Source organism: Streptosporangium jomthongense (assembly GCF_042650425.1).
Classification (GTDB): domain Bacteria; phylum Actinomycetota; class Actinomycetes; order Streptosporangiales; family Streptosporangiaceae; genus Streptosporangium.
Genome location: NZ_JBHSBC010000021.1, coordinates 269041 through 323052, shown reverse-complemented (window position 1 = coordinate 323052; position 54012 = coordinate 269041). Strand labels below are relative to the sequence as shown.

The 54012-nt window shown below is 68.8% G+C and carries 59 protein-coding genes and 4 pseudogenes (2 of these 63 cut by a window edge); 31 read left to right on the top strand and 32 right to left on the bottom strand.

All coding sequences use genetic code 11. From position 1 onward, the window contains the following. Both ACFOYY_RS22380 and ACFOYY_RS22375 read right to left on the bottom strand, forming a co-directional pair. On the bottom strand, positions 1-350 hold the beginning of the coding sequence (locus ACFOYY_RS22380) for a tetratricopeptide repeat protein (RefSeq protein ID WP_386191609.1). The gene continues 1162 nt to the left of window position 1, outside the view; 350 of the gene's 1512 nt are visible here — the first part of the coding sequence; it begins with the start codon at positions 348-350; the stop codon falls past the left edge of the window. Between the two features lie 496 nt (positions 351-846). After that, positions 847-1533 carry a choice-of-anchor P family protein gene (locus tag ACFOYY_RS22375; RefSeq protein ID WP_386191606.1) on the bottom strand — a complete coding sequence of 229 codons (687 nt, stop codon included), beginning with the start codon at positions 1531-1533 and terminating at the stop codon, positions 847-849. Positions 1534-1586: 53 nt separating this feature from the next. Here ACFOYY_RS22375 and ACFOYY_RS22370 point away from each other — a divergent pair, with 53 nt between their 5' ends. Both ACFOYY_RS22370 and ACFOYY_RS22365 read left to right on the top strand, forming a co-directional pair. Continuing rightward, positions 1587-1931, top strand: a complete 345-nt coding sequence (locus ACFOYY_RS22370) for a hypothetical protein (RefSeq protein ID WP_386191603.1) — start codon at positions 1587-1589, stop codon at positions 1929-1931. 332 nt (positions 1932-2263) lie between these two features. Beyond that, complete coding sequence (locus ACFOYY_RS22365) at positions 2264-2809, top strand: DUF4396 domain-containing protein (protein ID WP_386191601.1); 546 nt, start codon at positions 2264-2266, stop codon at positions 2807-2809. A gap of 71 nt (positions 2810-2880) precedes the next feature. On the opposite strand, the gene ACFOYY_RS22360 is transcribed toward ACFOYY_RS22365, so the two are convergent. Both ACFOYY_RS22360 and ACFOYY_RS22355 read right to left on the bottom strand, forming a co-directional pair. Then, complete coding sequence (locus ACFOYY_RS22360; RefSeq protein WP_386191598.1) at positions 2881-3573, bottom strand: DUF4386 domain-containing protein; 693 nt, start codon at positions 3571-3573, stop codon at positions 2881-2883. A 108-nt stretch (positions 3574-3681) separates the two neighbouring features. Continuing rightward, positions 3682-4029, bottom strand: coding sequence for a nitroreductase family deazaflavin-dependent oxidoreductase (locus ACFOYY_RS22355; RefSeq protein ID WP_386191595.1), 348 nt, complete (start codon positions 4027-4029; stop codon positions 3682-3684). A gap of 180 nt (positions 4030-4209) precedes the next feature. Here ACFOYY_RS22355 and ACFOYY_RS22350 point away from each other — a divergent pair, with 180 nt between their 5' ends. After that, positions 4210-4872 carry a TetR/AcrR family transcriptional regulator gene (locus ACFOYY_RS22350; protein ID WP_386191592.1) on the top strand — a complete coding sequence of 221 codons (663 nt, stop codon included), beginning with the start codon at positions 4210-4212 and terminating at the stop codon, positions 4870-4872. Between the two features lie 244 nt (positions 4873-5116). On the opposite strand, the gene ACFOYY_RS22345 is transcribed toward ACFOYY_RS22350, so the two are convergent. The 3 genes from ACFOYY_RS22345 to ACFOYY_RS22335 form a co-directional block, all read right to left on the bottom strand. After that, positions 5117-5971 (bottom strand): asparagine synthetase B family protein, encoded by an 855-nt coding sequence (locus ACFOYY_RS22345; protein ID WP_386191589.1) that lies wholly within the window; start codon positions 5969-5971, stop codon positions 5117-5119. A gap of 176 nt (positions 5972-6147) precedes the next feature. Further along, complete coding sequence (locus tag ACFOYY_RS22340; RefSeq protein ID WP_386191586.1) at positions 6148-7455, bottom strand: MFS transporter; 1308 nt, start codon at positions 7453-7455, stop codon at positions 6148-6150. Between the two features lie 78 nt (positions 7456-7533). Then, the gene (locus ACFOYY_RS22335; RefSeq protein ID WP_386191583.1) at positions 7534-8031 is read right to left on the bottom strand and encodes a ClpX C4-type zinc finger protein; all 498 of its coding nucleotides are present in this window, start codon (positions 8029-8031) and stop codon (positions 7534-7536) included. Positions 8032-8474: 443 nt separating this feature from the next. On the opposite strand from ACFOYY_RS22335, the gene ACFOYY_RS22330 reads away from it, so the two are divergent. The 5 genes from ACFOYY_RS22330 (at position 8475) to ACFOYY_RS22310 (ending at position 12312) form a co-directional block, all read left to right on the top strand. Next, entirely contained in the window at positions 8475-9077 is a 603-nt protein-coding gene (locus tag ACFOYY_RS22330; RefSeq protein ID WP_386191580.1) for a hypothetical protein, read from the top strand. A gap of 305 nt (positions 9078-9382) precedes the next feature. After that, positions 9383-10666 carry a phosphopyruvate hydratase gene (gene eno, locus ACFOYY_RS22325; RefSeq protein WP_352014942.1) on the top strand — a complete coding sequence of 428 codons (1284 nt, stop codon included), beginning with the start codon at positions 9383-9385 and terminating at the stop codon, positions 10664-10666. A gap of 224 nt (positions 10667-10890) precedes the next feature. Beyond that, the gene (locus tag ACFOYY_RS22320; protein ID WP_386191577.1) at positions 10891-11139 is read left to right on the top strand and encodes a hypothetical protein; all 249 of its coding nucleotides are present in this window, start codon (positions 10891-10893) and stop codon (positions 11137-11139) included. Positions 11140-11319: 180 nt separating this feature from the next. Continuing rightward, on the top strand, positions 11320-11688 hold the full coding sequence (locus tag ACFOYY_RS22315; RefSeq protein ID WP_386191574.1) for a DUF2809 domain-containing protein: 369 nt from the start codon (positions 11320-11322) through the stop codon (positions 11686-11688). A gap of 252 nt (positions 11689-11940) precedes the next feature. After that, the gene (locus ACFOYY_RS22310) at positions 11941-12312 is read left to right on the top strand and encodes an STAS domain-containing protein (RefSeq protein ID WP_352014939.1); all 372 of its coding nucleotides are present in this window, start codon (positions 11941-11943) and stop codon (positions 12310-12312) included. A 121-nt stretch (positions 12313-12433) separates the two neighbouring features. Here the strand turns inward: ACFOYY_RS22310 and ACFOYY_RS22305 are convergent, their stop codons facing one another. Continuing rightward, entirely contained in the window at positions 12434-12787 is a 354-nt protein-coding gene (locus tag ACFOYY_RS22305; protein ID WP_386191571.1) for a helix-turn-helix transcriptional regulator, read from the bottom strand. Between the two features lie 202 nt (positions 12788-12989). On the opposite strand from ACFOYY_RS22305, the gene ACFOYY_RS22300 reads away from it, so the two are divergent. Next, the gene (locus ACFOYY_RS22300) at positions 12990-13379 is read left to right on the top strand and encodes an STAS domain-containing protein (protein WP_352014937.1); all 390 of its coding nucleotides are present in this window, start codon (positions 12990-12992) and stop codon (positions 13377-13379) included. 250 nt (positions 13380-13629) lie between these two features. Here the strand turns inward: ACFOYY_RS22300 and ACFOYY_RS22295 are convergent, their stop codons facing one another. Further along, positions 13630-14979, bottom strand: coding sequence for a carotenoid oxygenase family protein (locus ACFOYY_RS22295; protein ID WP_386191568.1), 1350 nt, complete (start codon positions 14977-14979; stop codon positions 13630-13632). A gap of 580 nt (positions 14980-15559) precedes the next feature. On the opposite strand from ACFOYY_RS22295, the gene ACFOYY_RS22290 reads away from it, so the two are divergent. From ACFOYY_RS22290 to arsB, 3 genes are all read left to right on the top strand, one after another. Beyond that, on the top strand, positions 15560-16228 hold the full coding sequence (locus ACFOYY_RS22290; RefSeq protein ID WP_352014935.1) for an arsenate reductase ArsC: 669 nt from the start codon (positions 15560-15562) through the stop codon (positions 16226-16228). Between the two features lie 76 nt (positions 16229-16304). Next, positions 16305-16646: an ArsR/SmtB family transcription factor gene (locus ACFOYY_RS22285; protein WP_352014934.1), complete on the top strand. Its 342-nt coding sequence runs from the start codon at positions 16305-16307 to the stop codon at positions 16644-16646. 20 nt (positions 16647-16666) lie between these two features. Next, a complete protein-coding gene (gene arsB / locus ACFOYY_RS22280; RefSeq protein WP_386191564.1) occupies positions 16667-17794 on the top strand; it encodes an ACR3 family arsenite efflux transporter in 1128 nt (375 codons plus the stop codon). 293 nt (positions 17795-18087) lie between these two features. On the opposite strand, the gene ACFOYY_RS22275 is transcribed toward arsB, so the two are convergent. Genes ACFOYY_RS22275 through ACFOYY_RS22260 form a run of 4 tightly spaced genes read right to left on the bottom strand, consistent with a single transcriptional unit; the run spans position 18088 to position 22139 of the window. Then, positions 18088-19308, bottom strand: coding sequence for an MFS transporter (locus ACFOYY_RS22275; RefSeq protein ID WP_386191561.1), 1221 nt, complete (start codon positions 19306-19308; stop codon positions 18088-18090). A gap of 8 nt (positions 19309-19316) precedes the next feature. Next, entirely contained in the window at positions 19317-20159 is an 843-nt protein-coding gene (locus tag ACFOYY_RS22270; protein ID WP_386191558.1) for an alpha/beta hydrolase, read from the bottom strand. Beyond that, complete coding sequence (locus ACFOYY_RS22265) at positions 20156-20959, bottom strand: alpha/beta fold hydrolase (protein ID WP_352014930.1); 804 nt, start codon at positions 20957-20959, stop codon at positions 20156-20158. Before ACFOYY_RS22265 ends, ACFOYY_RS22270 begins: the two co-directional genes overlap by 4 nt. A 25-nt stretch (positions 20960-20984) precedes the next feature. Next, on the bottom strand, positions 20985-22139 hold the full coding sequence (locus ACFOYY_RS22260) for an FAD-dependent oxidoreductase (protein WP_386191555.1): 1155 nt from the start codon (positions 22137-22139) through the stop codon (positions 20985-20987). Between the two features lie 281 nt (positions 22140-22420). Between ACFOYY_RS22260 and ACFOYY_RS22255 the strand changes: the two genes are divergently transcribed. From ACFOYY_RS22255 to ACFOYY_RS22240, 4 genes are read left to right on the top strand one after another with little or no spacing between them, the layout of a single operon-like run. After that, positions 22421-23632, top strand: a complete 1212-nt coding sequence (locus ACFOYY_RS22255) for a cytochrome P450 (protein ID WP_386191552.1) — start codon at positions 22421-22423, stop codon at positions 23630-23632. After that, positions 23629-23826 (top strand): ferredoxin, encoded by a 198-nt coding sequence (locus ACFOYY_RS22250; RefSeq protein ID WP_352014927.1) that lies wholly within the window; start codon positions 23629-23631, stop codon positions 23824-23826. The genes ACFOYY_RS22255 and ACFOYY_RS22250 overlap by 4 nt, the downstream gene beginning before the upstream one ends. After that, complete coding sequence (locus ACFOYY_RS22245) at positions 23823-24986, top strand: NAD(P)/FAD-dependent oxidoreductase (protein WP_386191549.1); 1164 nt, start codon at positions 23823-23825, stop codon at positions 24984-24986. Before ACFOYY_RS22250 ends, ACFOYY_RS22245 begins: the two co-directional genes overlap by 4 nt. Continuing rightward, positions 24983-25231, top strand: coding sequence for a hypothetical protein (locus tag ACFOYY_RS22240; protein WP_386191546.1), 249 nt, complete (start codon positions 24983-24985; stop codon positions 25229-25231). The genes ACFOYY_RS22245 and ACFOYY_RS22240 overlap by 4 nt, the downstream gene beginning before the upstream one ends. A 15-nt stretch (positions 25232-25246) precedes the next feature. On the opposite strand, the gene ACFOYY_RS22235 is transcribed toward ACFOYY_RS22240, so the two are convergent. The 4 genes from ACFOYY_RS22235 to ACFOYY_RS22220 are packed head-to-tail and all read right to left on the bottom strand — an operon-like array spanning position 25247 to position 28825. Then, positions 25247-26467: an ABC transporter permease gene (locus ACFOYY_RS22235; protein ID WP_386191543.1), complete on the bottom strand. Its 1221-nt coding sequence runs from the start codon at positions 26465-26467 to the stop codon at positions 25247-25249. Then, the gene (locus tag ACFOYY_RS22230; protein WP_386191541.1) at positions 26467-27174 is read right to left on the bottom strand and encodes an ABC transporter ATP-binding protein; all 708 of its coding nucleotides are present in this window, start codon (positions 27172-27174) and stop codon (positions 26467-26469) included. The genes ACFOYY_RS22235 and ACFOYY_RS22230 overlap by 1 nt, the downstream gene beginning before the upstream one ends. Beyond that, entirely contained in the window at positions 27171-28298 is a 1128-nt protein-coding gene (locus ACFOYY_RS22225; protein WP_386191538.1) for a peptidoglycan-binding protein, read from the bottom strand. The genes ACFOYY_RS22230 and ACFOYY_RS22225 overlap by 4 nt, the downstream gene beginning before the upstream one ends. Further along, the gene (locus ACFOYY_RS22220) at positions 28298-28825 is read right to left on the bottom strand and encodes a hypothetical protein (RefSeq protein ID WP_386191536.1); all 528 of its coding nucleotides are present in this window, start codon (positions 28823-28825) and stop codon (positions 28298-28300) included. Before ACFOYY_RS22220 ends, ACFOYY_RS22225 begins: the two co-directional genes overlap by 1 nt. Before the next feature lie 206 nt (positions 28826-29031). Here ACFOYY_RS22220 and ACFOYY_RS22215 point away from each other — a divergent pair, with 206 nt between their 5' ends. Continuing rightward, positions 29032-29688, top strand: a complete 657-nt coding sequence (locus ACFOYY_RS22215) for a response regulator transcription factor (protein ID WP_386191533.1) — start codon at positions 29032-29034, stop codon at positions 29686-29688. Continuing rightward, positions 29685-31004, top strand: a complete 1320-nt coding sequence (locus ACFOYY_RS22210; RefSeq protein WP_386191530.1) for a sensor histidine kinase — start codon at positions 29685-29687, stop codon at positions 31002-31004. Before ACFOYY_RS22215 ends, ACFOYY_RS22210 begins: the two co-directional genes overlap by 4 nt. Positions 31005-31109: 105 nt before the next feature. Here the strand turns inward: ACFOYY_RS22210 and ACFOYY_RS22205 are convergent, their stop codons facing one another. Both ACFOYY_RS22205 and ACFOYY_RS22200 read right to left on the bottom strand, forming a co-directional pair. Beyond that, on the bottom strand, positions 31110-31745 hold the full coding sequence (locus tag ACFOYY_RS22205) for a M23 family metallopeptidase (protein ID WP_386191527.1): 636 nt from the start codon (positions 31743-31745) through the stop codon (positions 31110-31112). Positions 31746-31966: 221 nt separating this feature from the next. Further along, a complete protein-coding gene (locus ACFOYY_RS22200; protein ID WP_386191524.1) occupies positions 31967-32464 on the bottom strand; it encodes a hypothetical protein in 498 nt (165 codons plus the stop codon). Between the two features lie 565 nt (positions 32465-33029). Between ACFOYY_RS22200 and ACFOYY_RS22195 the strand changes: the two genes are divergently transcribed. The 4 genes from ACFOYY_RS22195 to ACFOYY_RS22180 all read left to right on the top strand — a co-directional run bounded on the left by ACFOYY_RS22195 (position 33030) and on the right by ACFOYY_RS22180 (position 37138). Beyond that, the gene (locus ACFOYY_RS22195) at positions 33030-33884 is read left to right on the top strand and encodes a DUF1963 domain-containing protein (protein WP_386191521.1); all 855 of its coding nucleotides are present in this window, start codon (positions 33030-33032) and stop codon (positions 33882-33884) included. A gap of 628 nt (positions 33885-34512) precedes the next feature. Beyond that, entirely contained in the window at positions 34513-35334 is an 822-nt protein-coding gene (locus tag ACFOYY_RS22190; protein ID WP_352016588.1) for a CPBP family intramembrane glutamic endopeptidase, read from the top strand. Then, positions 35331-36482, top strand: coding sequence for a sensor histidine kinase (locus ACFOYY_RS22185; protein ID WP_386191517.1), 1152 nt, complete (start codon positions 35331-35333; stop codon positions 36480-36482). Before ACFOYY_RS22190 ends, ACFOYY_RS22185 begins: the two co-directional genes overlap by 4 nt. Next, positions 36479-37138 (top strand): response regulator, encoded by a 660-nt coding sequence (locus ACFOYY_RS22180; RefSeq protein ID WP_386191514.1) that lies wholly within the window; start codon positions 36479-36481, stop codon positions 37136-37138. Before ACFOYY_RS22185 ends, ACFOYY_RS22180 begins: the two co-directional genes overlap by 4 nt. Here ACFOYY_RS22180 and ACFOYY_RS22175 read toward each other — a convergent pair. The 4 genes from ACFOYY_RS22175 to ACFOYY_RS22160 form a co-directional block, all read right to left on the bottom strand. Next, positions 37114-37392 (bottom strand): hypothetical protein, encoded by a 279-nt coding sequence (locus tag ACFOYY_RS22175; RefSeq protein WP_386191511.1) that lies wholly within the window; start codon positions 37390-37392, stop codon positions 37114-37116. The two genes, ACFOYY_RS22180 and ACFOYY_RS22175, sit on opposite strands and share 25 nt — an antisense overlap. Positions 37393-37568: 176 nt before the next feature. Further along, positions 37569-37745: a hypothetical protein gene (locus ACFOYY_RS22170; RefSeq protein WP_386191508.1), complete on the bottom strand. Its 177-nt coding sequence runs from the start codon at positions 37743-37745 to the stop codon at positions 37569-37571. Positions 37746-37962: 217 nt separating this feature from the next. Beyond that, complete coding sequence (locus tag ACFOYY_RS22165) at positions 37963-38439, bottom strand: nitroreductase/quinone reductase family protein (RefSeq protein WP_386191506.1); 477 nt, start codon at positions 38437-38439, stop codon at positions 37963-37965. Beyond that, positions 38436-39215 (bottom strand): SDR family oxidoreductase, encoded by a 780-nt coding sequence (locus tag ACFOYY_RS22160; RefSeq protein WP_386191503.1) that lies wholly within the window; start codon positions 39213-39215, stop codon positions 38436-38438. The genes ACFOYY_RS22165 and ACFOYY_RS22160 overlap by 4 nt, the downstream gene beginning before the upstream one ends. A 144-nt stretch (positions 39216-39359) precedes the next feature. Between ACFOYY_RS22160 and ACFOYY_RS22155 the strand changes: the two genes are divergently transcribed. Then, the gene (locus ACFOYY_RS22155; RefSeq protein ID WP_386191500.1) at positions 39360-40004 is read left to right on the top strand and encodes a TetR/AcrR family transcriptional regulator; all 645 of its coding nucleotides are present in this window, start codon (positions 39360-39362) and stop codon (positions 40002-40004) included. Between the two features lie 45 nt (positions 40005-40049). Here ACFOYY_RS22155 and ACFOYY_RS42510 read toward each other — a convergent pair whose 3' ends face one another. Together ACFOYY_RS42510 and ACFOYY_RS22145 are read right to left on the bottom strand one after the other, a co-directional pair. Next, positions 40050-41027 carry a hypothetical protein gene (locus ACFOYY_RS42510; protein WP_449343620.1) on the bottom strand — a complete coding sequence of 326 codons (978 nt, stop codon included), beginning with the start codon at positions 41025-41027 and terminating at the stop codon, positions 40050-40052. 240 nt (positions 41028-41267) lie between these two features. Continuing rightward, on the bottom strand, positions 41268-41621 hold the full coding sequence (locus ACFOYY_RS22145; protein ID WP_386191497.1) for a hypothetical protein: 354 nt from the start codon (positions 41619-41621) through the stop codon (positions 41268-41270). Between ACFOYY_RS22145 and ACFOYY_RS22140 the strand changes: the two genes are divergently transcribed. After that, positions 41588-42154, top strand: a complete 567-nt coding sequence (locus tag ACFOYY_RS22140; protein ID WP_386191494.1) for a bacterial transcriptional activator domain-containing protein — start codon at positions 41588-41590, stop codon at positions 42152-42154. The genes ACFOYY_RS22145 and ACFOYY_RS22140 overlap by 34 nt on opposite strands. A 78-nt stretch (positions 42155-42232) precedes the next feature. Here ACFOYY_RS22140 and ACFOYY_RS22135 read toward each other — a convergent pair whose 3' ends face one another. Continuing rightward, a complete protein-coding gene (locus tag ACFOYY_RS22135; RefSeq protein WP_386191491.1) occupies positions 42233-42598 on the bottom strand; it encodes a DUF6223 family protein in 366 nt (121 codons plus the stop codon). Positions 42599-42849: 251 nt separating this feature from the next. Between ACFOYY_RS22135 and ACFOYY_RS22130 the strand changes: the two genes are divergently transcribed. Continuing rightward, the gene (locus ACFOYY_RS22130; RefSeq protein ID WP_386191488.1) at positions 42850-44067 is read left to right on the top strand and encodes a sensor histidine kinase; all 1218 of its coding nucleotides are present in this window, start codon (positions 42850-42852) and stop codon (positions 44065-44067) included. Further along, the gene (locus ACFOYY_RS22125; RefSeq protein WP_386191485.1) at positions 44064-44762 is read left to right on the top strand and encodes a response regulator; all 699 of its coding nucleotides are present in this window, start codon (positions 44064-44066) and stop codon (positions 44760-44762) included. The genes ACFOYY_RS22130 and ACFOYY_RS22125 overlap by 4 nt, the downstream gene beginning before the upstream one ends. An 853-nt stretch (positions 44763-45615) precedes the next feature. Here ACFOYY_RS22125 and ACFOYY_RS22120 read toward each other — a convergent pair. Further along, a complete protein-coding gene (locus ACFOYY_RS22120; protein ID WP_386191482.1) occupies positions 45616-46686 on the bottom strand; it encodes a beta-propeller fold lactonase family protein in 1071 nt (356 codons plus the stop codon). A 43-nt stretch (positions 46687-46729) separates the two neighbouring features. Continuing rightward, positions 46730-47770 carry a hypothetical protein gene (locus ACFOYY_RS22115; protein ID WP_386191479.1) on the bottom strand — a complete coding sequence of 347 codons (1041 nt, stop codon included), beginning with the start codon at positions 47768-47770 and terminating at the stop codon, positions 46730-46732. Positions 47771-48272: 502 nt separating this feature from the next. Here ACFOYY_RS22115 and ACFOYY_RS22110 point away from each other — a divergent pair. From ACFOYY_RS22110 to chrA, 3 genes are all read left to right on the top strand, one after another. Continuing rightward, complete coding sequence (locus ACFOYY_RS22110; protein ID WP_386191477.1) at positions 48273-48947, top strand: arsenate reductase/protein-tyrosine-phosphatase family protein; 675 nt, start codon at positions 48273-48275, stop codon at positions 48945-48947. Between the two features lie 138 nt (positions 48948-49085). Then, a complete protein-coding gene (locus tag ACFOYY_RS22105) occupies positions 49086-49583 on the top strand; it encodes an HIT family protein (protein WP_386191474.1) in 498 nt (165 codons plus the stop codon). An 18-nt stretch (positions 49584-49601) separates the two neighbouring features. Then, on the top strand, positions 49602-50807 hold the full coding sequence (gene chrA, locus ACFOYY_RS22100; protein WP_386191471.1) for a chromate efflux transporter: 1206 nt from the start codon (positions 49602-49604) through the stop codon (positions 50805-50807). A gap of 189 nt (positions 50808-50996) precedes the next feature. Here the strand turns inward: chrA and ACFOYY_RS22095 are convergent. Both ACFOYY_RS22095 and ACFOYY_RS22090 read right to left on the bottom strand, forming a co-directional pair. Beyond that, positions 50997-51131: pseudogene (locus ACFOYY_RS22095) on the bottom strand (transposase); the annotation flags it as partial. A 151-nt stretch (positions 51132-51282) separates the two neighbouring features. After that, positions 51283-51591, bottom strand: coding sequence for a hypothetical protein (locus ACFOYY_RS22090; protein WP_352016563.1), 309 nt, complete (start codon positions 51589-51591; stop codon positions 51283-51285). 609 nt (positions 51592-52200) lie between these two features. Between ACFOYY_RS22090 and ACFOYY_RS22085 the strand changes: the two genes are divergently transcribed. Together ACFOYY_RS22085 and ACFOYY_RS42505 are read left to right on the top strand one after the other, a co-directional pair. Continuing rightward, positions 52201-52884: a hypothetical protein gene (locus tag ACFOYY_RS22085; protein WP_352016562.1), complete on the top strand. Its 684-nt coding sequence runs from the start codon at positions 52201-52203 to the stop codon at positions 52882-52884. A gap of 38 nt (positions 52885-52922) precedes the next feature. Beyond that, positions 52923-53067: pseudogene (locus tag ACFOYY_RS42505) on the top strand (IS1380 family transposase); the annotation flags it as partial. A 59-nt stretch (positions 53068-53126) separates the two neighbouring features. Here the strand turns inward: ACFOYY_RS42505 and ACFOYY_RS22080 are convergent. Together ACFOYY_RS22080 and ACFOYY_RS22075 are read right to left on the bottom strand one after the other, a co-directional pair. Further along, a pseudogene (locus ACFOYY_RS22080) lies at positions 53127-53411 on the bottom strand (hypothetical protein); the annotation flags it as partial. Beyond that, positions 53353-54012: pseudogene (locus ACFOYY_RS22075) on the bottom strand (IS256 family transposase); its annotated part runs 103 nt beyond the window's last position; the annotation flags it as partial. The pseudogenes ACFOYY_RS22080 and ACFOYY_RS22075, both read right to left, overlap by 59 nt.

Genomic DNA, 54012 nt, shown 5'->3' with positions numbered 1-54012 from the left:
CGACTGGCCAGGGTGTCGGGGTGATCGGCGCCGAGGACCCGCTCCCGGTCGGCCACCAGCTGTTCGGACAGAGCGATGCTCTTGACCGCCTCGCCTGCCGCCCAGTGGGCGCTCGCGAGGTTGTGGCGGCTGTCCAGGGTGTCGGGGTGATCGGCGCCGAGGACCCGCTCCCGGTCGGCCACCACCTGTTCGTAGAGGGTGATGGCCTTGTCCGCCTGCCCCGCCGTCCGGTGGGCCTCGGCGAGGTCGTGGCGGCAGGTCAGGGTGTCCGGATGGTCGGGGCCCAGGGTGCGTTCGAGGTCGGCCAGCGCTCGCCGACACAGTGCGACGGACGACCGTGCCCCGTTCATAACCACTCGACGGTCACGCCACGGGTGGCCCACGCCACCGCCGCCGACAAAGGCCCTTCGCGCCATGAACCATGCTGAATCGTCATGGCTCCATTTTGGAGGTGGAAATCGCTTGCCGTGGGCGGTGGGATCGGAAATCTCGTGGACGTTCGCACGCCCCTGCGTTTCGCCACATGAGTGAGGACGTCAAGAACGGAGGGCCGGAGGTTCCACCCGTTTGTCAATATCTCTATTTCATGCTTAATGTCGCCCGTATTACGCGCCGGGCCATTTCCCGATTTCCATGGAGAGACCGGGAGACGCTCCCGCGGACAGGCCGGGCCCTGTTCGCCGACGTCCGCTTCCACGCCACGCGGTGTGACCGGGAGTGCCGGCGCCGGACGGCCACCCGCTCTCGCCGACCTGAATCGTGTCGTCGCGTCGAGGGCGGATCGCCCGGTCGCGGATCGCGGAGCGTTCGCACGTCCGGGCGGGGCGCTGGAGTGCCGTGGCCGTTCTACGCCAGGCGGGTGCAGGTGACCGAGCCGAGAATGAAGCTGGGGCCGCTGTTCATGGTGATGTGCAGGGCGTTGACGGTGAGGGTGCCGTCCGAGGCCCTGACCTGCTGTTCGTTGACGACGGCGGAGCCCCCGTCGAAGGTTATGCGTTCGGGCGCCGGTATGACGCCTTCGCCCGCCACGCTGTTCCCGAAATGGTTTCTCCCCATGCGGACCTCGGACCTGATGCCGGTTCCGGTGGAGGCGCAGGAGGCGCTGAGGTTCTCGACCTCGATGGTTCTGCCGAACGCCAGGATGCCTTTGACCTGGGCGTCGGCCCACAGGGAAGTGCTCTGGCGCTGCGCGGCGATGCCGGACTCCCGGGGCCGCCGCCTGACCTGAACCCGGAGGCGGACCCGGTGAGGGCCACCGGTGGTCGGGGCTGTGGTGCGTGCTTCCGGGTCACCGCAGGCCGGCGTGGAGGGCGGTGACCGGTTCGCCGTCGGAGGTGTCGCCGTCGGCCTCCCGGAAGAAGGCGCCGTCCGTGCCGACCGCGTCGCGGCGCACCACCTCGGCGGGGCCCGCGCGGGAGCGCCGTACGGCCATACGCCGCGTCGAACTCGGCGCCGAAGTCGTCGTCGAGGTCGCCGGAGTTCCGGGGTGGGGCCCCTCTGCGGCCGGGCTCGTGTTCGACATGGAACACTCACCGTGACTTAATGATTGCGCTCAGTGTTTCCCCTGTTCCGTGAAGAGGAGATCCATGCGTCTGCACTCTGCCGTGGCTGCCGCCGCCGGCGCCCTCATGCTGGTTCTGGCGGTTCCCGGCTCCGCGTCGGCCGCCGTGGGCCAGTTCCGTTACTCCTACAAGACCGCCGACGGGTACGACGCCGTCGGCTTCATCAACAACCCCGAGAGCGGGAGGTGCATCGACATCCGGGGGGCGGGCTCTGACGGCACGTCGGCCTCCTACGCGCCGAAGAACCTGACCGACTCGACGGCCACGGTCTTCCTTGAGGCCGGCTGTACGGGGGATGCCTTCTACAGCCTGCGCCCCGGCGCGGGCGCTTCGGAACGCCTGCTGGTGCGCTCCGTCGTCTTCTCCTGAAACGCGGCTTCGGGCGCCGTGCTCCGCGGCCTGCGGAGTACGGCGCCGCACCCACCACATGAGGGCGCTCGGCCGGGTGGGCGGCAGGAGGTCCCCCGTTGGGGGCGCGGCCTCTCGACGAACCGGACCCTGGCCCCGCCGGATCCTCGCGCACACCGACCGGCATGAGCCTACGGCCCGCACCTCGTCTGTGACCTTCGGGTCGTCCCCGGGTTTTCAGGTGTGGCCGGCGCGTCCGGGGAGCCTTGGGCGGTGGTGGAAGCGTTGCGATATACCCCTAGGGGGTATATCGTCTGTGACGGCAAAGGAAGTACGAAAGACCTGGAGTTCCCATGGCCGAGCAGCACCACGACCACAGCCGGCACGGCATGTCCGGGCAGGCGGGGCACGAGCACGCGGGCCACCACGACCACGACCAGCACGCGCACGCCGGCCACGGCAAGGTCACCTGGCGGATGGCGGCCTCGGCGACCCTGCACTGCCTGACCGGATGCGCCATCGGTGAGGTGCTCGGGCTGGTGATCGCCACCGCGCTGGGCTGGCACACGTTCCCGTCCATCGTGCTGGCCGTCGTGCTGGCCTTCTTCTTCGGCTACCTGCTCACCCTCATCCCGCTTCGCCGGGCCGGGGTGGGTTGGAAGGAGGCGATCACCCTGGCTCTGGCGGCCGACACGGTGTCGATCATCGTGATGGAGATCGTGGACAACGGCGTGATGCTCGTCATCCCCGGCGCCATGGACGCCGGGCTCACCACGGGGCTGTTCTGGGGCGCGCTGGCGGTCGCCCTGCTGGTGGCGTTCCTGGTGACCACGCCGATCAACAAGTGGATCATCGGCAAGGGGCGGGGGCACGCGGTCGTCCACGCCTACCACCACTGACGGGCCCGCCTGCGGTCACGACCGCCGCAGGCCCGCCACGCCCGCCGCGACAGGGTGGGACGGCCCGCGCGTCAGCCGTACCGGTGGACCGTGGTCGGCGCGTTCGTGGCGAAACCCCTCGTCATCAACCACACGGCGAAGACGAGGCTCTGCAGGCCCAGCGGCGCGTTCATGGTCAGGTAGAGCGGCGTGGCCACGTCGGTCAGGCGAAGCAGTATCAGGAAGCTCGCCGACATGGCCGCTCCGATTCCCAGGAATCCCCATCCGGACAGCCACCGGGGGACGGATCCCGACCGCCACAGAACGCGGAACAGCAGGAGATCTCCGAGGCTCAACGCGATGATCAACGCGACGTGGTTGACCAGGTCGCGTGCCGTCCGCAGCAACTCGCCCAAGACCTCAAGGTGGGACGCGTCCGAAGCGCCGGCTTCGGCGAACTCATGGCCCAGGACGAGGAACAGGGGCAGGGTGATCACGCCGATGAAGTGGAATGTCGCCGCGATCAGCCTGAACCCGAGGAAACCCAGGCTGAGCGCCTCGTTCTCCGCCCGCAACGCCGGATAGACGCACAACGCGAACCCGACGTAGGCGGGGATCATGATGGACTGGGCGATCGCGCCGACGATGACCTGGCTCTCGTGCGCGGAAACGAGGGCGAGACGGCGTGGCTCATCAAGAGCGGGAACGATGCTCAGCACACCGGCGATCATGCTGACGACGACCAATGTGCCCGCGATCGCGGCTGCCCGCCTGTTCGTATGCATGATGGTCGTCCTGTGATCCCGATGGTGGCGGAGTGGTCGGCGCCGGATCGGCGGGGTTCGGGCTCTCTGAGGGCGCAAGACTGACGCGCAGGTCGAGGACCGCCGGGATCAGCCTGTGAGCAGGTCCATGCGGAGGAACTCGGTGATGCGGAGGGGCTTCGGTGGGCGTGCCACCTCATCGGGGAGGGCCTGGAACGCCTCGTCCTTCCCGACGAGGCGTGGGGCGGTGAGTTCCACCTCTCTCCCGTCGACCCGGAGCCGTGCGTTTCCGGCGGCCAGGACGTTCCGCACCCAGTCGGAGCGCGATCCGTACACCAGAACGAACAGATAACCGCCGTCGACGGGATGCGCGTCCATCGGCGTGCGGTACGTGGCACCGGAAACGCGGCCGACGTGAATCAGCACCGGCCATCTACCGCCGGCTATCGCGCGGGGGTTGAACACCTTCTTGTTCACGTGTCCCCACCACCTCGGCATCGGCATGGAGATCTCCTTCTCTCGCCCCGGCGGGCGCGTCACAGGTCCGAACCCTGGCCGACGCGAACCCGAAGAGCCTTACAGTGGTAAGGCTGCTTACGGGTGTAAGGTTGGCTTACGCTCGTAAGGCTGTCAACCCGTCCGGACTCCGGAGCCGTCGTGCCACCGTCGCAACCGCTCAACAGAGGCCTCGTGCTGGAGGGCGCGATCCGGGTCGCGGATCGCGGCGGCGTGGAGGCGATCACGATGCGCCGGGTGGCGCAGGAGCTGGGCGTGGAGGCGATGTCGCTCTACCACCACGTGCCGAACAAAGACGCGATTCTCGACGGCGTGGTCGACATGGTGTTCGCGGCGATCGAGCTACCCGGCGCCGAAGGCGACGACTGGCGTGAGGCGATCCGTACGCGTTCCTTCTCCGCACGGGTGATCCTGTCCCGGCACAGCTGGGCTCTCGGCCTCATGGACTCCCGGCGCGATCCGGGACCGGCGACGCTGCGTCACCACGACGCCGTCCTGGGCGTCCTGCGGGAGGCGGGGTTCACGCTGCCGATGGCCGCGCACGCCGTCTCGCTCATCGACAGTTACGTCTCCGGATTCGTCCTGCAGGAGGCGAACCTGCCGGTGAGGACGCCGGACGATGTCGAGGAGGTGGCGGGCGGCATCCTCCGGCATCTGCCTGCGGAGGAGTTGCCGTATCTCACCGAGATGATCCGTGACCACGCCCTGCAGCCGGGCTACGACTACACCAGTGAGTTCGGCTACGGCCTGGACCTGATCCTGGACGCGCTCGAAGCTCGCCGCGGGGGTCCGCGCTCTCGGTGAGCGTTTCGCTCGCTGCCGGCGTGACGGTGCGGTCGGCGCCGCGCACGCGACGGAGACGACGGCAGGCCCGGCGCGTCGGTGGGCGGCGCCGGCGGACGGACCGTCGTCGCGACCGGTTCTCCGGCGGCGACGGGCGCGGTCTCGGCTGCTCGGGCGTCGGTGGGGGACCCGCAACGGAACCGGAAGGCGCGCTCGGCCGGTTCCCTCGCAGGTCTGCTGATCGATTGAGGCCAAGACGGCGCGGTCAGCAGGAGATGGTCACCGGATCGGAGACCGCCACGGTGTAGCCGCTGTTGCCGCTCCCCGAGACCGGCCCCAGACTCATGACCCTCCCGCTGACGCACTTCGCGACGGCGGTCTGCGTGATGATCCGGCTCGACCCTTCGATGTTGGCGCAGTCGCGCACGGACTCCGCGAGCAGTTCGCGGTAGGCGGTGACGAACTCCTCGTCGGAGAGCGACGCCTGCCCGTCGAAGTCGGGCAGCTTCCAGTAGTCGTGCCGTGTGGTGGATCCCGACGTCAGGTCAATGGTGACGATCGCCCCCGCGGGCACCATCTCGACACCTCTGAACCAGGACGTCGCAGGCTCCTGGGACAGGTACGGCGCGACGGTCAGGGTCTGTTCGCCGAGCGCGACGTCCCAGTCGACGGCTCTCGGGCACTCGGGGTGTTGGAAGAGCGCCTTGATCTCGGAGCCGAAGACCACCTGGTCGCCCACCCGCGCGTAGTAGAGGGGTTTGATGCCGAATCTGTCTCGCGCCAGCACGAGAGTCCGGCGCTTGCGGTCCCACAGCGCGATGGCGAACACACCCGCGACGTGATCCAGAAAGTGGCGTCCCTCCCGGACGTAAAGGTGGGTCAGGACCCCGCAGTCGGATCTGGTCCGCAGCGCCACGTCGGGGATCCGGGATTTCTCCAGGTCGCGATGGTTGTACACCTCGCCGTTCGCGATCAGGACGACGGAACCGTCGTCGCTGAGGAGCGGTTGCGCTCCGTTGTCCGGACCCACCAGGGCCAGGCGGCGGAAGGCCGGACCGACCGGCCCGTCCACCATGGTCTTCTCACCGTCGGGTCCCCGATGACCGACGGCGTGGGTCATGCCGAGAACGGCGCAGCACTCGACCTTCGTGGTCGTCGCATGGTCCTGGAAAGGGTGACCTCGAACGGTTGCGCCCGGGGGCCTGTGAATTCCGCACCGGCGGGCCAATTGGTTCCCCGGCCGGGTGAGTGAGGCGAGGCGAAGAGTGACGCTCCTTCCGCGGCGACGCGTCGGAGTCAGTTCGGAGTGGCCGGCTTCCCTTCGTGGAGTTCGTCGAGATCCGTGTCCGGTGAACTGCTTTTTGTGGACGCCCTGCGGGCGAAGGGATAGAAGCCGCTCCCGGCCAGGAAGAAGACAAGGGCGAAGACCAGCCATCCGCCCAGGTGGAAGGGCAGAATGACAGAGGTCACCGCGAGGGGGCCGAGCAGCCCGCCCGCCGCGATTCCGCTGTTGAAGACGCCCTGGTAAGAACCCGGGGTCGAAGGGTCCGCGAGGTCATAACTCAGGCTCCAGCCGCCCGCGGAGGACAGGATTTCGCCCAGCGTCAGTGTCGCCGTGCCGACCAGCACCAGCGCGGTGGCCATCAGCGGGCCGAAGAACGCCGCGGAACCGAGCGCGGCGCAGGAGACGGCGAAGGCCACCGCGGAACGAAAACAGGCGGTGGCCGCCCGGCGCGGATCGTCCAAACCTCGACTGAGGCGTACCTGGAGAAGAATGACCATGACGGTGTTGAGAATCAGACAACCCGAAATGATGACGGCAGGCGCACTCGTGTTCGTCGTCACCCACAGGGGCAGACCGACTTCCAGGATGGCTATGTGCAGCGCGAGTATCGCGCTGAGTAACGTTATCCCGAGGAACGGCGTGTTTCTGAACGGGTTGGCGCCGGTGCGCCGGACACCCGTCGACGCCGGCTCGCGGTGGCCGGTGATCCGGCGATGCCCGATCCTGCGGATCAGCACGGCGGTGACGAGGAAGGTCACCGCGTTGACGATCACGATGAGGCGGTAGGCCATCGGGGTGTCGGCCACCAGCGCGATGGCCGCCAGCGCGGCTCCCAAACCCGTCCCGGCATTGCCGACGGCGCGCACGTAGGCACGGCCACGCAGGCGTTCCTCCGGCGGAAAGGCCTCGAAGACGAGAGCGTTGCGCACCGAGATCGCGCCTCGGTCCAGGAAGGTCACGACGGCGACGGCCACGAGGAAGGCGGGAAAGGTGTCCGCGAGCAGGTAGGCGAGCACACCGACGCTCTCCAGCACGAGCAGGGCGGTGAGGACCCGGACCAGGCCGAATCGATCGGCGAAGACTCCCATGGGGTAGCCGACGGCGATGCCGCAGAGGCCGCCGAGGGTGAGCCCGACACCGAGCTGCTGCGGAGAGATTCCCTGGACACGGGTGAAAAAGAGGACGCTGGTCGTGACAAAAAGGCCGTTGCCGACCGTATTTATGAAGGTGGCGGTTGAAAGCAGGACCAGGGGCCGGGATCTGAGATGCGCAAGATTTCCTCGTGAGGTCTGACCTTTGCGTATACGCATGCCAAACATGCTCCTTCCCCGTGCCCGCCCCCACTACACTGCAAAATTTGACAACATGATGCTTCTGTTGTCAACCATTGGCCGATGTCAATGTGCTGCCTTGTTGAAAGCGAATTGCGGATTTGGTTCCCGTCCTGCCCTGCAGGTGCGCCGCCCCATTGGCCGGTTCGGAACATTGAGCGTACGCGCCGGGCTCTGCACCAGAAGCGTCTTGCCGGAGCCGGCCGGGCCCAGTGGAAGAATATTTGACTTCGTCGGCTCGGCATCGCTGGGACGCCGTGATGAGGCATTCACCCGGACCCGCTTGTAATGGCTGAAGACGGCGACGGAGAGTGCTCGTTTCGCCCGCTCCCGGCCCACCACGTAGGTGTCAAGAAACGCCTTGATGTCGTGCGGCCTCGGCGGCTCGCCCAAGGGTTGCGCGGAGGCCTCGCCGCGCCGCTCGACGACCGCCTCGTGACACAGCTCAGCGCATCCGTGGCAGATCATCGCCGTCGACGAGTCAATCATTCCGCCCACTTCACGGGCGTTCCTGCCACAGAACGAGCATCTTCGGGAAGAAGAATCCGCGGTGTCGTCAACCACTCAACACACCCCCGAGAAACGCTTGCCGCAAAGTCGCCGGATGCCTCAGCGTCAGTTTTACACAGATTCTCAGCAAGAGGTAGGCTGACAAACCTAACCGCGTGGTAATCCACTCCGGCCGGAGTTTACCCGTGTAACCCCCGGCGGTGAAGACCATTGGTGAAGGTGTTCCTCCACGAATGACGGCGGTGCGGTACGGTATAGTGACCGTGATCTCCGAGCCTGTCCAGCGAACAAGGCGCTTACCGGCATTACCGGGTTATGACCAGCATTACCGTGACGGCGGCTCCCCTGCCACCGGCCGTCATATTCGTAATCGTCACCGCTCGTGAGCATCGATCCCGGCACACCAGGCGACCCCACCATTCGGCGAGGCTGCGGAGATGCGGAGGGAACAATGTCGCTTGCCATTGACTCGTACGAGCGGCTGGAGACATTGACCGATGACCCCGACATCGTTCATGCTGCGCAGCGACGGCGACCATCCGGTGCCGGCCACCGTCCGGCTCAGCGGCCTGAAAGGGTCGGCGACCCTCAGCGACCAGCGACCGGGCACACTGCGGCACCGGCTCGGCCAACCGAACCGGGTGCTCAGCTTCCTGCACGTCGCGGACGAACCGGCCGACCTCGTGCGCGAGCTGGGGTTGTTCTTCGAACATCCGGCACGCGTCGAGGTCATCACGGCCATGACCTACACCGGACCGTCGGAGGCGGACCGCACCGTGCTGGACGAGGCGGTGTGGAGCGACGCACGGCCTGCCCGGTCGCTGAACGCCCCCGAGGCCCTGGAACGGCTGCGGGCGGCGGTGCGCGACAGCGCCGACGAGGACCGGGAAACGGCCGAGGCCGTGCTGCGGCAGCTGGCGTCCCTCGACGCCGGCGAGCGGCTGGCATGGCGGGCGCTGCGGCGGCGTCCGAACCGCCTCGGCGTCAAGGTGGACCCGTGGGACCTCGCCCTGGTCGGCACCACCTACATCCGGTACGACGATCCGGACGCCGGCAAGCGCATCACCAATCCGCCGCCCGGGGCCTGGGATTCGCACTGACGCGCCGAACGAGCCGCTCGAAGGAGAACGCCTGCCATGCACCGAGTGCCTGCCCATCACGGGATGCCCACGCCCGACACATGGGCCGGCCTCACCGTCTCCGCGCAGAAGCGGCAGCTTTTCGAGGAGGATCTGTACTTTCGTGAGGGCTGGGCCGACATGGAACAGGTCATGGGCGGCGAGGCGGCGACCTGTTACCCGCCACCACGGCATCCGACTGGGGCACGGTTTCGGCCTGACCTGTACGACAAAGTCCGGGTACGCGATCTCCCGCGATCCGGAGTCCCTGCTAACGAAGGAAGAGAATGACAGCAATCAGCCGTGTCACGGGCCGGCAGATCCTGGACAGCCGAGGCAACCCGACGGTTGAGGTCGACGTAGTGCTGTCCGACGGCTCCCTCGGCCGGGCCGCCGTCCCGTCCGGCGCCTCCACCGGTTCCAACGAGGCGGTGGAACTGCGTGACGGCGACAAGAGCCGGTTCCACGGTAAGGGCGTCCGCAAGGCCGTCGAGGCGGTCAACGGCCCCATCGCCGAGGCACTGATCGGGCTGGAGGCGGAAGACCAGGCCCGGGTCGACGAGACGTTGATCGAGCTCGACGGCACGCCGAACAAGGGTAGGCTCGGCGCCAACGCGATCCTGGGCGCCTCGCTGGCCACGGTGAAGGCGGCGGCCGCGGCGCACCGCCTTCCGCTCTACCGGTACGTGGGCGGCGTTTCCGCCCGCATTCTGCCGGTGCCGATGATGAACATCGTCAACGGTGGCGTGCACGCCGACAACCTGCTGGACTACCAGGAGTTCATGATCGCTCCGATCGGCGCCCCGTCCTTCGCCGAGGCGGTCCGCATGGGCTCTGAGGTCTTCCACACGCTCAAGAAGTCGCTGGCCGCCGCGGGTCACAACACCAACGTCGGCGACGAGGGAGGCTTCGCGCCCAACCTCGGTACCGCGGACGAAGCGCTGCAGTTCGTCGTCCGCGCCATCGAGGAGACCGGCTACGAGCCGGGCAACGACATCGTCATCACCCTCGACCCCGCCGCGTCGGAGTTCTTCCGCGACGGTGTCTACGACTACGCCGGCGAAGGTCGCAAGCGCTCGATCGACGAGCACCTGGAGTACGTCGCCGGGCTGATCGAGCGGTACCCGATCGCCTCCATCGAAGACCCGATGGGCGAGGACGACATCGAGGGCTGGAAGCGGCTGACCGCCGCCGTCGGCTCGCGGGCACAGCTGGTCGGCGACGACGTGTTCTGCACCGACGTCAACCGGTTGCGCGACGGGATCCAGGGCGGCTACGCGAACTCGATCCTGATCAAGGTGAACCAGATCGGCACGCTGACCGAGACGCTCACCACCGTGGACACCGCGCACAAGGCCGGTTACACCGCCGTCATGTCGCACCGCTCCGGTGAGACCGAGGACACCACCATCGCCGACCTGGCGGTGGCCACCGGATGCGGGCAGATCAAGACCGGCTCGTTGTCCCGCTCCGACCGGACCTCCAAGTACAACCAGCTCATCCGTATCGAGGAGGAGCTCGGCGACAGGGCGATCTACGCCGGTCGCGGCTCGCTCCGCATTCGCTCCTGACCTGTCCGGGTGGTGGACGGCCGCGCAGTCCGTCCACCACCCGGGGGTCCGACCAGCGGCGACGGGGGGGACATGAATCCGGATCCGGTGCGGTGCCTGCACGCGTTACACGAGAGGCAGTTGCTGCCCGGACGGCGACTGGCGGTCCTCCTCGTCGGGTCGGTGGCGCTCGGCTGGGCGAACGAGAAAAGCGACTACGACTTCTACGTGGCCACCGAAACACCGTGGCGCCGGCCCACCACGGCGCGCCGTACCATGCCGTCGACGCGCTCCTGGAGAGCCGTGGTGTCTACGGTTCCCAGCTGCCGAAGTGGCGGGCCCGGCGGCTGGCCGAGGCCCGCCTGCCGGACCTGCCGTTCGAGCGGTACCGGGCGCTGGAGACGATGGCGAGCTTCGACCAGGCACGGCCGGAAGCCTGGGTGGAGGAGGTCGTGGTTCTGTGCCGGGCACTGTCGCTCAGGGCCGAGATCTGAGCGCCGTGTCCCATTCATGGATTCGGGCATGGCCGTCCCTTGGGATCAGCGGTACCAGAGGCCCTGTCCACCTCCCACCGCGCGGTCGCTGACCTGACGCGATCGACGTGCCGCCATAAGGGACGAACTCTATGATCAGGTTCGTCCTGATCGTTGAGATTCGGAGAAGATGTCAGCCTCATGCGCCGCGCCATGGTCCTGCTGGGCGGCGTCGCTCTCGCCGTCGGCGCGTTCGTCCTTCTCTACCGGGGCCCGGGGCAGCCGTTCGTCCGCGGCTACGTGAGCGACGTCAGCGCCACCATGCTGGTCTACGCGTTCCTGGGGCTGCTGTGGCGCACCACCGCCGCACGCCGCGCCCTGACCACGGCCGCGATCGCCGCCGCCGCCGTCGAGTTCTACCAGGTAGTCGGCATGACCCCGCCGGGCGTCGGCGGTGTCCTGGTCGGCGCGTTCCCCGACCCATGGGACCTGGTCGCCTATGCCATCGGTGTGGTCGCGGCCCTGGCCTGGGAACGTGGATCGGTCCGACCCGGTGACCGGACCGGCTGACGCTCAGGCACCCCCCACCGGCATTTCGGCATGTCACCCGCGAGGTCGGCCGCCACAAGCCCAGGACTCCCGTAGCCACGGTCAGGGGCCGAGCAGGTTCCGTCCGATGAGTCCGGTCACGTTGCAGGGACCGCCATCAGGGGCGACGACACGACTTTTGACGACGCCCTGAGGCGGACAGCAGGCATTGTCGCCCGAGGACGGGGTATCGCACACGGCTCACCGGCCAGGGCGACGAGAGGAAAGAACGAGGTGAGCTCCTCCAGGCAGGACCTGCGGGTTCAGGTGGTCCATCACGGGCACTGCAGCGTGCTGCGGGTCGGCGGCCACCTGGACTTCATCACCGCCCCCACGCTCGCCGGCCACGTCAAGGCGGCCTGGGAGCAGAGCTCGGGACCACGTCTGGTGCTGGAGCTGTCCCGGCTGACCTTCTACGACTCCACCGCGGTGGGTCTTCTGGCCTGGACACGTCAGCGTGTCGAGGACACCGCCACCGGCCGGTTGCTGCTGGTGGGCATTCCCCACGGCCTGCGGCACCTGCTGGACCAGACCGGCCTGCTGCCGCGCTTCGAGCTGCGCGACAGCGTCGGTCAGGCCGTCGCCGAGTTGCTCGTCTCGGAGTGAGAGTCTCGGAGTGAGAGACGACTCCGGGTGCTCGGCGCCGGGCGTGCGCCGGTCTCACAAGAGATCGGCGCTGCGGGGTCGCGGAGTTGAGGTCGAGGACGACGGCCGACGTGCGCCGGTCTCATGAGGAGATCGGCGCGGGGGGCCTGTGGGAGTCGGCCTGCTTCGGCAGATTCGGGGCGTCGAAGGCGGCGAACAGCTCGACCAGGGCGCGGACCGGGGCGTGGGCCTCGGTGGGGTGACGGAAGCCGCGTTCGAGGTTGAGGTGGTAGCGGTTGCGCCGGCCGACGCGCTCGATGGTGAGATATCCGGCCTGGTGCAGGTCGGCCACGATTCCCTGGACCGCGCGCTCGGTGATCCCGATGCTCTGGGCGATGTCACGCAGCCGGCTTTCCGGGTGGCGTGCGATCTCCAGCAGCACGCGTGCGTGGTGGGTGAGGAAGGTCCAGGAGGAACGATCGGCAGGCCTGTCCATGGCAACCATTGTGCTTTCTGATCTCGGGGTGTGTCCGTCTCCCCGTGAGGGGATCTTCCGCCAGCGGACACCGAATAGTCTTTCCGGAAATATACTTCGGCATTATGGTGGGAGTCAGGTAGTTCTCCCGCGTTGTCTGGACGCTGGATCGATGTTGGAGCACGCCATGCCCGCCTCTCATTCCGGATGCCGTCCTGGTCTGATGACCACGAGCACGTACCTGCTCGACGCCACATTGCTGTGCGTCGTCGGCGAGGTGGACGCGACCACCTCGGCCCAGTTGGAGGCGGCCCTGGTCCAGGCCCGGCGGCGGGGCAAGCCGGTGATCGTGGATATGAGCGGGGTGGGCTTCCTGGACAGCGGCGGCCTGACGGTACTGCTGGCCGCCCACATGGCCGCCGAGCGGGAGGGCAGCAGCCTCCACCTGGCCGAACTCCAGCCGATTCCGCTGCGCCTGCTGACGATTACCGGCGTCCTGTCCCTCCTGCACGTGCACACCGGCCTCCAGCACGCCGTCGCCACCGTCTCCGCGACGGTCCCGAAGGCCACGGCCCAGGCGCGACCGTCGGCCAGGGCCGTACCCCCCGCTTGAACGGGCGGTGTTTCGCGACTTTTGCACCACTTTGCGTGTAAATATGCAAAGTGATCACCTTCTGGAGGTGATCTGTAACGCGACGTGGCCTTGGCCGGCGCCGATCCTCTCGGCATGCCCGGCATCGAAAACGCCTGGCGCGCCACCCCGGCTCTACATCGGAATCAGCTGACCACACGCTGCTGTCCGTGGGATCGGCAGGACCGTCTGTCAGGACGGGGACGAGCATCCGGTCTGCGCTCCTCGATGCTCAGACCGGGATCCAGTTTCCGTGGAAGCCCGCGGGGACGCGCACCGGGACGTGTACTTCGGCGAGCGGGGGCGCGGCCAGGTCGGCGGCGTCCAGGATGGCCAGGTAGCTCGTACCGGCGCCACGGTCGTGAGCGAACGTCATCAGGAAGCCCTCGTTCTCACCGGTCCCGGCCCGGGGCACGAAGACGGCCTCGCCGCAGGTGTGGCCTGGAGGGAGGCGGTGCACCGCCCGTTCGCCGCCGCCGGTGAGGTCGTAGGCGTAGATCTCCGACCGTTCAGGCTCGGCGTCCAGGGAGAAGCTCGTCGTGTAGCCGTAACGGTGGGGCAGTCCGAGCATCGAGTCGGCCACACGGGGGTATTCGCTGGGCGCGTCGTCGAGCGCCTCCTCGGTGACCGTGCCCGACCTCAGGTCCAGCGTCCAGCGGTACACGATCGGGAGCCCGCCCTCCAGGTCGTCGGCGCCGCCGTGCCACAGCGTGGGGACGCGGGTGCCGGTGACGGTGATCGTGTTGCCCCGCGGGTCCTCGAAGGCGTTCATGGTGTGCCACACGTAGCACGGGACGACGTCGAACCAGCGTACGGGCGCGTCGTCGCCGGCCGTACGCGCCAGCACGCCGAACCGGGCGCGGTGCGCGTCGTCCCAGCGCCACGGCGGCCCGCCCGCAGCCGCCTGGGCGGGGTCGAAGACGACCGGCAGGTCCATGAAGATCACGTGGTTGCGGGTGATGGCGAAGTCGTGCGTCATTGTCGCCCGCGGCACGTCCACGACCCGCGTCTGCACCACTTCGCCGGCGGCCGTGGCGCGGTAGTAGGTCAGGTACGGCGGGCGCAGCTGGTAGCCGAAGAACAGCAGCTCACCGGTGATCGGGCAGGTCTTCGGGTGCGCGGTCATCGGGGTCCGCAGGGCCCCGTCGAAGGTGTACGCCCCGATCGTTGCGAGGTCCGGCGTCACCTCGTACGGGAAGCCGCCCTCCTCCAGGGCGAACAGCCGGCCCGCGTGCGTGATCAGGTGGGTGTTGGCGGTGGTGACGCGGTAGTCGATCCGGCCGGTCTCCTGGTCGAAGGCGAGGGCGAAGCGGGACCGGCCGGGGTTCCCGTAGAGCGGCGTGCGCACGTACCGGTTGCGGTACCAGCGCGCCCTGCCGCCCTCCAGCGCGATGGTGTGGATCATGCCGTCGCCCGCGAAGGAGTGCGGCGACCAGCCGGTGCGCGGGTTGGGCCCGTTGCGGAAGAACTGCCCGCCCAGCTCGGCCGGGATCTCGCCGACGACCTTGGACGGTTCCAGGGTCACCTCCTCGGCGACGGGGGCGTTGTTGCCCGCGAGATGCAGCGGCACCGTTTCGGACATGCGGGAACTCCTGTCGGCATGGGGTGGGGACGCCGACAACCGTGCACGAGAAAATGCGTGGACAACAGTCTTGTTCTTCCCGCCCGCCTCAGCCGCCCGACAGAGCCCCAGGTGAGAGCCGCCTCAGAAAATCCTGGGTGGAGCCGCTGCGAGAACATGGGAGGTCCTCAGACGGGGCGAGGATCGACGGCGGCCGGTTTCACCCTCGGCCCCGCGGACGGTGTGGCCGCCGAGGATTTCGCAGATTCCCGGCCAAGCCGCGTTGCGGATCGCACCTGGAGGTGTCCTGCCCCTGCCCGGCCTGGAGGGCGGCCGTCGTTCGCCCGCCCGCAAGCCCCGGCGCTTCGCCGTACGGGGCCGGAGTGCTGCGGGCGGGAGCTTCTCCCGAAGGCCCTGGGCGGAGGGGGAAGGGGACAGGCAGGGAGTTCGGCCAGGTGCGGGCTGCCCGCGTCGGGGAGCGCGAGGTGAGTCAGGGCTGTTCACGCGCCGCTCGCCCCGACTAGAATCGACGAGTATCAATATCGACAGAAGTCGAATTCGACAACCATCGATTCCATGAGGGCGTTCAGGGAGCGTTGCCGTGACCGGTACCTACAAGCGCGACGATCTGACCATCGACCAGCACCTGGCCCTGACCACCGCGGCCCGCCGGCTGAGCGAGGAGTTCACCGGCCTCTTCGGCGCCGAGACGATCGAGCGGTTCCTGCACACCGGCTACGACCGGTTCGCCGGCAAGGCCGCGGTGGCCGACTTCCTGCCGCTGCTGGCCGAGCGCTTCGCCCGTCAGCGCCTGTACGCCCTGGCCCGCATCGAGGGTCGCTCCGACGGGCGGCCGATCGTGCTGTTCCTGTGCGTGCACAACGCCGGTCGCAGCCAGATGGCACTGGGCTTCTTCGAGCACCTGGCCGGTGGGCGCGCCGTGGCCTGGTCGGGCGGCTCGGAGTTCGCCTCCGAGATCAACCCCACCGCGATCGCCGTCATGGCCGAGGTCGGCATCGACATCTCCAAGGGGTTTCCCAAGCCGTGGACCGAGGAGATCGTCCAGGCCGCCGACGTCGTGGTCACCATGGGCTGCGGGGACGCCTGCCCGATCTTCCCCGGCAAGCGTTATGAGGACTGGAAGGTCGACGACCCGATGGGCAAGGGGCCGGAGTGGGTGCGCCCCATCCGGGACGAGATCGAGCGTCGGGTGCGCGTCCTGCTGGCCGATCTCGGCGTGCCGGTATCCGCGCCTGGTCCGCACCGCTGACCCGGCCGCTCACACCGCTTATGTATAGACAGGTGTCAATATAGATAAACGGCCGGGGTGGTCGAAAGGGGAGACGATGGAGCCGCTGGAACTGTTGGAGTGCGGTTCGCCGCTGACGCGCGAGCCGTTGAACGCCGATCAGGCGGCCGCCGTGGCCCGGGTGTTCAAGGCGCTGGGGGATCCGGTGCGGCTGCGGATCCTGTCGATCGTGGCCAGCCACGCCGGTGGCGAGGCATGTGTGTGCGACATCACCGGCGCCTTCGACGTCTCCCAGCCCACCATCAGCCACCACCTGAAAGTCCTCAAAGAAGTCGGCCTGCTGGTCTCGGAGCGGCGCGCCTCGTGGGTGTACTACCGCCTGGTGCCCGAGACGCTGGCCGAGCTGTCCGGCCTGATCACCGTCCCCGCTCCCGCCTGACCGGCTTCGAAGGAACCCTCATGCCCACCTCGCCCTCGTCATCGTCTGCCGGTGTATCGGATTCCGCCACGGCGAAGCGGGCGGGGGTGATCGGCGCCCTGTCGACGCTGGACCGGTTCCTGCCGGTGTGGATCGGGGTCGCGATGGCGGCAGGGCTGCTGCTCGGCCGGGCCGTACCCGGCCTGAACGCCGCTCTGGAGGCGGTCAAGGTCGCGGGGATCTCGTTGCCGATCGCTCTGGGACTGTTGCTGATGATGTACCCGGTGCTGGCCAAGGTCCGCTACGACCGGCTCGGCGCCGTCACCGGCGACCGCCGCCTGCTCCTGTCCTCCCTGCTGCTGAACTGGGTCGTCGGCCCGGCGCTGATGTTCGCCCTGGCCTGGACCCTGCTGCCCGACCTGCCCGCCTACCGCACCGGGCTGATCATCGTCGGCCTGGCCCGCTGCATCGCCATGGTGCTCATCTGGAACGACCTGGCCTGCGGCGACCGGGAGGCCGCCGCCGTCCTGGTCGCGATCAACTCCGTCTTCCAGGTGGTCGCCTTCGCCGCGCTGGGCTGGTTCTACCTGCAGATCCTGCCCGGCTGGTTCGGTCTCGGTGAAGGGGCCACGCTGCAGATCTCCGCCTGGGGCATCGCGCAAAGCGTGTTGATCTTCCTGGGCGTCCCGCTGGCCGCCGGATACGTCTCCCGCAAGCTCGGCGAGCGCTCGAAGGGCCGCCAGTGGTACGAGGAGCGGTTCCTGCCCAGGATCGGGCCCGTCGCCCTGTACGGCCTGCTGTTCACCATCGTCGTCCTGTTCGCCCTCCAAGGGCACACCATCGGCGAACGGCCCGGCGACGTGGCCCGGATCGCACTGCCGCTGCTGGTCTACTTCGCTGTGATGTGGGGCGGTTCGTTCCTGTTCGGGCGGGCGATCGGCCTGCCGTACGACCGCACCGCGACGTTGGCGTTCACCGCGGCGGGCAACAACTTCGAGCTGGCCATCGCGGTGGCCATCGGGGTGTTCGGCGTCACCTCCGGTCAGGCCCTGGCCGGGGTGGTCGGTCCGCTCATCGAGGTGCCCGTCCTGGTGGCGCTGGTCTATGTGAGCCTGGCCGGCCGCCGCCTGTTCGGCGCCCCGCCCCTGGAGGGTACGGCTCACCGCTGAGGAGCCCGCCGCCTGGATGGCGAACGCCACCCCGACCTGACCGAACTGACGCCTTCCTGGGGCCGAGCAGAGGAGGTCGACACGGTGACGAACGCCCTTGGCGACATGTCCCGGATCCGCCGGGCATCCCGGAACACCGGACGGCAGCCCCCTGAGCCTCAGCAGGGCGGGATCAGGAACCGGAAGGCGGGGCGGCGGCCATCGAGGTCACGGCGCCTTCGGCGAAGCCGGTTCGAGCGCGGCGGCTCCGCGCCCACCGGCAGGAGGAGCAGCCGGTGCGGACAGGGCCAAGGTCAGGCGTCGGAGGCGGTGGGGAGCGGGGGATTCCGCCGTCCGGTGCGTCGGGTTTCACCGTTGAGCATGGCCAGGAACGCGCAACCGATGCTGAGCACGCCGAGCACCGACCAGGCCAGCGGGTAGCCCGCCGTGGGGGCGAGCTCGCCGAACAGGTACGGCAGGGCGAACCCGCCCACCGCCGAGATCGTCAGCATCAGCCCGAAGGCGGTGCCGATGTTCTCCTGCGACAGCCCCGGCCGGTCACCGGGGATGGTCTGCCACACGGCCAGCGCGAAGTTGAACATGAAGCCGACACCCATGGCGGGCACCCAGAACCAGCCGGGTCCGCTCAGCGGCACGAGCAGGACGAACACCCCTTCGGTCACGGCCGCCGCGACGAAGACGTTACGTCGGCTGGACAGCCGGTCACTGATCCAGCCGCCCGCCACACTGCCGGGCACGCCGGCGATCCCGATGAGGAAGGCGGCCAGGGCCACCTCGCCGGCGCCGACGTGCCTCTGGTCGAGCCCGTAGCCGGCGATCAGCTGGGAGCCGGTGATGAAAGCGCCGTAGGCACCGAGGAAGGCGGCGCCGTACAGCCAGATGCCACGGTTCATGAGGCTCTCGCGCAGGGCGGCACGGGTCAGCCGAATGCCACGCAGGTGGTCGCCGTCGGCGGGGACCCGGAAGGCGGCGGCGGTCACCACGCCGACGACGACGCACAGGGCACCCCCGGCGACCAGCGCCGTGCGCCAGCCGAACGCGTCGGTGAGGTCGCGCCAGGTGTACAGACCCGCGGCGGAACCGACGCTGAAGCAGGCGGAGGTGACGCCCAGGGCCAGCGCGTGGTGCCGATTCCGGAACCAGACGCTGACGGCCGCGACACCCACGGCCGCGAACACCGAGGCGCCGACACCGCACAGCACGCGGAAGACGAGCAGGGTGGCGAAGTCGTTCGCGGTGGCGGAGAGGATGACGGCGGCGCCCTCGACGGTGAGGCCGAGGGCAAGTACCCAGCGCATGCCCATGCGCGTCGCCAGCACCCCACCCGGGATGTGGAAGACGCCGTAGCCGATGACGAACACGGAGATCAGTAAGGCGACCTGGGGGATGTCCAGCTGGAAGGTCTCGCTGATCTGGCCGAATCCGGCGGCGATGTTGAACCAGTTGGTCGTCATCGCGACGAATCCGGCGGAGACGATCGCCAGCATCCACCATTTGCGGGACGGGCGGTCCATACAGCCTCCTAAAGGGGGGTGAAGAGGCCGAGCAGGGCACGACTGAGCGCGGAGTCCTGCCGGGTGAGTTCCAGCACGATGTCGTAGTGGTTGACCTCCGGCACGACCAGCAGCTCGGGGCCGGTGCCCCAGGCCTGGTGGAACCGGATGTTCTGGTCGACGAAGCCGGAGCCGTCGTGCTCGGCGACGGCGAAGACCGCAGGCGGGCGCCGGACCGGAAGGCGCAGCGCGGGGCTGAGCGCGGCGGCCCGAGCGTCGTCGAGCCCGAGCCACTCGTTGGCGAAGCTGTGGACCAGCGGCCTGATGTCGAACAGCCCGCTGATCGGCAGGGCCGCCTTGACCACGTCCCGGGGCAGGCCGAGCGACTCCTGCCAGTCGTCGAGCATGAGCATCCCGGTCAGGTGCCCACCGGCCGAACTGCCGCCGACGACGATGCGGTCGGGGTCGAGCCCGTGGCGTGCGCCTTCGCGGTGGACGAAGGCCACGGCCGCGCGGACCTGGCGGACGATCTCCTCCAGCGTCGCCCGTGGCGCGAGCGTGTAGTCGACCACGACGGTGGCGATGCCCTGCTCGTCCAGCATGCGCGCCATGAAGGCGGAGTCGGCGCGGGACAGGGCCCGCCAGTAGCCGCCGTGCACGAAGACGAAGACGGGCCGGGGCCGGTCGCCGACGCCCCAGACGTCCAGCCGTTCGCCGCCGACGTGGTCGTAGACGAGGCCCGGGTGACCGCGCAGCCCGTCCACCGCCGACTCCGACCACGCCCGGTAGAGCCGCATGTTCTCGTCGAAGACCGGCACGGGCACGGTCGCCCGCACGTTGTAGGCGCGGTCGGTGTCCTGCCCGAGACTCACCGGCCGACCGAGGCGGCGAACTTCTCGACGAGTCCGGCGAGTACGGCGGGCGACTCCAGCGTCGGGAAGTGCGTCTGCCCAGGGATGCGGTGCGGCCGGAACCACGGGTTGGCCGAGGCGAACTCCCGCTGGACGGCCTCGTAGTCCGGCAGGCTCGGCTGCGAGAACAGGTGCGCGATCGGCCGCTGTACCTTCAACGCCGCCATCCTGCGCAGCGGGGAACCCCAGGTCGCGTAGGCGTTCTCGATGACCCGGCAGGAACGGGCCCACATGTCGAAGTCGAAGGAGGCCATCTCGTCGTCGAGGTGGCGGGCGACCGCCGGATGCGCGGTGCCGCCGAGCCAGAAGTCGAACAGCCGCTGCCGACCGGCGAGCCAGAGTTCGGGGTCCTGGATGTCGCGCAGGTCCTGGACGAACTCCGGCCAGGCCTCCACCATGATCCAGTCGATGACGACGGAACCGGGCACCCGCTCGGGGCTCAGCCGGTCCGTGATCTCCATGTTGGCCCAGCCACCGTGCGAGGTGGAGACCGGCACGAACCGGTCGACGCCGAGGGCGTCCATCAGCTTGATCACGTCGGCGGCCTGTTCGGCGGGCCCGAAGTCGGCCTCGACCGAGCGGACGGCGCCGTGCCCGCGCCAGTCGGCGCGGATCACCCGATGGTTTTCGGCCAGCAGGGGGAGCACGTGGTCGAACAACCGGTGGTCCTGGCACCACCCGCTGACGAGCACCAGCGTGGGACCGGTGGTCCCGGTGACGTCGTAGTCGATCGGGTTGCCGTCGAGGACCAGGGTTTCCATTGATCTTCCTTCCGCCGGCGTGCGGTCACGCCGGAAAACGGTTCATACCGGTGGGGATGGTGGTCGCGGCGCGCATGCGCATCCTGGCGAGCGAGCGTGAACGGTTCATCACGGCCAGGAGAGCCGCACGCGGGCGGTCGGGCAGGGGGTTGAGGTGGCCGAGTCGATAGGAGAAACGCTGGGTGTGCTGGATCACCGGCCGTTCGGCGGCCTCCCAGCGGCGCAGCCGCGTCTCCAGGTCGCCCTCGCCGAAGGTGACCGCCTCCGCGAGGCCGAGCGCGTTCATCATCGCGCAGCCGCCGCCCTGGCCCAGGTAGGGAGGCTGGGCGTGCGCGGCGTCGCCGAGCACCGAGACCACCCCGGCCGACCATCGCCTGAGCTCCAGGAACTCGAACCGGTCCCAGCGGCTTTCCGCGTCGAGACACCCGATGAGTTCCTCCAGCAGGGGGAACGACCGGAGCCAGGCGTCCTTGTCGAGCGGGACCCGCCGGGCGTGCTCGTCGCCGGTGGAGCAGACCAGCGCGACGTAGAGCCGGTCGGCGCTGGAGGGGGTGTAGAGGATCCGGCGGCTGCCGGAGAAGTACTCGATGTACTTCGCCTCGTCCGCCGGGGCGACGAAGCCGGGGCGGCGCGGGATGAGCATCCGTGCCGCGCCCTGCGGCATGCGTACCCGTCGGCGCAGCAGGCCGAGCGAGTCCCGCAGCCGCGAGTTCACCCCGTCGGCCGCGACGACCAGGTCGCTCCGCCGCCGGGTGCCGTCGGCGAACTTCACCTCGCCGTCCGGCGTCGCGGCGACCGCCGTGGAACCGGTGACGATCTCCACCCCGGCTCGGGCCGCCGCGCCCGCGAGCGCGTCGATCAGCCTCCGGCGCAGGATCGTGTAGAGCTCGGGCCCGTGCTCGCCGTTGATCGGGATGCTCTCGACGACGTGGCCGTGCCGGTCACGGCTCTCCGCGACCGGGCCGAGGTGGGCGCCCTCGACCGCCTCGTCGAACACGCCCAGGGCGCGCAGGACCGACAACCCGTTGCCCCACAGGTAGATGCCGGCGCCGATCGCTCTGATCTCCGGATCGCGCTCGTGTAACCGGACGGTCCAGCCGCGCTGCGCCAGCGCCGCCGCCGCGGTCAGCCCGCCGAGACCCGCGCCGATGACCTGGGCATGTCGTGTTGCGCTGGACACCGCTCACCTTTCTCCCGTTCTGAGCCGTTCAGGTGATGCTGTCCCCGAAACCCCGTGTCCGGCCAATGCCTAATCACGCCCGAGCTATGTCGGGATTGACCTATGCCGAGACGGTCATAGGTCGGAGCGGAACCGACATTGGTCAGCGCTCGCCCGACGAGAGACCATCGAGGGACCCCCATACCCCACGGTGGTGTTGCGGGAGTCCGCAGTCGGAACGGGCGCCATCGAACCGCCGCTGCCCCCAGTTCTCTGACCTCGGCCCGTGCGGCCGTCGAGCGATGTCAAAGCCGTCGAAGAGAGGGAGGTGCGCCATCGTCCCCGTATATGCCGAGGACCTGTACACGGAAGAGGCGATCCTCGATCCGTACCCGCACTACCGCGCGCTGCGCGACCTCGGCCCCGTGGTGTGGCTGGAACGGCACGAGGTCTACGCGCTGCCGCGCTACGCGCAGGTGCGGGCCGTACTCGGGGATGACGAGACCTTCCGCACCGGCGGCGGCGTCTCGCTCAACGAGCGCTACAACGAACTCCTGCGCGACTCCATGTTCGCCAGCGACGGTGAACGCCACACCTTCCTGCGTGGCCTCGTCGGGCACAAGCTGACGCCGAAGGCGCTGCGGCCGATGAGAGGCCGTGTCGAGGAGGCCGCCGTCGCCGCGGTGGAACGGGTGATCGCGCAAGGTTCCTTCGACTCGGTGGGCGACCTGGCCCGTGACATGGTCATGGCGATCGTGCCGGACTTCATCGGCATCCCCGAGGAGGGGCGCGAGCACCTCATCGACTGGGCCGCCGCGAACTTCAACTGTCACGGTCCGCTCAACGAGCGCGCCGAGGCCGCGCTGGCGGTCTCCGGCCGGATGGCCGAGTACGCCTCCCGGCTGGTGACCGAGCGGTCCCCGCGACCCGGTGGCCTGGCGCACTGCGTCCTGGACGCCATGGACGACGGGCGGGTCGACCGGGAACAGGCGATCTCCTTGATGATCGACTACCTTGTGCCCTCCCTGGACACCACGGTCACCGGGCTGAGCTCGGCGATCTGGCTCTTCTCCCGGCATCCCGACCAGTGGGACCTGGTCAGGAACGATCCGTCACTGGTGGCGACGGCGTTCAACGAGGTGATCCGCTTCGAGACCCCCGTCCGCCAGTTCGGCCGCCGGGTGGCGCGCGACACCGAGATCGCCGGCGTGCCGATTCCGGCCGGCGCCCAGGTGCTGGTGATGTTCGCCTCGGCCAACCGGGACGAACGGCAGTGGGAACGTCCGGAGGTTTTCGACGTGACCCGCAACCCCGTCGAGCACGTCGGCTTCGGGTACGGCGCGCACGGCTGCGCGGGGCAGGGGCTGGCCCGCCTGGAGGCGCAGGCCGTCCTGAAGGCCCTCGCCCAGCGGGTGACCAGGTTCGAGGTCTCCGGCGAGCGCAGGACCGTCAACAACCTGATGCGCGCTTTCGACACGCTGCCCACCCGGGTGATCCAAGGAGTACGTCCATGAAAGTGATCGTCGACTACGACCGGTGCGAGGGACACGGCATGTGCGAGGAGCGCGCCGGCGACATCTTCCGTCTCGACGACGCCGGTGACCTGCACTTCTCCTACGAAGGGGAGGAGATTCCCGCCAGGCGCGAGGCCGACGCGAAGGCGGCGGCCGGGGTCTGCCCGGTGGCGGCGCTGAAGATCGTGTCGTGACGGCGCTCCGACACGTCGCGATCGTCGGCGGCTCACAGGCCGGAGTGACGGCGGCCAACACGCTTCGCACCGCCGGATTCGACGGCCGCATCACCCTCTACTCCGCCGAGGAACGCCCGCCGTACAGCCGGCCGCCGCTGTCCAAGGACATCCTGCTCGGGAGAGGCGACGCCGCGTCGGCCGACTTCCACGTGGAGGAGGGCGTCGAACTGCGGCTCGGGGTGCGGGCGACCGGGCTCGACGCGCGTGCGCGGCGGCTGCGACTGTCCACCGGGGAGGAGGCCGGATACGACGGCCTGGTGATCGCCACCGGTGCACGGGCGCGCTCCCTCGCCAGGACGCCCGAGGACGCGACAGACGAGCTGCGGCTGCGGACCATGGACGACGCCCTCGACCTGCGCGAGCGGCTGAAGGGCTCCGGATCGGTCGCGGTGGCGGGAGGCGGCCCGCTCGGCATGGAGATCGCCTCCGTCTGCCGGGACCTGGGCCGCGACGTGACCGTGGTCGACTTTCTCCCGCCGATGCGCCGGCAGGTCGGCGGCTACCTGGCCGAGCTGATCACGGAGGCGGCGCGCGACACGGGCGTCCGCTTCGTCCAGACGGCCGGACCCGCGCACGTCGCCGGCCACGCGGTGGTGTCCGGCGGGCACCGGGTCGCGGCCGACGTGGTGGTCACGGCGGCGGGCGAACTCCCGAACGTCGAATGGCTGGCCGGCTCCGGTCTGATCCACGCGGACGGTCTGTTCGTCGACCACCGGCTGTGGGCGGCTCCAGGCGTCGTCGCCGCCGGAGACGTGGTGCTCCTGCCGACCCCGGCGGGGCCCGTGCGAACCCCGCTGTGGACCAACGCCCTCGACCAGGGCAAGGCCGCGGCGACGACACTGCTGACCTCGAAGTCCGCGCCCGCCTACCAGGCGCGGCCGTACTTCTGGACCGAGCAGTTCGGACTGTCCATCAAGGTGTGCGGAACCATCCCGGGCGACGCGCCACCGGTGGTCGTCACCGGTGACCGGGCCGAACGCGCACTCGTCCTACAGTGGCTGTCGGGCGGAGTGCCCGTCGCGGCGGCCACCGTCAACCACCGCATGCCCGTGGCCGGACTGCGGCGGCTGGCCACCGCGGACTCCACGCTCTCCCCCAGCAGACGAGGTAACCAATGAGTGCGAAGCGCACCGTCATCTCCGGCGGCCTGATCATCAGCATGGACCCCGAACTCGGGGACGTCACCGGCGGCGCCGTACTGATCGAGAACGACCGGATCGTCCAGGTGGCCAGGTCGGCGGACGAACTGGCGGGCGTGGACGCCGAGCGGATCGACGCCACCGATGACCCCGCCCGCATCAGAACGGCCAGTGGCGGTGACCCGAGCCCGGGCGGCTCGTCGACGCCACTGGCCGTTCGGTGACCGCTCGACCCCCGTCTACGGCGTGGACAGGGCCTCCGTCGGGGACAGACGGGAGGCGCGGACGGCCGGGTAGAGTCCGGCGACTGCGCCGATGAGGAGGGTCGCGGTGAGGCCGCCGACCGTGGCCCAGGCCGGCACGACCGAGGGCCAGCCGCTGTAGAGCGCGTATCCCATCGTCACCCCTGTCCCCAGCAGGGTGCCGCCGGCGCCGCCCAGCGCCGACAGCAGCAGGGACTCGACCAGGAACTGCGTCCTGATCTGCCCCCTGGTGGCCCCCAGCGAGCGGCGCAGCCCGATCTCGGCGCGGCGTTCCAGCACCGAGATGACCATCGTGTTGGCCACCCCGACCCCGCCCACGAGCAGCGCCACCGCGCCCACCCCCAGGAGAAGGCCGGTGAACGCCTGGCTGGTTGCCTGCTTGGCGGCCAGCGCGTCGGACGGGCGGGAGATGTCCACCTCGTTCGGCGCCTCCGGGTTGGCCGTGCCCGCCAGCACCTGGCGTACGGACTCCAGCTTGGCCTCCTCCGAACGGGTGTAGAGCGTGGTCGGGTGCCCGTCGAAGCCCAGCCGTTCCTCGGCCACCGGCCAGCCGACGAGAACCCCGCTGTCCAGCTCCGCGGCCAGCGCCACGGGCTTCAGGACGCCGACGACCGTGAAGCGGATGCCGCCGACGACAACCTGGGTGTCCGGCCCCGCCGCGCCGATGCCCAGCCGTTGGGCGGTGGACGAGCCGATCACGGCGGCGGGATAACGTTCGGTGGCCGCGTTCAGCCAGGTGCCGCTGTGCAGGGTCGCGCCCACCGTGTCGAGCAGGTCGAGGCGGGCCGCGTACGTGTTGAGCCCGCCGGTCTGGGCCTGCGGGATGTGCTCCGAGCGGTAGACCTTGGCCTCGGTGATCTTCGCGATGGACGAGGCCGACTCGACGGGCCCGATCCGCTCGATCATCGCCTCCGCGCCCTTCGGCATCTGGGCCGCCTCGCCGGTGATCGTCGAGCCCGCGGAGACGGTGAGCAGGTTCGTGCCCAGCGCGGAGAGCTGACGGTCGAGCTCGGCGCCCGAGGAGGACGAGAGCCCGACCACGCCGACCATGGCCGCGATGCCGATGGCGATGCCCAACGCCGACAGGAACACCCGCAACGGCCGGGTACGCAGGCCGACCGCGCCGACCCGCATCACGTCGCCCGGCCGCATCCGGGCCGGGGCCGGTCTGGGCCGCCGCATCTCGACGACCGCCATCACGCCACCCCTGGTTCCACGGGCTCGGGCTGCCTGGCGGAGTCGGAGACGATCTGGCCGTCACGCATGCTCACCCGCCGGGGCAGGCCGGCGGCGATCTCACGGTCGTGCGTGATGATCACGATGGTGGTGCCGCCCCCGTTCAGCTCGTGCAGCAGCTCCATCACCCCGGTGCCCGAGACGGAGTCGAGGGCACCGGTGGGCTCGTCGGCCAGGAGCAGCGGCGGATCGCCCGCCACGGCCCTGGCGATGGCCACGCGCTGCCGCTCCCCGCCCGACAGCTCGTGCGGCTCGTGGTCCATGCGGCGCTCCAGCCCCACCCGCCTGAGCGCCGCCGCCGCGCGGTGGCGCCGCTCGGCCCTGCTCAGGCCGGTGTAGACGAGGCCGTCGGCCACGTTGTCCAGCGCGGGGACCCTCGCGGCCAGGTGGAAGGACTGGAAGACAAACCCGATCGTGGTCGCGCGCAGCGCCGACAGATGGTTGTCGGACAGCTTGGAGACGTCGTAGCCGTCGATCTGGACGGTCCCCGAGGAGGGCTGGTCGAGCGTCCCGACGACATTCAGCATGGTCGACTTGCCCGATCCAGAAGGCCCGGAGATGGCGACCAACTCGCCGTGCTCGATCCGCAGCGACACCGACTTCAGGGCCGCCACCCCGCCCGAATACGTCTTGGACACGTCCGTCAGCGCGATCATGGGGTACGTCATCTCGGCATCCCCACGATCATGCCCTCGCTCAGCCCGTTTCCGGACACCTCGACCCGACCGCCGGCAAACAACCCCGTCTCAACAGCGATATAGCTGGACTTTCCGCCCTTGACGACCTCCAGGCCGAAACCGCCCTCCCGCAGTGCCACCAGCGCCGCCACCGGCACGGTCAGCACGTCCTCGCGCCGTGACGCCGTGAACGTCACGTCCACCGACGCCCTGTCCAGCCTCCCGGCCGACCTGGCTGCCCCGATCGAGACCAGCGCCTCCACGCGCGTCTCCGGCTCGGCGTTCTGCCCGTCGCCCGGCTCGATGATCGTGGCCACCTCGGTGACCTCGCCCTTCACACTCCTGCCGTCCGGCAGCGTGACCTCGACCATGGCGCCCTCCTTGGCCATCGGCTGGTCCTCGGCCGCCAACCGCACCGTGATCACCTTGGACGTGCCCGTGTACGTCAGCACCTGCTGCCCTGGCCGGGCCGGCTGACCCTCCTCCGACTCCAGGCTCTCCACCCGCACCTTGCCGGGGGTGAAGACGACCCGGCCCAGCTCGACCACGCCGGTCTCGTCCAGGCCGCGGTCCTCCTGCCACTCCCTGACGGCCACATAGGTGGCGTAGGTGTACTCCTCGTCCACCGTGAAGCCGTCGTAGCCAAGCTTGCTGAGGTTGCGCTCCAGGTTCTCGACGTCCTTGCCCTTCATGCCGATCCTGAGATCCCGGTAGGCGGGCACATTCCCGTACAGAAGCATGACCGGCTTGTCGTCCAGGCGGTACAGCGACTTGCCACGTGCGATCGTCGCGCCGCTGTCGGGCAGCCAGGTGACCGTGCCGGCCTGACGGGCCATGGCCGAGGTCACGGGACCGTAGCCGAGCTCGCCGTCGGCCTCCCTGGTGTCGTTCAGGGTCTGCCTGGTCACCGTCGTGGTGGCCGGAGGCAGGGCCGCGGCCGACTGCGTGCGGCCGGCGCCGCCCTCGAACAGGCCGACGCTGTTGACCGCGACGAACCCGCCGCCCGCCGCCGCTGCGAGCAGCAGTCCGGCCACCAGCCTGCCCCTGCCACGGCGGCGCCGCCTGGGAGGCGTGGCCCCCGGCTCCGTCCTGCCGTCGACGGTGGCCGTCGCCATCACGAACCTCCCGGGCCGGCGTCAGCCGACTCCTGCTTGCACTTCTCCTCCGCGGCCTTGAAGTCGGGGTCCTCGCCGACCTCCCGGGTGATGCGCATCATGCCGCCCTCGGGGTCGGGATAGGCCTCGACGCCGTTGTCGCGCATGCACTGGGCGAGCCTGCGCAGGTTCTCGGTCGCCTTGGGGTCATTGCGGACCTGCCGGCCGCTGGGGGCGTACCGCCTGCACGCTTCCTGAGCCGCCTCGACTTTCCCCTGCGGCGTGTCCTTGTCGAACTTCATCATCATCTTGCCGCTGGAATCGGGGTCCGGCATGTCGACGCCGTTCTCCCGCATGCACTGGGCGAACTTCAACGCCATCTCCCGTGGGTCCACGCTGGGCGGGGCGCTGTCCGCGGCCCTGTCACCGGCGCCGTCGCTCACCGAGGCCACGTCCGCGCCGCCCCCGTCGCCCGAGCCGCAGCCGGCCAGAAGCAGGGTGAGCGCGAACGGTGCCGTGACCAGCGCGCTGAGGACTCGTCGTCTCATGGGAGCTCTTCTTGTCGAATGAACCGTCGGATGAACTGTTCGAGGGTTGGGGCCGGACGCGTTCGGCATCTCCGCTGCACGGCTCATCTCGTCGTGATCCTCTCTGCGGGAACGTTGAGAGGGATCACATCTACCGACCGGCGCCTATCGGCGGGCGATCGGCGGACCATACGTGGTCCATATGCGGGCGTTGCGATACTGCCCGGATGCGTGTGCTCCTGGTCGAAGACGAGCAGCCCCTCGCCGGATACATCCAGGCGGGGCTGCGCAAGCACGGCTTCACCGTCGACGTGGCCCTGGACGGCCGCAGCGCGCTGGACAAGTGCGAGCTCACTCCGTACGAGGTGGTGGTCCTGGACCGGGACCTGCCCATCGTGCACGGCGACTCCGTCTGCCGTCGGCTCGCCCAGCGAGGCGAGTCGCGGGTGCTGATGCTGACCGCCTCCGACGCCGTGGAGGACCGGGTCGGCGGACTGATGCTGGGAGCGGACGACTATCTCGGCAAGCCGTTCGCCTTCTCCGAGCTGGTCGCCCGGGTTCACGCCCTGGTACGGCGCAGCGCACCGGCCCGTCCGCCGGTGCTGCGCACCGGCGGGGTGAGCCTGGATCCGGCCCGGCGCAGCGCCGAGCGGGACGGCAGGCTGCTGCGCCTGACCCCCAAGGAGTTCGGCGTGCTGGAGCAGCTGCTGGCCGCCGACGGCGACGTGATCAGCGCGGAGACGCTGCTGGAGAGGGTGTGGGACGAGCACGCCGACCCGTTCACCAACGCGGTCCGGATCACCGTCGGCACGCTGCGCCGCAAGCTCGGCGACCCGCCGCTGATCGAGACCGTCATCGGCGCCGGTTACCGGATCGGCCCGTGAGGCTGACCGCCCGGGCCCGGCTCGCCATCTTGCAGACCGCCCTCGTGCTGGCCGCGGGGGCCGCGCTGACCGGACTGACCTACCTGTTGACGAGGCGGCGCCCGGCGTTCTTCACCCGACTGGTCTCGCCCGGGCCCAACCCGCGGGGCGTGTTCCAGCCGGTGCCGCTGTGGCCACAGCCGCAGGACCTGCTCTATCTCGCCGACCAGGTACAGGCCGACACTCTGGCCGCGCTCCTGCCCCAGGCCGGCCTGGCGCTCGTCACGGTGACCGCCCTGGCCGCCGTACTGAGCTGGCTGGTGGCCGGCCGGGTACTGCGACCGATCCGTGTCATCTCCGTCGCCGCCCGGCGGCTGTCGGCCGAGAACCTCACCGAGCGGGTCCCGGTCACCGCCCCGGCCGACGAATTGTCGGCGCTGGCCTGCACGGTCAACGACATGCTGGACCGCATCCAGCGCGGCGTCGCCGAGCGAGACCAGATCCTGGACAGCCAGCGGCTGTTCACCGCCAACGCCGCCCACGAGCTGCGCACCCCGCTGACCACAGCCCGTACCGCCATCGACGTCACCCTGGACGGCCACCCCAGCCGTGACGAGCTGCTCACCATGGCCGGCGACGTCCGCGACGCCGTCACACACATGCAGCGCGTCCTGGACGGGCTGCTTCTCCTGGCACGCAGCCAGGCCGGTCTTACAGCGCGGCAACCAGCCGACCTCGCCGCCATCGCGGCCACGGCCCTCGACGCCGCCCAAGGGCGAGCGGCGGTCGCCGACGTCACAGTACGGCCCCGGCTCCGGCCGGCACCGGTCACCGGCGAACCAGTCCTGCTGGAACGAATGATCGGCAACCTGATCGATAACGCGATCCGCTACAACCAGGCGGGCGGGCACCTGGCCATCGACACGGACACCGCGGGTGGATGTGCCGTCCTGCGGATCTCCAACACCGGCCGGGAGATCCCGCCCGAGGCGGCGGAGACGCTACTGGAACCGTTCGTGCACGGGCAAGACCCCCGAGTCCGCACCGACGGCCTGGGACTGGGACTGACAATCGTCCGCGCGATCACCCTCGCCCACCGGGGACGCATCGCGATCAGCGCCCGCTCCGGCGGTGGCCTCGACATCACCGTCGACCTCCCGCACGACCCGACGGCCACGGAGATCGGCCGTCACGACGACGCGACGCGGTCGCCGCTCACGCCTGGCGTCCACCACGCGCGCGGCAGAGCCAAGAGCCGTCCTGTCGAACGAGCGCACCGGCACCTGCCGGATGCGGGACGCCCCCGGCGGTGGCCTGGCTCAAGGAGACGACGCTGAGTGTCTCCTGCCGGGTGGTGGGGCATGACGAGCATTCGAGCTGTGGAGCGGCTGTCGTGACTTTCCGTTCGAACGCGCCTCGCCGAAGGGGTCACGGCTGACACTTCACCGGCTGTTCCGGTGCGGCTCCTGCGCGGTGATGACCTCGCCGTCGCGCGGCAGTGATCCTCTGAACGTCACGGGCACCGCGTTGGCGTGCTCGACGTCGCGATTGTCGATCGCCTGGACGTGGACGTGGGGCTCGGTGCTGTTGCCGGAGTTCCCGCAGCGGCCGAGCACGTCGCCGACGTGCACTCGTTGCCCGGGCCGGACCTCGACGCCGCCGTGTCGGAGGTGGCAGAGGGCGACCACGACGTCCGCGTGCTCGATCAGCACATGGTTTCCGGCGAGTGCCACCCAGCCTGCGGCGGCTCGCCGGCGCTGGCTCAGGGCGTAGCCGATCGAGGGCAGGCCACGATACGCCGGGTGGTCAGGCTCGGTGTCGTGCACGGCCAGGACGACACCCGCGACGGGTGCCAGGATCGGGCGTCCGAAGCCGGGGAACCTCTCGGGTGGTTCCGGGCGTACGAGAGAGCCGAACGTGATCGGTGCCGTGCGCCCGGCGCCGCCGACGGGCACGAAGTCGATCGCGTAGGACGTGGCGAACAGAGTTGTCCCGTGGCTGGGCACCCGGTTGGCGGGGCTGTTCTGGACCAGCCAACGGCCGGTGAACGGGTAGTCCAGATCGATGGAAGCGGCCACGCGGTTCCTCTCTCTGACCTGACGCGAGCCCGTGAACGCGAACGAGCGGGTGTTCTCATTCTCCCACCGTGACGGCAACGGCAGGGGAAGCGGTCAGATCGTGACCGCTTCCTGCGGCATGACGACCTTCATGCCGAAATCCTCAGCACGGCCGCCGGTGTTGCCGTCGCCACTCCAAGCCCGCTTCCAGTTTCGGCGGTGTCGCGAAAGTGTCGTTCCCGCTAATTGAAACAGTCCTGCTTGTTGAGCGAGATACTGTAATCGGCGACCTTGCCGCGCGTGATGTCGAACAAGTAGTAGGCCTTCTTGTTGCCGGGGACCGTGATCGAGTAGAAGCCCTGGAAGGTTTTCTCGATGTGCGGGTAGGCCGCCTTCAACTGCTTGGCGGTGGAGCCGATCTTGATGCCTTCCGGGGTTGTCATGCCCTTCGCGGCGAAGATGGCGGCCAGTCCCACCTTCGACGAGATATAGACGCCAACCGAGTCCTTGGGGGTCGGAAACCGCTTCAGGTCCCAGCCGGAGCAGCCGTCGTTGCTCGGGGCGCCCGGCGTCTTCTTGACGACCTTCCTCGTCGCCTTGGCCTGCTTGACGGTCATGCCGAGCTTGACGGCGCCATAACCGTAGGGGCCCAGCGTCGGCTTGGCCTGGGCGTTCGCCGCGGTGGCGCCGGAGACCAGCAGTGAGCCGACGAGGAGCGAGGCCCCGATCACCGTTTTCATCATGTTCTGTCTGACTGCGAAACGCCGGTAAAGGTTTTGGGTAGAGCTACCTTTCCTCCGGTGGCGCCGATCCGAGCCAGGGGCCGGAAAATTTGATGTCATGAGGATTCCTCCGTGCATCAGGGGTGGATGAGACCGTCGTCCATAGGCGCCGCCCGGTAGAGCCGCAGATGATTACCGTCGCTGCGGAGTTTCCTCTGGCCAGGGCGTTGACATGTCAAGCATTCTGAGAGGCGCCTCCGAGGAGGGTCGATTTTTGGCGGCAGCCCGGTATCGGCCGGGCATAAACAACACATCGGGGCGCGGGCGACGCGTACGCGGACGGTGTTTCCCATGGCGCTGTCCTCCGAACTACCGATGGCCGCGATCCGGTTTCGCGGCCGACCGTGGTTGTCGGCCGCTGATGAGAAAGGTAGGAACACAGGCCCCCGCCCCGAATCACCCCGTGGTGGACATTCCGTGTAGCTCGCACGAGGGACAAGCGCGACAACGGCGTGGGGACCGTAGGCCGGCTGATCGCCGGATTTTCCCTCTCGTCGTCACCTTCATGGCATCATGCTGCGCCATGGATTATCAGGGGCGGTTTCGTCGTGCAGCGCTCGCCTTGAACGTCCCAGAGGACGAGATCAGCAGATTCGTCAAGCACCTCCGGTTGTCGATCGGGTTGTGCGGAGGCTCCGGCGGTGTTCCGGTCGGGCGGTTCGGCGGATCGCCCCGACTGCCGGTGGGCCGGGACCGGCCGTCCCACCGGGGCAGCCGGTTGCCGTTCGTCTTCTCCGTCGACTGCGCGAAGCTGCCGAAGGTCGACGGCTCGCTGCTGTTCTTCCTCGACCATGAGAACGACTACGAGGCCGGCAGGGTGGAAGGAGATCGGGGATACGCGTGCGTCGTGTACGTACCGGTCGGCACCGATACCGCGGTCGCAGAATCACCCGACTCCGAGTTCGTCGGCAAACAGTACGACCTCAGCGCCACACTCCTGGCAGAGCCGCCCGACTGGTTCCCGCCACACGACGAGGACGAGGAGGACCTGTCACCCTTCCAGCGGCAGTCGGCCCGTGACCTGGAGCGTGACATGCCGCACCTGGACGAACTCCGCGCTGTGGCCTACGACCTCTGGCCGCCCGACGAAGGGCTCGCCAGCACCTGTATCGGCGGGTATGTCGACGACGAGGTGATCACGAGCATCGCGGAGCAGACCCTCGCGGGGCGTGAGAAGGCCGGCGAGATCGTCATCCCGATGGCGAAATGGTATTCCCATGTGGAGGAGGAGAAACACCGGCTGACAAGTGAGTGGATGTCGCTCGCCTTTTTTCCCGTGGCCGATGGGTTTTATTCCGGGAGTTTTGTGATCCGCTACGACGACCTGGCCGCCGGCCGGCTGGACAAGGCGTATTCCGTGACCGAGTTCAGCGAGTAGAACCCCGGCGCCCATCGCGATGGTCGGCCGGCCACCCCTGCTGAGCTTCGGGGTGCCTTGGAACTCGGTGACACGAGTTTTAACGACACCTCCTGTAGGGAGGAGACACCTGAGGTGCCGTACCGGCTGATAACCTTTGAGGTCAACTGGCTTATATGGTCTCTCTAGTCCAGAACCTGATCCTATAGGCATTTTTCAACCTGACGGTGCCGGTCAGCGCGGGTGCAGGGAATTGGGGGGGAGATGAGTCCCCCGGCAAGACAGCAGTCGCCCCAGATCCGACACCCCAACCGGGAGCCTCGTCGCTGTCTATCCCGCCGCGATCGCGCTGTCCAACCGCGCTCTTGTCCGCCTGGCCGACCTGATCCGCGCTCACCACGCCGAACGGTGCTCCCGGTGGCGCCGGGGGAAGGCCGCAGCCGCCGCTCCCTGCCGTGTGGCGCGGGATCCGCTGGGGATGCGCGCCGTCTGCGGCGGCGTCGGAGGCCGCCGAGGGGCGTTGTTGTCCCCCATACGAGCTACTGGTGATTGTCCACCTGGTGGGGACGATCCCGGCGCGCCGGATGCCTAGCGTTTCCCGGTGTAGCGGCGGAGCCCCGCCGTGTGACCCGCACGTGAGGGAGTCGTCATGCGGTTGTTGAAACAGTTCGTGCCGGTCGCGGTGGTCGCCTTCGGCGGTAATGCGATCATGGGCGTGGTGCAGGGCAGTCCACTTCTCACCCTGCTCTTCGGCGTTGCGATGGCCGCACTCGCCGTGTTCGTCTACGCGCGGACGGTGCGGTGGTCCGAGGGCCGCACACCGGCTGAGGTGGCGACGCAGGGAGCCGCCGGCACCGTCGCGAAGGGGGCGCTGATCGGTGTCGCGCTGTTCGCGGCAGTCATCGTGAGCATCGCCGTCGTGGGCGGCTACCGGATCGACGGTCTGGGTTCACCGGCGGCTGCGGTCGGGCTGCTGGGCGTCATGGCCGCCGTCGCGGTGAACGAGGAGCTGTTGTTTCGCGGCATCCTGTTCAGGATCGTCGAAGAACGCGTCGGTACGTGGCTGGCGCTGGTGCCGACCAGTCTGCTGTTCGGCCTGTCGCACCTGTTGAACCCGCATGCCAGCCTGTGGGGTGCGATCGCCATCGCGATCGAGGCGGGCAGCATGCTCGCCGCGGCCTACGCCGCCACGCGCACTCTGTGGGTGCCGATCGGTGTGCACTTCGGTTGGAATTTCGCGGTGGCCGGCATCTTCGGCGCCGAGGTGTCGGGCGGCGGCGTGGCGCAGGGGTTGCTGCGTGGTGTGACGTCGGGTCCCGCTGCGCTGACGGGCGGTGCGTTCGGTCCGGAGGCGAGCCTGTTCGCGGTGGTGGCCGGCCTGCTGCTGACGGTCGTGTTCATGCGACTGGCCCGTCGGCGCGGAAACGTGGTCCCGTTCCGGCGCGGCGCGGACGCTACGCTCGCACGGTGATCGATCTGCGGCGGATCATGGAGCTGTGGCGGCGGTGTGACGTCGTGATCCGGGATTCGGTGTTCGGGCTGCTGGTCGCCGTCGCGTCGCTACTACCGGCCCTGCACGGCAAGGGGACGCAGGTCGGTGACCTGCCGATGGGCCCTTTCGACGGGCCGGCCTTGGTGGCGATCGCCCTGCAGTGCCTTGCGCTCGCCGTGCGTCGACGGTGGCCGGCGATGTGCCTGGTTCTGGTGTCGCTCGGTTTCGTCCTCGACCAGGTACGCGCCTACCACGTGTTCGCGAGCAACGCGATGCCCATCGCGCTCATCAGTGCGGGCGCGCACATGGAGCGGTACCGGCGCGTCACGGTGGTCGTGCTGTCCATGGCGTATGTCGCGCTGGCGCTGGTGCTGGACCGGTTGGGCGGGACCGAGAGGGTGGAGGGTTATGTGGCGTTCTACCTGGCGCTGACGCTGGCGTGGGGCACGGGGGCGTGGTTGCGCTCGTCTCGCGCGGCCGAGGCCGAACGCCGTCGCCATGCCGCCGAGGCCACCCGTGCCGCCGAGCGTACGCGGATCGCCCGCGAGCTCCATGACGTGGTGACGCACCATGTGACGGCGATGGTCGTGCAGGCCGAGGCCGCGCGTTATCTGACCGAGGCTCCCGACCGCCTTGACGCGGCGCTGGGTACCGTCACCGACACCGGTCGGCGGGCCATCTCCGATCTGCGCCACATGCTCGACCTGCTCAAGGCCGATCATGACAGTGAGGTCGGGGTGCCTTCCGCGGGTGAGCTGGGCACGCTCGTGGAGCAGACCCGTCAGGCCGGGCAGCCGGTGGAGTTCACCGAGGAGGGCAGCGCGGCGGAATCGGCGGGCAGTGCCGAGTTCGTGGCCTACAGGGTTGTGCAGGAGGCCCTGACGAACGCGCTCAAATACGCCTACGGCAGCCGTACCGTGGTTGCGGTGCGCTACGGGGAGGAGATCGGCGTGGAGGTGAGCACCGACGGTTCGGGCTCGCGGACCGGTTCCCCCGGTGGTAGCGGGAGAGGACTGGCCGGGCTCCGCGAGCGGGTCAACGCCTTGGGCGGTGAGTTCAGCGCGGGTCGGCGGACGGGTGGCGGCTTCGTGGTGCGGGCCCGCATCCCGGCGGGGCGTCCGTCGTGACGGCGCCGCTTCGCGTGCTGGTCTGCGACGACCAGGCGCTGATCCGCACCGGTTTCGCGACGATCATCGATGCTCAGCCCGACCTTGAGGTGGTGGGCGAGTGCGGCGACGGCCGTACCGGGGTCGATCTGGCCCGGCGGCTGCGTCCGGACATCGTGGTGATGGACGTGCGGATGCCGGTGCTGGACGGCATCGAGGCGACTCGCAGGCTGGCCGGCGCCGGGGTGGCCGATCCCGTCAAGGTGCTCGTGGTGACGACGTTCAACCTGGACGAGTACGTCTATGAGGCGTTGCGGGCCGGGGCAAGCGGGTTCCTGCTGAAGGACGCGCCGCCGGCGCAGTTGCTGCACGGTATCCGCACCGTCGCGACGGGTGCGGCCCTGTTGGCGCCGGAGGTGACGCGGCAGCTCGTCGGCAGGTACGCGGCGCGCATCCGTCCCGTCAGAGGAACGGAGAACGATGTCCCGTTGACTCCGCGTGAGCTGGAGGTACTGCGCTTGATCGCCGATGGCCTGTCCAACGGCGAGATCGCCGCCGCGCTGGTGATCAGCCAGGAGACCGTCAAGACGTACGTGTCGCGCATTCTCACCAAGCTCGATCTGCGCGATCGCGTGCAGGTGGTGGTCTACGCCTACCGCCGGGGCCTGGTGACCTGAGGGGCGCTGCGCGACCCGGTCTGCAGGGTCAGCAGGGCGCTGAAGTGCGGGCTGAGCGTCAGCCAGTCAATGTCGTCCCGGCTGAGCTGCCCGCGCAGCTGGCTACGGGCCTCGGTCACCCACGACAGGTACTGCCCGTGCAACTCGGCGACTGAGGACGGGCTGTGCGCGAGGTTGACGGCGGTCGTGTGCACGTGACGCAGAGCCGCCAGCACGTTGGACCGGTCGGCGTTCGCGTCAAGGGTGATCAGCATGCAACCCAGCGTGCCCGACTACGGCGGCCCGCCGTCACCGACTAAGCGAGGGCGCGCACCGGCAGCCCCACGGCCCCGCCCCGGCAGTAGTCTCCGATGCCGCCGGGCACGAGACTGTACCGGCGTCCCTGGGTACCCGTTTCATGAGCGGGTCACAGCGTCTGGACCTGCCACTGCTACCCGGTCGCCTCCTGGCAGGCCGCATGAATGGTGTGGCCCTGAGGGGAAGCCGTCATGAGATGGTTGATCTTCGCCAGCAGTGCGATGGCGAACCCCTGGGGCAGGTCGGGCTGGCCATGGGCGCGGGAGACGATCTGGATGGGCTCGCGGCCGCCGGCGGGAACAATCTGCACACTGCGAGCATCGGCGTGCGCCGCAACGATCAAATCAGCGCGAACGGCGCGCCCCTGAGTGTGGACGAGTGGCCAGGGCGTTGGCCCGTTTCAGAGGTCAGTTCGGTGACAAGGGCCGCCCACCCGCCAGTCGCGTACCTGACCTCTCAGGTCAGTACACCTAGCCGCGACTACACCCCAGTCCCTGGGAACAGGTCACGTGTCGAGGAGCCCGCGATCACGGCCGCTGGCGGAAGCTGATACGCATCAGTCGGCTGTCGGCCCAGTCTTCGAGTCGTGTCGGCCGGATGGTGCCGGGGTCGTGGGGTTGATTGAGATCCTCGACGATCTCGGACAGCACGGCCTGACGTTCAGCTGGGTCGGTGACCGGCATGGCCCGTGCGGGCAGATCCGCGCGGGTCCCGTTTTTGAGGTGGAAGGTGAAGCTGGGATTGGCGAGAAGGTTCGCATGCCAGTCGGTCGCGGCCCCGCCCGCGCCGCTGCACAGGTAGGTTGCGCTCGCAGCCCGGTAGAAGAAGATCTCGATGCGGTGTGGTCGGCCGGTGCGTCGCCCCAGCGTCGTGATGTCGATGATTCGTTCTCTGGTGCCCGCGGCGGGGGTGATCTCGATGGCTCGCCGGACGTGGTCGGGCAGGTGGGATAAAGACGCGTCCCGTGCGGAGCCGTTCGACCCGGTCGTGTCTGGAGTGCTCATGCGGTCTCGGTCTGAAGGGCGGGGCCGAGGAGGAGTCCACCGTCGATGACGTACTCCGACCCTGTGATGAACGACGCGTCCGATGACGTGAGGAACAGGAGGAGCCGGGTGACGTCGGTCGGCTCTCCGAGCCGGGGGACGGCGAACGGCTCGGGTGAGTAGAAGTCGGCGATCGCCGCGGTGGCGCCGGCCGCTGGTTCGTGGATGAAGGAGGTCGCGATCACGCCGGGGTGGATGGTGTTCACCCGGATGTGGTCGCGGCCGAGTTCGAGTGCTGCCGTTCGGGTGAGGCCTCGTACGGCCCACTTGCTGGCGACGTACGGTGCGTAGTGCGCCGTGCCGCCCAGGGCCATGGTCGAGGCGATGTTGACGATGGCTCCCCCTGCCGCGCGGCGCAGAGCGGGGGCGGCGACCTTGATGCCGAGGAAGGTTCCTGTGAGGTTGATGTGGAGGATGCGTGACCACGTGGCCTGCTCCGTGTCTTCGATCGTTGCCGGCGGGTTCTGCACGCCCGCGTTGTTGACGAGCACGTTCAGGGCGCCGAAGGCGCTCTCGGCGGCTAGCACAGCGTCGGACCATGAGCTCCCGTCGGTGACATCGAGGCGGGTGAAGCGAGCGCGGGTCCCGAGCTCGTCGGCGAGAGCGGTGCCGCGTTCGGCGTCGATGTCGCCGATCACCACGTTTGCTCCCTCCGCGTGAAAAGCGCGTACGTGGCTCGAGCCCTGGCCGCCGGTCCCACCGGTCACGAGCACGGTCTGGTCGTCGAAGCGGGGCATCAGATGTTCCTTCGGTACGGGGGTGACCGGCCGGGAGCTTCGGAGACGAACGCCGGCCGATGGTGAGCTGAGTGACTCACCGCTGCCCTGACACTAGATCGATGGCAATGGTGAGTCAAGCCACTCATCTTGTATGCTCGGCCCATGAGCAAGGTCGTGACGACGTACCACCAGCGCGTCGCCCAGGAGAAGCGCGCGCTGATCGTGACGGCCGCGACCGCACTGTTTCTTGAGTTGGGCTACGACCGGACGTCGCTGGCGCGGATCGCAGAGCGCTCGGGCGTTTCGCGGGCCACCTTGTTCAAGCAGTTTCCGAGCAAGGCTGCCCTGTTCGACGCCATCGTGACCGAGTCCTGGGCAACCGCTGACGAAGAGGATCCTCCGTCGGCAGGCAACATCGTCGACGGGCTCAGCACCATCGGTCGCCGCTACGCCGAGCTGTTGAGCCGCCCCCAGATGACCGACCTGTTCCGAATCGTCATCGCCGAGCTGCCGCGATTTCCCGAACTCGCCAATGCGCAGTTCTCGCACGGGAAGATGCCCTACTTCGAGTCCGTACGCGGCTATCTCCTAGCCGAGCACGAGGCGGGAACGGTGCGGATCGAGGACGTGGAGCTCGCAGCCACCCAATTCCTGGGCATGATCTCCAACTACGTCTTCTGGCCGACACTCCTCGTGCCGGGCTGGAAGGTGAGCGCCGAACGCGTCGCTCAGGTAGTGGACGAGGCCGTCCACACCATCGCCGCCCGGTACGCCGCGCCCGGACCAGGGCCGTCCACCCACGACTGACCCGCCGATCGCGACTGAGTCCCACCGCCGCCAAGGAACTGCTGCCTAAGCAATCGAGTCTGTCGGCCCCAAAAACGTTCGCTCGCTGTCCGGTTCGGTGGAGCTGTCCGCGGCCCCGGTGGCCGCTGTCGTGCACGAGCCCTCCCGGGCAGATCCCACGCCTGAGATCGCCGACCAAATGCATGTGGTCAGGAGCGGCGACACCCTATGGAAGATCGCGGCTCGCAAGCTGGGGAGCCCGCAGCGATGGGAACGGATCTGGAAGCTCAACGCCCACAAGGCGCAGGCTGGCGGGCAGGTTTTCACCGATCCTGACCTCATCAACCCCGGCTGGCGGTCGCGTATGCCGTCATCGCGAACGGCTGCCCATAAGGCACCGCCCGCGCCACAGCCATCGAGGCCGTACACCCCGATACGTCCGTAAGCATCCAAGTCATCCATCGCACCACCGTCACCGGCCGTCTCGTCGAGGCCTTCCCCACCGTGGAGGTGCCGTTCGGTGGTGTGGTCTCCATGGCGTTCGCGGCCGAACTCAGCACCGCCTACGCCGCCTCTCGGTTTCACCGTCGCCGCCGCCGTGTTCCACCATCGGCCTCCGCCGAGATAACCATCGAGCCGGAACCCGAGCCTTCCCCGGTGGTCAAGGCCATGCGCAATGCTCATCTGCGAACGTACGCGGACAGGCAGGAGGAGCCGCCATCCGACGCCGACCTCATGCGGGAGTCGTTCTCCATCGATGTCCCAGATGAACTGGTCGTCGGTCGCCGTAAGGACCGGACGGGGGTCGACGTCCAGCCCGCAGGACTGAGCCTCGGTCTGACCGGTCCGGGAGCCGACGACGCGATCCGCGTGATCGTCCTGGATCTGCTGCGCCAGGCTGACCGTTTCCGGGTTGAGGTCATTCTGAGTGCCCCCGATGCTCAGCGCCTGTTCGCCGTCTCCGCGGAGGAGTTGAAGGCCGTACCGGGCCTGATCGTCACCGGAACTTCTGATGCCGCCGTTGACCGTTTCGTGGGGACGCACTTCACTCGAAGCCGCATGCTCGTCGAGCGGGGAGCCGACGGCATCGACGCCCTCAGAAGGGACGATCCCGGTGAGGTACTGCCTGCCGTTCTGCTCGTCACCTCGGTGCCTGATGAGCTCTTCGACCAGGGCGTTGCCGAGATCCTGATGTCCGCCGACCGGAGTGGCGTCGGAGCGCTGTTGAAGGGGAACTGGCCGACGGGGACCACATGCGATGTGCGGGAGGACGGCAGGGTCGGCTCAGCCGAGGGGTCGAAGGCGGCCGGCTTCGAGGGCGCCTACTTCTTTCGCCTTCCCGTTCGGGATGCGGCCGACTGCCTTCGGCAGCTTGCCGACGCCCACGAGGGTCACGCAGAAGTCGGAGAAGAGGCTGTCGCCGGGCTGGGAGATCCTGCCTGGGATGGGCCCGGACTTGTTCGGCTGTCGGTTCTCGGCCGACCGGTCGTCCAGGTCGTAGGCCGTTCCGGGACGGTGCCTCTGACCGGTCTGCAGTTGCAGTTGTTCGTCTTCCTCGCCCTTCATCCGAACGGAGCCACGCGTGATGAGATCTGCGCCGCTCTGTGGCCGGAGAAGGCGGTGGACGTAGGCGTTCACGACCCTCTCCGCCATCTGAGAGACGCCCTCCGATCGGCCACCGGCTACGTGGACATGGGACGTCGCGATGCCCCCTTCGTCAAGGCACACGGCCGGACGTACCGCATCGACTCCAACCTGGTGAGCGTCGACCTGTGGGACTTCCGGAACGCGATCAGCGCAGCCCGTACCGCCGGCGACAAGGCGGCACGAGTCATCGCTCTCAGCTCTGTCGCGGGGTGCTCGCCGAAGGGCTCACCTGCGAATGGATCGACGAGAGACGCAGCCCTCAGACGCGGATCCAGGCCGACGTGCTCAACCAACTCGCCGAACTCCAGGAACGGGACGATCCGGAAGCCGCTCTCGACGTCCTCGAACGGATCATCGTCCTCAACCCGGACCCGGAGGAGGCCTGGCGGCGCATCATCCGCCTCCGACTCCGCCTGAACCGCCGCGACCAGGCACGAAACACGGCGACACTCCTACGGGGGCGCCTGCAGGAGTTGGGAGTGAGGCCTACTCGCGAGACGGAGAGGCTGTTCTCGGAGCTGTGATCGTTCCGATACGGCACGTCCGGGGTCGAGCACGAACCAGGAGGTGCCGTTGAAGAACGACACGGGCACTGGGCCGGGTCAGGCTGTGTGACGGGAGCGTGCCAGAGCCAGCCCACCGAGGACCGCGGCGATCAGCCCGATCGCCAGATCCACGAAGCCCCCGACTATTCCGTAGCCGGTGCCGGGACCACCTTCGGCGGCGGCCACGACCAGCCCGCCGATGACCATGCAGGCCAGCCCTGCCACCAGGGCCACGATGGCCCTCTTTCTCCCGGTGTCGGCACCGATACGACCGGCGGAGCGGGCCAGAGCCAGCCCGCCGATGACTACGCCGGGCAGTCCCAGCAGAGCGGCCACCACAGTCCAGAGACGCCCGGAGGTCAAGGTGTAAGCCCCGACGGGCTGGACCAGGACGTGCGCGGCTGCCGGTGTGGCGAGTCCCACGATTCCGATTAGGGCGGCTGCGGCGGTGGCTAGCGAGTGACGGATGGACATGAGGATCCTTTCTGCCGATAGCGTGTTCAGCGCTCGCGGAATCGATCATCGTGCCGTCGAGGCGGTCGCGGCCTCCGACAGCGGACGGCAGTGTCTACGCAGTTCCGCGTAGACACCTCGTGCCTGGCTACATCCGTCGTCGTATGCGGTCGCGCATCTGGGCGGAGTGGTCTCATGTGCGGGAACCGTAGGATCGCGGGATGAAACACCGCGTGGTGTCGTTGCGTCTGCCTGCGCTGGTGCAGGAGGTGTTGCTCGCGCTCTTCATCACCGTGACGCAGGTTCAGGGCACGATCGTCCGAAACGCCGGCGAGGTGGTGCAGCGACCCCTTACCGACCTCGGAAACCTGGGATATGTCCTGCTGGTCGTGAGTGGCGTGGCCGTCGCCGCCCGCCGCCGATGGCCGTTGCCGGTGTTCGTCACCACCGCCCTCGCCAGCTTGGTGTACTACGGCCTTGACTTCCCGGACGGACCTGGCTGGCTCGGGCTCTACGTCGCCCTGTACACCTTGGCAGCCTATGGGGACGGGCGCCGGTCGCTGGTGATCGCCGGTGTCGGTACTTCGGTGCTCGCCATCGCCTGGCTGGTCGCCGCGGCTGACATCGAGCCACGCGCCGCCATCGGCTGGGTGTGGTTCCGGATCGGCGCGTCGGTCATGAGCGCGGCCCTTGGTGAGTCCGTCCGGTCCCGACAGGTCATCGCGGCCGAAGCCAAGGAGCGCGCTGAGCTGGCCGAACGGACTCGCGAGGAGGAAGCGCGGGCGCGTGTGGACGCCGAACGGCTCCGGATCGCGCGCGAGGTCCACGACACCGTCGCCCACGCCATAGCGATCATCAACGTCCAGTCCGGTGTCACCGCGCACGTACTCGACAAGCGGCCGGAAGTGGCGCGCGAGGCGCTGCGAACCATCGAGCAGACCAGTTCCCGGGCGCTGCGGGAGATGCGGGCCATTCTCGGGGTGCTCCGTGACGACGACGGTGACGGTGACGGGCGGGCGCCGTACCCCGGGCTGGGGCAGATCGACGAACTGGCCGCCAAGGCACGTGAGGCCGGGCTCGACATCACGCTTGAGGAGACCTTGCCCTCGGTGCCGTTGCCCAGCGCGGTGGGAGGTGCCGCCTACCGAATCCTTCAGGAATCGATCACCAACGTGATCCGCCACGTCGGTCCGACTCGGGTGACCGTAGCGCTGAGCCCCGGGATCGACGCCTTGGAGATCCGCGTGACGGATGAAGGCCGCCGTGCCGCCCGGCATCCGAGCGGCACGGGCGACTCGGCCGAACCCGGCCGCGGGATCGTCGGCATGCGCGAGCGCTGTCAACTGCTGGGCGGAGAACTCGACGCCGGGCCCCTTCCCGGCGGCGGGTTCGAAGTCAAGGCCCGACTGCCCCTCACACCGACCGGGTCACGCCTATGAACACAGCGGCCGTCTCACCGTTGACCAACGCTCCGATCAAGGTGTTGCTCGCCGACGACGAGGGTCTCGTGCGATCCGGGTTCAGGGTTCTGCTCGACCTTGAGGACGACATCACCGTGGTGGGAGAAGCCACCAACGGTCACGAAGCCGTCGAGCGGACCCGCGCCATCCGCCCCGATGTCGTGCTGATGGACATCCGCATGCCCAAGGTGGACGGGATCCAGGCCACCGCCCAGATCGCCGGGACGCACGGGTTGGAGCAGGTCCGGGTCCTCATCCTCACCACCTATGACACCGACGCTTATGTCTTCGACGCCTTGCAGGCCGGTGCCAGCGGCTTCCTGCTCAAAGACGCCGGACCTGCCGAACTCCTGCATGCCATCCGGGTGATCGCCGCCGGAGACGCGCTGCTCGCACCACGGATCACCCGACGCCTTATCGGCCAGTTCACGGCGCGACGAACGGCTGTCCGTGCCGCGGAGGACCGGCTCGCAGTGCTGACCGAGCGCGAGCGCCAAGTGCTTGCCCTGGTGGGGGAGGGCCTGAGCAACCATGAGATCGGTGCCGAGTTGTTTCTCAGTCCGGCCACCGCGCGCACCCATGTCAGTCGCGCGATGGCGAAACTGGGTGCGCGCGATCGTGCGCAACTGGTCGTCATCGCTTACCAAACAGGACTGGTCAGCCCTGCGGTGTAGGGCACGGCCACGCCGCGCTCGTACAGCGACCGAGCGTAGATGATCACGTCGTTGTCGAACGCCGGGGACGCCCGCCGTCGCGGCCGCGCTCGCGGTCGGCGGATGAGAGAACATGGCGTCTGACCGGTATTTCTGCGAGATCGAACGCTAAGGGTTGTTATCGCAGATAGTGAATGATTGTCTGGAGCGACGTCGATCCCGTCCTGGGAGAACACCCCGCTTTAACGGGGCGATTCTCGTTGCTTGTCTGCGATAGCCCGTGGGAGGGCACCGGGGGGTCGCTCCACCGCCTGTAATCGCCGTCGGCCGCTCTGGCGCTGGAAGCGGCGGGTGCGTTTCTCACTCAGGTCGCCAACGCCAACGCTGCCCGCGTCTACAGCATCGCCTTGCGCGCCCTGGTCGCCGAACGCTTCGAGACCGCCATGCCCAACGTGCGGGCGGACCGTGGGCACTGCAGCGGTTACGCCACTCCGCTCTTACCCACGCCACCGAAGACGGCGCCAACACCTCCACTCTGCTGGTCTACTCCGGTCACACCTCGGTCGCCTTGCCGGCCCGCTACGCTCGCGTGTCCCCGAGGCGATGGCCCGTTGGCAGGCCAACCGGGGCCTGGCGACGCGACGCCGGTAACACCCACGACGCCGAAACCCCAATTCCGGGGCAGGGCCATGGCTCCTGTTCGGCACGCCGACCACTCGATCCTCATGCGGTGCCTGGCCGGTGGGGGAACCGGACGTCCGCCGCGCCCGGCCATGAAGTCGTGGGGTCGGGTGCGGCGGGTACGTCCTGCTGGAGGGGCTGGGTTACGGTCCCCGTGCATCGTCAGATGGAGCGCCCCTTCTGCGGGATGGGGTCACCGGGCGAGGGTGAGTACCGAGACGCTGTGGGAGCCGGTGTTGGTGACGTAGAGGAAGGTGCCGCCGGGGCCGGAGGCGGTCCAGCGGGGGTCGTCGCCGACGGCGACCTCGCCCAGGACGGTGTTGGTGCGGGTGTCGAAGGTGAAGACGCTGTCGGAGCCGGAGTTGGCGACGTAGGCGATGCGGTTGCCGGTGTGCAGGGCCAAGCCGCGCGGGTTGGCGCCGACGGTGATGGTCGCGGTGACGGCGTTGGTGCGGGCGTCGATGACCGAGACGGTGCCGCCGATGGTGTTGCTGACGTAGACGGTGCGGCCGTTCGGGGTGACCAGGACACCGCGGGGCTCGTCGCCGACGGTGATGGTTGCGGTGACGGTGCGGGTGGCGGTGTCGACGACTGAGACGGTGTCGGAGTCGGAGTTGGCGACGTAGGCGGTGCGGCCGTCGGGGGTGAAGGCGATGCCTCTGGGGGAGCGACCGACGGTGATGGTGGCGGTGACGGTGTGGGTGGCGGTGTCGATGACGGTGACCGCTCCGGAGCCGGTGCTGCTGACGTAGGCGAAGCGGCCGTCGGGGGCGATCGCCACCCAGCGGGGGGCGTCGCCGACGGGGATGGTCTTGATGACCTTGCGGTGTGCGGTGTCGATGACGGACACCTCGTCGGAGTCGCGGTTGGCGATGTAGGCGAAGGCGCCGTGGCGGACGAAGCCGACGCCGTAGGGGAAGGCACCGACGTCGATGGTGTCGATCACGGTGCGGCGGCGCACGTCGATGACCGAGACGGTGTTGGATCCGGCGTTGGCGACATACGCCTGGCGCCAGCCGGGGGTGAAGGCGACCGCGCGGGGGTTGAGGCCGACGTCAATGGTGGCCAGCACCACGGGGCGTCCTGGGCCGGGGTGGGTTTCGACGTGGCCGTTGGCCGTCACGCCGGACAGCGGGCCCGCTGGTGTGGTCGCGGTGACCGCCGCGGCCGGTGTGCCGACGGTGATCAGGGCGGCGCAGGCCAAGAGGGGCGGCAGAAGGCGGCGGGCGATGTTCTGGCGGGGACCGAGACGGTCAGGTGACATGGGTGAGGTGACCTTTCGTGAGGAGGGAAGGCTGCGGGGCCGGTCATAGAGGACGCAGTGGCCGGCCCGGCGGCTCGCCGTACCAGGAGGTGAAGCGCGCATGTCTGGGGTGGCGAAATCGGCACCGACGGTTCGGTGATCGTGCGGCGGGTGGGCGGAACGAGGAGCGGTCAGGGGAGCGGGTGGGGGCGCCGGGCTCCGCCGTAGTCGGCGGGGACAGCGGTTCGGTGCGGGTGCGGGTGCGCGCCAGGGCGTAGGCGGCGGCGCTGACATACAGCGTGATCGGCAGCACGTAGTCGCCGTCGCGTTCGACGAACTGGAACCACTCCTGGCCGACCAGCGGACGCAGCAGTTCGGTGCCGAGTTTCCAGACCAGGACGAACAACAGCAGCGACCGCCACGGCTTTACCAGGATCGCCAGGCCGAGCAGGATTTCGAAGGCGCCGACCAGCACCATCAGGTTGGCCGAGTCCACGGCTGTCTTGCCGAGGCCGAAGAAGGCGAAGAAGTCATACCAGTAGCGTTTGTGCTCGAAGGCGCCGAAGCCGCCGTGGCCGATCAGCAGCAGGGCCAGGCCGCCGCGCATGGCCCAGTGGATGGCGATGAGGGTGCGGTCGGAGATGGCTGCGGGCTCATCCACGCGCTGCAGCCAGCGGCGCAGTGACCAGCCGCCCCAGCCGGCCATGATCAGCAGTGCGAGTGGCATGCCGTAGTTGCCGCCGCGTTCGAGGAACTCCCACCAGCCTTCGCCGACGGTGGGGCGTAGCAGGGCGGTGAAGATGCCCCACACGGTGGTGTGCAGCAGCAGGATGCGGGCGGGCCAGAACAGGATGAGCAGCCCGATGGTGATGTCGATGGCGCCGGTGACGTACATCAGGTAGTTCAGGGCGACGTCGGAGGAGATGCCGAACAGGTCGTAGTAGGGCAGCCAGGCCCGTGAGCGGCTCAGGCCCGCCCAGCCGTGCCCGATGAACTCGATGCCTACCCCGATGCGCAGCAGCCAGTAGAGCTTGGTGGTGACCGAGGCCTCGGCGATGGTTTCGCGCAGGGATTTTCGGCCTGGAGAGAAGAGGGTTTGGCTCATCACGGACGCCCCAATCTTGGACGGTGGGGGTGATATCCGAAAAATAGGCTTAAGAGATGAGCAGGGAAAGAGGGAAATTGCGCATATTTTTGCGGAAGCGTGCCATGCCTTTCGAATCGAGGCGCGCAAAATTCACCTCTGAGCTGCAGCTTCCGTCGGCGCGTCAATATGACGCCGGGCGGGGCCGATCGCGCGACAAATCGCCTGTACCGATGGCTTCGCGGTGCGGCAAAAAGGCGGGGATTCTATTTTTGGTCCCATTTTTTACGAGTAGGGGAAATAAGAAATCCTTTCCGGCGTCATGTCGCTGGAGTGCATGGGGTTGCCGGTGGCCGTCGACGACCGGGTGTCCATGCCGTGAACGCCTTGGGGCGCGGGTCCGACGGCCCCCTGAGGGTGTCGGCGAACGGGGTGAGGGGGGTGCGGGGCGTGGTGATCAAGTGCGGCGTTGACTCATGAAAACACCTCAGCCACCATTGACTCAATGGACATTGAAGGAAGGGTGTCGCCTGAGCGCCTCGCCCTGCACCAGGCCCTGGCCGACCCGGCCAGGCTGGCGATCATCGACGCCCTGGCCGTCGGCGACCTGTCGCCTGGAGAACTGGGCCACGCCCTGGACCTGCCGTCCAACCTGCTGTCCCACCACCTGCGTGTACTGACACAGGTGGGCCTCATCACCCGCGGCCGCTCCCACGCCGACCGCCGCCGCGTCTACATCCGGCTGATCCCCTCAGCCCTGGAGGCCCTGAACCAGCGCCAGGTCGTCACAGCGCCGCGGGTGGTGTTCGTGTGCACCCGCAACGCCGCCCGCTCCCCCCTGGCCGCCGCGCTCTGGACATCCCGCAGCGCCGTCCCGGTCACCTCCGCCGGCACCCAACCCGGTCCCCGTCTCAACCCCCGCGCCATCGACACCGCCCGCCGTCACGGGCTGAGCCTGGAGCGGCACGGCACCGCCGACGTCCGTGACGTGCTCACCCCCCACGATCTGGTCGTCGCCGTCTGCGACAACGCCTACGAACACCTCGCCCCGGGCCTGCGGCAGGTGCACTGGTCGATCCCCGACCCCGGCCCCGTCGACACCGACGAGATCTTCGAGGACGTCCTGGCCCTGCTCGCCGAGCGCGTCGACCGGCTGGCCACCCTGACCGGGCCCACGACGGCACCCGGCCCGCCGTGAGCGGCGCCCGCCAGGTGATCGGCGCTGATCGCCGCAGAACCGGCCCGCCGCACCGGTCCCGCTGTGCACCTTGCCCCGCGTTTCCCCTCATGCTCGGCGGCGTCGTCGGCGGGCATCGACCCGTCTCCAGGAGGAGCCATGACCGGTGAGCGCGAATGCCCCTACTGCCACCTGCAGGAGGGCGGCCAGGACCCGATCGGCGGATGGGTTCACAGCGACGAGCACTGGCTGGTCGGGCAGGGGCCCGCCGAGACCACCATGCCCGGCGCCCTGAAGATCACCTCACGGCGGCACTTCATCGACTTCGCCGAGATGATGCCGGACGAGTCGGCCTCCTTCGGCGCTCTGCTCACCCGACTGGACACCGCGCTGCGCGCCACGACCGACGCCGAACGCGTCCACCTGGTCTCCACCCGCGACCGCGTTCAGCACTTCCACGCCTGGCTGTACCCGCGCCCGGCCTCGCACGCGCTGCGCGGCACCGCCTTCCTCAACGCCCCGCAGCACAGCGATCCCGCCGACGCCGCCGAGACCGCCCGAGCCGTCCGCGATCATCTGGACCACACGATCACGGCCCCACCTCACCGGCCCCCTGACCCGACAGCGAACACCGATAACCGATATCGGCCCGTGTAAGAAAGACACCGGTTTACCGTGAGCCCGCAACCACCCAGCCCGAACGGCACCTCGAACGACCCAGACGACCCCGACCGCGAAGCAGCCCGGCGCCGCCTGCGGGAGGTGACGCTGGTGTTCCTCAAACTGGGCACGATCGCCTTCGGCGGCCCGGCCGCGCACACCGCGATGATGCGCGACGAGCTGGTGCGCCGTCGCGGCTGGGTCAGCGACCAGCGGTTCGTCGACCTGATGGGCGCCACCAATCTCATCCCCGGCCCCAACTCCACCGAACTGGCCATCCACCTGGGCTACGACCGGGCCCGCCGGCGCGGCCTGCTCGCCGCAGGCGTGTGCTTCATCCTCCCGGCCGCGCTCATGGTCACCGCACTGGCCTGGGCGTATGTCACCTACGGCCACACCCCCGCCATCCAGGGCATCCTGTACGGCATTGTCCCGGTGGTGATCGCGATCATCGCACACGCCCTGTTCAGCCTGCTCCGCACCGTCGTCAAGAACATCTGGCTCGGCGCGCTGGCGGTCGCCGCCCTGGCCGCCTACCTGCTGGGCGTCAACGAACTGCTGATCCTGGCCACCGGCGCCCTGTCGGCTGCGGCCGTCCGGCTGGCCCGCCGGCTACGCCGCGATTCCCCCCAAGGGATGCTGGCCCTGCCGCTGCTCGGCCTCGGCGGCTCCCCGGTCTTTCCCGATCCAACCGGCGGGCAGCTGGCGCAGTTGCTCCTCACCATGCTGAAGATCGGCTCAGTGCTGTACGGCAGCGGGTACGTGCTGTTGGCCTTCCTGCGCGGCGACTTCGTCGACCGGCTTGGCTGGATCACCAACCAGCAGCTCATCGACGCCGTCTCCATCGGCCAGGTCACCCCTGGCCCGGTCTTCACCACCGCCACCTTCATCGGCTACCTGGTGGCCGGGCCCATCGGCGCGTTCCTCGCCACCGTGGCGATCTTCCTGCCCTCCTTCCTCTTCGTCGGCCTGCTGACCCGGCTCACCGACTGGCTGCGCTCACGGGCCTGGACCGCCGCCCTGCTGGACGGCCTCAACACCGCCGCGCTCGCCCTGATGGCCGGAGTGTCGTATGAGCTCGGCCGGACCGCGATCGTCGACGGGTTGACTGCGGCCATCGCTCTGGCCACGCTGGTGCTGCTGTGGAAGACCCGGCTCAACAACGCCTGGTACATCGCGGCAGGTGCCCTGATCGGCTTTGCCCACACCCTGCTCAGCTGAGAGCCTCGACCGGGGCCAGGTCCCCTTCACCACACCTCCTTCCGGTTCACCACCCATCCGCTGGCGGCCGGGATCGATACCTCCGTCGGTACCGTCGGAGATGCGCTCGACAACGTCCTGATGGAGGCACAGATCGGCTTGTACAGGACCAAGCTGATCAAGCCTCAAGGGCCTTGGCGAAGCCTGGCCGACCAGCACCTGAAGCAGCAGCCCGAGCGTGTCCACGACGATGTGCCGCTTGCGGCCGTTGATCTTCTTGCCGCCGTCGTAGCCGCGCGTCGCGGACCGGACCGAGGCGGCGGCCTTGACCGACTGCGCATCGATGTTGCCCGCGGTCGACTCCGCCGCCCGGCCCTCGGCGATGTGGCACCGCGCGCAGCCGGTCGTGGAACTCGCCGGCCAGGCCTTGGTCGCGCCAGCGGCGGAAGAACGCGTAGACGCAGGCCCAGGCCGGGAAATCGGCTGGCATCGCCCGTCACTTGATCCCGTTGCCGACGGGGAAGCGCACCGCGTCGACCATCTCCCGGTGGCAGTACGCCTCCGGCTGCCCGCCCCGCCCTTCCAACCAGGCGGGCACCGGCAGCGCCGCCCGCACGACCCGCCACTCGGCGTCGGTCATGTCCGACGGGTACACGCGTGCCCGGACCGGCCGGTCGTCCGCGTTCCCGTACATGTGCGCGAGGCAGTCACACTCACGGTGGAACGGACCGGACTCGCCCGCCGCGACCGTGTACAACCGTGGCAACAGGGCCTCCTGGGCCTCCCGTTCGGCTTCGACAACCACTGAGATTCCAAGAGGCCCTGCTCGCATGCGCGACAGCACAGAAATCGCCCTGCCAGGAAACCAAGTCCTGTAACCCGACGCCGAGGTCGGCACGACAACGGCTTCTCAGGCACCCGTCGATCGGGTCGCTGCGGTACTGGATTTCGCGGAGTCCCGCCGAAGGTGACGGACGAACTGATCGGTGCCGGTAAATGCGGTGTTGGCCTGCGAGCCGCGCCGGAGCAGCGACCTCTCCAGCACCGCGAACAGGTCCGCGCGCAGTTTGGGCCTGGCCCCGGTCCGCGACGCCGCCAGTTTCACAGTCCCGTCGCCAGCCGTCATCGCGCATGTGCCACGCCTGTGGTCGCACCTCATCGGACCGGGAGCCTACGTCCTGCGTCTGACAACGCCGCGACAGGTCTGGACCTCGGGATCGACGCCTTCGGCAGCAGGGCTCGGACGGATCGTGACCTGCGACGGGCGACGCTCGGATGAAGGAACTCGGAGAAGTGACCTTCACTCGGATCGCCCGTCAGCATGCTGTCGTAGCTGTGAGGGAGGATCACGGCAGCTATCGAACGCTGCGGCGGCGACCACCCGCCGATGACCCCACTGTCGAAAGGGAGAGGCATGTTTCTCGAATCGCCCACCGCAAACTGGGATGCCGTGCCAGTTGAGGAGGCGCTGGAGCAGTACGACATGGCCGAAGCGAGCAACCGCACCAGCTGGGATGTCGACGACTATTTCGGTGAGGAACCCGAGCATTTCTACGTCCACCGCGGTGACCTGACGATCGACGGTGCGCTGGCGCTGGGCAACACGCCCTGCGAGGACGAGGACACGGTCTACGTCATCGATGGCGATCTGACCGTCAGCGGTCCCATCACCTTTTGCAACGCGGATGTCTACACTTCGCTCTACGTCACCGGCTCGGTCGTGGCACAGGATCTGGTGTGCCTCTGGGACAGTTGCCTGTTCGTCGGCCGGTCTTTGACCGTCCGGAACCTTCTCGCGACTTCGCTGTACGACCCGGCCGCCCTCGTCGTCAAAGGGCCGGTGTCTGCACACACCTGGCTTGAGATGGGCGGCCGGGGCTGTATCTACTTCGCCGGCAAACCAACGACCGACACCTGTGTTCGCGGTCACCTGGACGAGTACGCCGAGGGAGCCAATGCCGCTGTCTACCTCGGCGGGGAAGGCAAGGTCGCCAGCGTGGCGGAGGCGGTCCTGCCTGAGTTCCTCGAAGAGGACGGAATCGGCGACAGCCTGAAGATCCTGAAGGCGGTGCTTGAGGGCAGGCCCGTCCTGCGGTAGGCACCCGCCCAGGCGCGCTGTTGTGCCGGTTCGGGGTTCCCGCGAGCGCGTGGACCCCGACCGTCGAGGCCGACGGCACCGTCGGCGAGGACGTGTGGGACGGGGCTGGTCGTGCGGAAGGAACGCCCGCACCCCGGCGCCCGATTGTGGGCCACCGACGTGGACGTAAACCGCGTTCGCTGCGAACGCCCCTGGGCTCACCAGCGGAAACGCAGGAACTACATTCGGTAAGACAATGGCTTTTAAGGGGTCACGTCCAGTGAAGTGGTGTACGAGCTGACCTTCGCGTGATCCTGTTTCTGCAGGTTAAGCGGTAAGTGTCTGCGGTAGTGGGTTGTGGGCCGGTGTGTCGCCGGCAAGGACGCGCATCCGGCATTTGGCCAGGATGTCGAGCCCCATGGAGCGGCGGGCCTCGGTCCACTCATCGGTCTGCTCGGCCAAAACCGCACCGACGAGCCGGACGATCGCGCCAGGTTCGGGAAGATGCCGACCACGTCGGTGCGGTGGCGGATCTCCTTGTTCAACCGCTCCTGTGGATTGTTCGACCAGACCTGCCGCCAGGTCTCCTTCGGGGAAGGCGGTGAAGGCCAGCAGGTCTTCGCGGGCGGCTTCCAGGTGCTCGCACGCGGCCGGAAACTTCGCCTCCAGCGCGTCGATCACCCAGGCACGCTGAGCGCGTACCTGCTCGGCGGCAGGCTGGTCGAAGACGGTGCGCACCAGGGTCGCCACCCACGGCTGCGCCGACTTCGGGACGGTGGCAGCAGACTGCGCAGGTAGTGGGTGCGGCATCTCTGCCAGAACGCGCCCGCCAAGGTCGCGCCGATCGCCTCGACCAGGCCAGGACGGGCGTCGGAGACGACCAGCTGCACCCCGCCCAGGCCGCAGGCCACCAAGCCCCGCAGGAACCTCAGCCAGCCGGCGCCGTTCTCGGCCGAGGTGACCTCCAGCCCGAGGGGTTGCCGCCTGCGTTCACGGCCGTGGCGACCAGGACGCGCACGTTGACGATCCGGCCGCCTTCGCGGACCTTCTGGGTCAGGGCGTCCAGCCAGACGAAGGCGTACGGCCCGCCGTCCAACGCGCGGGTGCGAAACGCCTCCACCTGGGTGTCGAGCACCTTGACCATCTGGG

Bases quoted from the DNA above. Each gene is read 5' to 3' on its own strand.
- ACFOYY_RS22370 (WP_386191603.1), top strand. From the start codon at position 1,587: ATGCGTCTGCACTCTGCCGTGGCTGCCGCCGCCGGCGCCCTCATGCTG.
- ACFOYY_RS22360 (WP_386191598.1), bottom strand. From the start codon at position 3,573: ATGCATACGAACAGGCGGGCAGCCGCGATCGCGGGCACATTGGTCGTC.
- ACFOYY_RS22250 (WP_352014927.1), top strand. From the start codon at position 23,629: ATGAAAGTGATCGTCGACTACGACCGGTGCGAGGGACACGGCATGTGC.
- ACFOYY_RS22160 (WP_386191503.1), bottom strand. From the start codon at position 39,215: ATGCCCCGCTTCGACGACCAGACCGTGCTCGTGACCGGTGGGACCGGC.
- ACFOYY_RS22235 (WP_386191543.1), bottom strand. From the start codon at position 26,467: ATGGCGGTCGTCGAGATGCGGCGGCCCAGACCGGCCCCGGCCCGGATG.
- ACFOYY_RS22215 (WP_386191533.1), top strand. From the start codon at position 29,032: ATGCGTGTGCTCCTGGTCGAAGACGAGCAGCCCCTCGCCGGATACATC.
- ACFOYY_RS22155 (WP_386191500.1), top strand. From the start codon at position 39,360: ATGAGCAAGGTCGTGACGACGTACCACCAGCGCGTCGCCCAGGAGAAG.
- ACFOYY_RS22125 (WP_386191485.1), top strand. From the start codon at position 44,064: ATGAACACAGCGGCCGTCTCACCGTTGACCAACGCTCCGATCAAGGTG.
- ACFOYY_RS22225 (WP_386191538.1), bottom strand. From the start codon at position 28,298: ATGGCGACGGCCACCGTCGACGGCAGGACGGAGCCGGGGGCCACGCCT.
- ACFOYY_RS22230 (WP_386191541.1), bottom strand. From the start codon at position 27,174: ATGACGTACCCCATGATCGCGCTGACGGACGTGTCCAAGACGTATTCG.
- ACFOYY_RS22130 (WP_386191488.1), top strand. From the start codon at position 42,850: ATGAAACACCGCGTGGTGTCGTTGCGTCTGCCTGCGCTGGTGCAGGAG.
- ACFOYY_RS22115 (WP_386191479.1), bottom strand. From the start codon at position 47,770: ATGAGCCAAACCCTCTTCTCTCCAGGCCGAAAATCCCTGCGCGAAACC.
- ACFOYY_RS22345 (WP_386191589.1), bottom strand. From the start codon at position 5,971: ATGACCCACGCCGTCGGTCATCGGGGACCCGACGGTGAGAAGACCATG.
- ACFOYY_RS22300 (WP_352014937.1), top strand. From the start codon at position 12,990: ATGACCACGAGCACGTACCTGCTCGACGCCACATTGCTGTGCGTCGTC.
- ACFOYY_RS22305 (WP_386191571.1), bottom strand. From the start codon at position 12,787: ATGGACAGGCCTGCCGATCGTTCCTCCTGGACCTTCCTCACCCACCAC.
- ACFOYY_RS22265 (WP_352014930.1), bottom strand. From the start codon at position 20,959: ATGGAAACCCTGGTCCTCGACGGCAACCCGATCGACTACGACGTCACC.
- ACFOYY_RS22085 (WP_352016562.1), top strand. From the start codon at position 52,201: ATGTTTCTCGAATCGCCCACCGCAAACTGGGATGCCGTGCCAGTTGAG.
- ACFOYY_RS22165 (WP_386191506.1), bottom strand. From the start codon at position 38,439: ATGAGCACTCCAGACACGACCGGGTCGAACGGCTCCGCACGGGACGCG.
- ACFOYY_RS22200 (WP_386191524.1), bottom strand. From the start codon at position 32,464: ATGAAAACGGTGATCGGGGCCTCGCTCCTCGTCGGCTCACTGCTGGTC.
- ACFOYY_RS22285 (WP_352014934.1), top strand. From the start codon at position 16,305: ATGGAGCCGCTGGAACTGTTGGAGTGCGGTTCGCCGCTGACGCGCGAG.
- ACFOYY_RS22195 (WP_386191521.1), top strand. From the start codon at position 33,030: ATGGATTATCAGGGGCGGTTTCGTCGTGCAGCGCTCGCCTTGAACGTC.
- ACFOYY_RS22255 (WP_386191552.1), top strand. From the start codon at position 22,421: ATGTCAAAGCCGTCGAAGAGAGGGAGGTGCGCCATCGTCCCCGTATAT.
- ACFOYY_RS22175 (WP_386191511.1), bottom strand. From the start codon at position 37,392: ATGCTGATCACCCTTGACGCGAACGCCGACCGGTCCAACGTGCTGGCG.
- ACFOYY_RS22295 (WP_386191568.1), bottom strand. From the start codon at position 14,979: ATGTCCGAAACGGTGCCGCTGCATCTCGCGGGCAACAACGCCCCCGTC.
- ACFOYY_RS22240 (WP_386191546.1), top strand. From the start codon at position 24,983: ATGAGTGCGAAGCGCACCGTCATCTCCGGCGGCCTGATCATCAGCATG.
- ACFOYY_RS22315 (WP_386191574.1), top strand. From the start codon at position 11,320: ATGCGCCGCGCCATGGTCCTGCTGGGCGGCGTCGCTCTCGCCGTCGGC.
- ACFOYY_RS22220 (WP_386191536.1), bottom strand. From the start codon at position 28,825: ATGAGACGACGAGTCCTCAGCGCGCTGGTCACGGCACCGTTCGCGCTC.
- ACFOYY_RS22365 (WP_386191601.1), top strand. From the start codon at position 2,264: ATGGCCGAGCAGCACCACGACCACAGCCGGCACGGCATGTCCGGGCAG.
- eno (WP_352014942.1), top strand. From the start codon at position 9,383: ATGACAGCAATCAGCCGTGTCACGGGCCGGCAGATCCTGGACAGCCGA.
- arsB (WP_386191564.1), top strand. From the start codon at position 16,667: ATGCCCACCTCGCCCTCGTCATCGTCTGCCGGTGTATCGGATTCCGCC.
- ACFOYY_RS22120 (WP_386191482.1), bottom strand. From the start codon at position 46,686: ATGTCACCTGACCGTCTCGGTCCCCGCCAGAACATCGCCCGCCGCCTT.
- ACFOYY_RS22340 (WP_386191586.1), bottom strand. From the start codon at position 7,455: ATGTTTGGCATGCGTATACGCAAAGGTCAGACCTCACGAGGAAATCTT.
- ACFOYY_RS22190 (WP_352016588.1), top strand. From the start codon at position 34,513: ATGCGGTTGTTGAAACAGTTCGTGCCGGTCGCGGTGGTCGCCTTCGGC.
- ACFOYY_RS22330 (WP_386191580.1), top strand. From the start codon at position 8,475: ATGACCCCGACATCGTTCATGCTGCGCAGCGACGGCGACCATCCGGTG.
- ACFOYY_RS22275 (WP_386191561.1), bottom strand. From the start codon at position 19,308: ATGGACCGCCCGTCCCGCAAATGGTGGATGCTGGCGATCGTCTCCGCC.
- ACFOYY_RS22105 (WP_386191474.1), top strand. From the start codon at position 49,086: ATGACCGGTGAGCGCGAATGCCCCTACTGCCACCTGCAGGAGGGCGGC.